The sequence below is a fragment of the Gordonia sp. CPCC 205333 genome (genome assembly GCF_048537885.1).
Classification (GTDB): Bacteria; Actinomycetota; Actinomycetes; order Mycobacteriales; family Mycobacteriaceae; genus Gordonia.
Genome location: NZ_JBCLVI010000003.1, coordinates 690,774 through 748,444, shown reverse-complemented (window position 1 = coordinate 748,444; position 57,671 = coordinate 690,774). Strand labels below are relative to the sequence as shown.

52 protein-coding genes (2 of these 52 cut by a window edge) are annotated in these 57,671 nt (G+C 63.3%); 35 read left to right on the top strand and 17 right to left on the bottom strand.

Going from position 1 to position 57,671, the window contains the following annotated elements; translation table 11 throughout:
- Nucleotides 1–2,517: the 3' portion of an FHA domain-containing protein gene (locus AAFP29_RS13715; RefSeq protein ID WP_419218104.1), read on the top strand. It extends 138 nt beyond the left edge of the window; only the last 2,517 of its 2,655 coding nucleotides appear in the window; its start codon lies off the left edge, out of view; its stop codon occupies nt 2,515–2,517.
- Between the two features lie 16 nt (nt 2,518–2,533).
- Here AAFP29_RS13715 and glgP read toward each other — a convergent pair whose 3' ends face one another.
- Nucleotides 2,534–5,083: an alpha-glucan family phosphorylase gene (gene glgP / locus AAFP29_RS13710; RefSeq protein WP_419217905.1), complete on the bottom strand. Its 2,550-nt coding sequence runs from the start codon at nt 5,081–5,083 to the stop codon at nt 2,534–2,536.
- 72 nt (nt 5,084–5,155) lie between these two features.
- Here glgP and dop point away from each other — a divergent pair, with 72 nt between their 5' ends.
- The 11 genes from dop to AAFP29_RS13655 all read left to right on the top strand — a co-directional run bounded on the left by dop (nt 5,156) and on the right by AAFP29_RS13655 (nt 17,083).
- On the top strand, nt 5,156–6,658 hold the full coding sequence (dop, locus tag AAFP29_RS13705) for a depupylase/deamidase Dop (RefSeq protein WP_419217904.1): 1,503 nt from the start codon (nt 5,156–5,158) through the stop codon (nt 6,656–6,658).
- Between the two features lie 145 nt (nt 6,659–6,803).
- Complete coding sequence (locus tag AAFP29_RS13700) at nt 6,804–6,995, top strand: ubiquitin-like protein Pup (protein WP_419217903.1); 192 nt, start codon at nt 6,804–6,806, stop codon at nt 6,993–6,995.
- Nucleotides 6,992–7,849 carry a proteasome subunit beta gene (gene prcB / locus AAFP29_RS13695; RefSeq protein WP_419217902.1) on the top strand — a complete coding sequence of 286 codons (858 nt, stop codon included), beginning with the start codon at nt 6,992–6,994 and terminating at the stop codon, nt 7,847–7,849. Before AAFP29_RS13700 ends, prcB begins: the two co-directional genes overlap by 4 nt.
- The gene (prcA, locus tag AAFP29_RS13690; protein ID WP_419217901.1) at nt 7,846–8,595 is read left to right on the top strand and encodes a proteasome subunit alpha; all 750 of its coding nucleotides are present in this window, start codon (nt 7,846–7,848) and stop codon (nt 8,593–8,595) included. Before prcB ends, prcA begins: the two co-directional genes overlap by 4 nt.
- An 8-nt stretch (nt 8,596–8,603) precedes the next feature.
- Complete coding sequence (gene pafA, locus AAFP29_RS13685; RefSeq protein ID WP_419217900.1) at nt 8,604–9,962, top strand: Pup--protein ligase; 1,359 nt, start codon at nt 8,604–8,606, stop codon at nt 9,960–9,962.
- A 16-nt stretch (nt 9,963–9,978) separates the two neighbouring features.
- Nucleotides 9,979–10,962, top strand: coding sequence for a helix-turn-helix transcriptional regulator (locus AAFP29_RS13680; RefSeq protein WP_419217899.1), 984 nt, complete (start codon nt 9,979–9,981; stop codon nt 10,960–10,962).
- 2 nt (nt 10,963–10,964) lie between these two features.
- Nucleotides 10,965–11,927 carry a helix-turn-helix transcriptional regulator gene (locus AAFP29_RS13675; RefSeq protein WP_419217898.1) on the top strand — a complete coding sequence of 321 codons (963 nt, stop codon included), beginning with the start codon at nt 10,965–10,967 and terminating at the stop codon, nt 11,925–11,927.
- Nucleotides 11,928–11,990: 63 nt separating this feature from the next.
- On the top strand, nt 11,991–12,251 hold the full coding sequence (gene tatA / locus AAFP29_RS13670; protein WP_419217897.1) for a Sec-independent protein translocase subunit TatA: 261 nt from the start codon (nt 11,991–11,993) through the stop codon (nt 12,249–12,251).
- Between the two features lie 18 nt (nt 12,252–12,269).
- Nucleotides 12,270–13,226 (top strand): twin-arginine translocase subunit TatC, encoded by a 957-nt coding sequence (gene tatC, locus AAFP29_RS13665; RefSeq protein ID WP_419217896.1) that lies wholly within the window; start codon nt 12,270–12,272, stop codon nt 13,224–13,226.
- A gap of 3 nt (nt 13,227–13,229) precedes the next feature.
- Nucleotides 13,230–16,028, top strand: coding sequence for a DEAD/DEAH box helicase (locus AAFP29_RS13660; protein WP_419217895.1), 2,799 nt, complete (start codon nt 13,230–13,232; stop codon nt 16,026–16,028).
- 122 nt (nt 16,029–16,150) lie between these two features.
- Nucleotides 16,151–17,083 carry a DUF4333 domain-containing protein gene (locus AAFP29_RS13655; RefSeq protein WP_419217894.1) on the top strand — a complete coding sequence of 311 codons (933 nt, stop codon included), beginning with the start codon at nt 16,151–16,153 and terminating at the stop codon, nt 17,081–17,083.
- Here the strand turns inward: AAFP29_RS13655 and AAFP29_RS13650 are convergent.
- Complete coding sequence (locus AAFP29_RS13650; RefSeq protein ID WP_419218103.1) at nt 17,080–18,030, bottom strand: 5'-3' exonuclease; 951 nt, start codon at nt 18,028–18,030, stop codon at nt 17,080–17,082. The two genes, AAFP29_RS13655 and AAFP29_RS13650, sit on opposite strands and share 4 nt — an antisense overlap.
- A gap of 13 nt (nt 18,031–18,043) precedes the next feature.
- Between AAFP29_RS13650 and AAFP29_RS13645 the strand changes: the two genes are divergently transcribed.
- Entirely contained in the window at nt 18,044–19,213 is a 1,170-nt protein-coding gene (locus AAFP29_RS13645) for a M24 family metallopeptidase (RefSeq protein WP_419217893.1), read from the top strand.
- An 86-nt stretch (nt 19,214–19,299) separates the two neighbouring features.
- Here AAFP29_RS13645 and AAFP29_RS13640 read toward each other — a convergent pair whose 3' ends face one another.
- Nucleotides 19,300–19,704, bottom strand: coding sequence for a TIGR03618 family F420-dependent PPOX class oxidoreductase (locus AAFP29_RS13640; protein WP_419217892.1), 405 nt, complete (start codon nt 19,702–19,704; stop codon nt 19,300–19,302).
- A gap of 67 nt (nt 19,705–19,771) precedes the next feature.
- Between AAFP29_RS13640 and AAFP29_RS13635 the strand changes: the two genes are divergently transcribed.
- Genes AAFP29_RS13635 through AAFP29_RS13620 form a run of 4 tightly spaced genes read left to right on the top strand, consistent with a single transcriptional unit; the run spans nt 19,772 to nt 23,262 of the window.
- Nucleotides 19,772–20,539: an SDR family NAD(P)-dependent oxidoreductase gene (locus tag AAFP29_RS13635; protein ID WP_419217891.1), complete on the top strand. Its 768-nt coding sequence runs from the start codon at nt 19,772–19,774 to the stop codon at nt 20,537–20,539.
- Nucleotides 20,536–21,750 (top strand): precorrin-6y C5,15-methyltransferase (decarboxylating) subunit CbiE, encoded by a 1,215-nt coding sequence (cbiE, locus tag AAFP29_RS13630; protein ID WP_419218102.1) that lies wholly within the window; start codon nt 20,536–20,538, stop codon nt 21,748–21,750. The genes AAFP29_RS13635 and cbiE overlap by 4 nt, the downstream gene beginning before the upstream one ends.
- Nucleotides 21,747–22,520 (top strand): precorrin-4 C(11)-methyltransferase, encoded by a 774-nt coding sequence (cobM, locus tag AAFP29_RS13625; protein ID WP_419217890.1) that lies wholly within the window; start codon nt 21,747–21,749, stop codon nt 22,518–22,520. Before cbiE ends, cobM begins: the two co-directional genes overlap by 4 nt.
- Nucleotides 22,507–23,262 carry a cobalt-precorrin-6A reductase gene (locus AAFP29_RS13620; protein ID WP_419217889.1) on the top strand — a complete coding sequence of 252 codons (756 nt, stop codon included), beginning with the start codon at nt 22,507–22,509 and terminating at the stop codon, nt 23,260–23,262. Before cobM ends, AAFP29_RS13620 begins: the two co-directional genes overlap by 14 nt.
- 87 nt (nt 23,263–23,349) lie before the next feature.
- Here AAFP29_RS13620 and cobJ read toward each other — a convergent pair whose 3' ends face one another.
- The 3 genes from cobJ to cobG are packed head-to-tail and all read right to left on the bottom strand — an operon-like array spanning nt 23,350 to nt 26,691.
- Nucleotides 23,350–24,858, bottom strand: a complete 1,509-nt coding sequence (gene cobJ / locus AAFP29_RS13615; RefSeq protein WP_419217888.1) for a precorrin-3B C(17)-methyltransferase — start codon at nt 24,856–24,858, stop codon at nt 23,350–23,352.
- Entirely contained in the window at nt 24,855–25,487 is a 633-nt protein-coding gene (locus AAFP29_RS13610) for a precorrin-8X methylmutase (protein ID WP_419217887.1), read from the bottom strand. The genes cobJ and AAFP29_RS13610 overlap by 4 nt, the downstream gene beginning before the upstream one ends.
- A gap of 13 nt (nt 25,488–25,500) precedes the next feature.
- Entirely contained in the window at nt 25,501–26,691 is a 1,191-nt protein-coding gene (gene cobG / locus AAFP29_RS13605) for a precorrin-3B synthase (RefSeq protein WP_419217886.1), read from the bottom strand.
- 41 nt (nt 26,692–26,732) lie between these two features.
- Between cobG and cobN the strand changes: the two genes are divergently transcribed.
- From cobN to AAFP29_RS13580, 5 genes are all read left to right on the top strand, one after another.
- On the top strand, nt 26,733–30,404 hold the full coding sequence (gene cobN / locus AAFP29_RS13600; protein WP_419217885.1) for a cobaltochelatase subunit CobN: 3,672 nt from the start codon (nt 26,733–26,735) through the stop codon (nt 30,402–30,404).
- A 169-nt stretch (nt 30,405–30,573) separates the two neighbouring features.
- On the top strand, nt 30,574–31,074 hold the full coding sequence (locus AAFP29_RS13595; protein ID WP_419217884.1) for an FxsA family protein: 501 nt from the start codon (nt 30,574–30,576) through the stop codon (nt 31,072–31,074).
- A 37-nt stretch (nt 31,075–31,111) separates the two neighbouring features.
- Entirely contained in the window at nt 31,112–32,764 is a 1,653-nt protein-coding gene (locus AAFP29_RS13590) for an amidohydrolase (protein ID WP_419217883.1), read from the top strand.
- Between the two features lie 89 nt (nt 32,765–32,853).
- Nucleotides 32,854–34,461, top strand: a complete 1,608-nt coding sequence (gene lnt / locus AAFP29_RS13585) for an apolipoprotein N-acyltransferase (protein WP_419218101.1) — start codon at nt 32,854–32,856, stop codon at nt 34,459–34,461.
- Nucleotides 34,445–35,233, top strand: coding sequence for a polyprenol monophosphomannose synthase (locus tag AAFP29_RS13580; protein WP_419217882.1), 789 nt, complete (start codon nt 34,445–34,447; stop codon nt 35,231–35,233). Before lnt ends, AAFP29_RS13580 begins: the two co-directional genes overlap by 17 nt.
- Nucleotides 35,234–35,301: 68 nt before the next feature.
- On the opposite strand, the gene AAFP29_RS13575 is transcribed toward AAFP29_RS13580, so the two are convergent.
- Nucleotides 35,302–35,637 carry an RNA polymerase-binding protein RbpA gene (locus AAFP29_RS13575; RefSeq protein WP_007317807.1) on the bottom strand — a complete coding sequence of 112 codons (336 nt, stop codon included), beginning with the start codon at nt 35,635–35,637 and terminating at the stop codon, nt 35,302–35,304.
- A gap of 65 nt (nt 35,638–35,702) precedes the next feature.
- Between AAFP29_RS13575 and AAFP29_RS13570 the strand changes: the two genes are divergently transcribed.
- Both AAFP29_RS13570 and AAFP29_RS13565 read left to right on the top strand, forming a co-directional pair.
- Complete coding sequence (locus AAFP29_RS13570; RefSeq protein ID WP_419217881.1) at nt 35,703–36,044, top strand: hypothetical protein; 342 nt, start codon at nt 35,703–35,705, stop codon at nt 36,042–36,044.
- Nucleotides 36,044–36,844, top strand: a complete 801-nt coding sequence (locus tag AAFP29_RS13565) for an adenylate/guanylate cyclase domain-containing protein (protein WP_419217880.1) — start codon at nt 36,044–36,046, stop codon at nt 36,842–36,844. Before AAFP29_RS13570 ends, AAFP29_RS13565 begins: the two co-directional genes overlap by 1 nt.
- 13 nt (nt 36,845–36,857) lie before the next feature.
- On the opposite strand, the gene AAFP29_RS13560 is transcribed toward AAFP29_RS13565, so the two are convergent.
- Nucleotides 36,858–37,490: a hypothetical protein gene (locus AAFP29_RS13560; protein ID WP_419217879.1), complete on the bottom strand. Its 633-nt coding sequence runs from the start codon at nt 37,488–37,490 to the stop codon at nt 36,858–36,860.
- 64 nt (nt 37,491–37,554) lie between these two features.
- Nucleotides 37,555–38,304 (bottom strand): CPBP family intramembrane glutamic endopeptidase, encoded by a 750-nt coding sequence (locus tag AAFP29_RS13555; RefSeq protein WP_419217878.1) that lies wholly within the window; start codon nt 38,302–38,304, stop codon nt 37,555–37,557.
- A 39-nt stretch (nt 38,305–38,343) separates the two neighbouring features.
- Here AAFP29_RS13555 and AAFP29_RS13550 point away from each other — a divergent pair, with 39 nt between their 5' ends.
- Nucleotides 38,344–39,546 carry an aminotransferase class I/II-fold pyridoxal phosphate-dependent enzyme gene (locus AAFP29_RS13550; protein WP_419217877.1) on the top strand — a complete coding sequence of 401 codons (1,203 nt, stop codon included), beginning with the start codon at nt 38,344–38,346 and terminating at the stop codon, nt 39,544–39,546.
- On the opposite strand, the gene AAFP29_RS13545 is transcribed toward AAFP29_RS13550, so the two are convergent.
- Complete coding sequence (locus AAFP29_RS13545; protein ID WP_419217876.1) at nt 39,516–40,796, bottom strand: Nramp family divalent metal transporter; 1,281 nt, start codon at nt 40,794–40,796, stop codon at nt 39,516–39,518. The two genes, AAFP29_RS13550 and AAFP29_RS13545, sit on opposite strands and share 31 nt — an antisense overlap.
- 36 nt (nt 40,797–40,832) lie before the next feature.
- Nucleotides 40,833–42,083, bottom strand: a complete 1,251-nt coding sequence (locus AAFP29_RS13540) for an MFS transporter (protein WP_419217875.1) — start codon at nt 42,081–42,083, stop codon at nt 40,833–40,835.
- Between the two features lie 70 nt (nt 42,084–42,153).
- Here AAFP29_RS13540 and AAFP29_RS13535 point away from each other — a divergent pair, with 70 nt between their 5' ends.
- On the top strand, nt 42,154–43,134 hold the full coding sequence (locus tag AAFP29_RS13535) for a GlxA family transcriptional regulator (RefSeq protein WP_419217874.1): 981 nt from the start codon (nt 42,154–42,156) through the stop codon (nt 43,132–43,134).
- 76 nt (nt 43,135–43,210) lie between these two features.
- Nucleotides 43,211–43,672: a MarR family winged helix-turn-helix transcriptional regulator gene (locus AAFP29_RS13530; protein WP_419217873.1), complete on the top strand. Its 462-nt coding sequence runs from the start codon at nt 43,211–43,213 to the stop codon at nt 43,670–43,672.
- A 9-nt stretch (nt 43,673–43,681) separates the two neighbouring features.
- On the opposite strand, the gene AAFP29_RS13525 is transcribed toward AAFP29_RS13530, so the two are convergent.
- Nucleotides 43,682–45,169 carry an MFS transporter gene (locus tag AAFP29_RS13525; protein ID WP_419217872.1) on the bottom strand — a complete coding sequence of 496 codons (1,488 nt, stop codon included), beginning with the start codon at nt 45,167–45,169 and terminating at the stop codon, nt 43,682–43,684.
- 108 nt (nt 45,170–45,277) lie between these two features.
- Between AAFP29_RS13525 and AAFP29_RS13520 the strand changes: the two genes are divergently transcribed.
- Together AAFP29_RS13520 and AAFP29_RS13515 are read left to right on the top strand one after the other, a co-directional pair.
- Nucleotides 45,278–45,742: a MarR family winged helix-turn-helix transcriptional regulator gene (locus AAFP29_RS13520; protein WP_419217871.1), complete on the top strand. Its 465-nt coding sequence runs from the start codon at nt 45,278–45,280 to the stop codon at nt 45,740–45,742.
- Nucleotides 45,743–46,063: 321 nt separating this feature from the next.
- Nucleotides 46,064–47,479, top strand: a complete 1,416-nt coding sequence (locus AAFP29_RS13515; protein WP_419217870.1) for a WS/DGAT/MGAT family O-acyltransferase — start codon at nt 46,064–46,066, stop codon at nt 47,477–47,479.
- Here the strand turns inward: AAFP29_RS13515 and AAFP29_RS13510 are convergent.
- A complete protein-coding gene (locus AAFP29_RS13510; protein WP_419217869.1) occupies nt 47,457–48,314 on the bottom strand; it encodes an SDR family NAD(P)-dependent oxidoreductase in 858 nt (285 codons plus the stop codon). The genes AAFP29_RS13515 and AAFP29_RS13510 overlap by 23 nt on opposite strands.
- Nucleotides 48,311–49,180 carry an alpha/beta fold hydrolase gene (locus AAFP29_RS13505; RefSeq protein ID WP_419217868.1) on the bottom strand — a complete coding sequence of 290 codons (870 nt, stop codon included), beginning with the start codon at nt 49,178–49,180 and terminating at the stop codon, nt 48,311–48,313. The genes AAFP29_RS13510 and AAFP29_RS13505 overlap by 4 nt, the downstream gene beginning before the upstream one ends.
- 146 nt (nt 49,181–49,326) lie before the next feature.
- Between AAFP29_RS13505 and AAFP29_RS13500 the strand changes: the two genes are divergently transcribed.
- Together AAFP29_RS13500 and AAFP29_RS13495 are read left to right on the top strand one after the other, a co-directional pair.
- Nucleotides 49,327–49,734 carry a nuclear transport factor 2 family protein gene (locus AAFP29_RS13500; protein WP_419217867.1) on the top strand — a complete coding sequence of 136 codons (408 nt, stop codon included), beginning with the start codon at nt 49,327–49,329 and terminating at the stop codon, nt 49,732–49,734.
- A complete protein-coding gene (locus AAFP29_RS13495) occupies nt 49,731–50,762 on the top strand; it encodes an LLM class F420-dependent oxidoreductase (protein ID WP_419217866.1) in 1,032 nt (343 codons plus the stop codon). The genes AAFP29_RS13500 and AAFP29_RS13495 overlap by 4 nt, the downstream gene beginning before the upstream one ends.
- Before the next feature lie 23 nt (nt 50,763–50,785).
- Here the strand turns inward: AAFP29_RS13495 and AAFP29_RS13490 are convergent, their stop codons facing one another.
- Nucleotides 50,786–52,177 carry an acyl-CoA synthetase gene (locus tag AAFP29_RS13490; RefSeq protein WP_419217865.1) on the bottom strand — a complete coding sequence of 464 codons (1,392 nt, stop codon included), beginning with the start codon at nt 52,175–52,177 and terminating at the stop codon, nt 50,786–50,788.
- 54 nt (nt 52,178–52,231) lie between these two features.
- Nucleotides 52,232–52,816 (bottom strand): hypothetical protein, encoded by a 585-nt coding sequence (locus tag AAFP29_RS13485; protein WP_419217864.1) that lies wholly within the window; start codon nt 52,814–52,816, stop codon nt 52,232–52,234.
- A gap of 70 nt (nt 52,817–52,886) precedes the next feature.
- Between AAFP29_RS13485 and AAFP29_RS13480 the strand changes: the two genes are divergently transcribed.
- The gene (locus AAFP29_RS13480) at nt 52,887–54,569 is read left to right on the top strand and encodes an FAD-dependent oxidoreductase (RefSeq protein WP_419217863.1); all 1,683 of its coding nucleotides are present in this window, start codon (nt 52,887–52,889) and stop codon (nt 54,567–54,569) included.
- Here the strand turns inward: AAFP29_RS13480 and AAFP29_RS13475 are convergent.
- The gene (locus AAFP29_RS13475; RefSeq protein ID WP_419217862.1) at nt 54,551–55,675 is read right to left on the bottom strand and encodes an NAD(P)/FAD-dependent oxidoreductase; all 1,125 of its coding nucleotides are present in this window, start codon (nt 55,673–55,675) and stop codon (nt 54,551–54,553) included. The genes AAFP29_RS13480 and AAFP29_RS13475 overlap by 19 nt on opposite strands.
- Before the next feature lie 93 nt (nt 55,676–55,768).
- Between AAFP29_RS13475 and AAFP29_RS13470 the strand changes: the two genes are divergently transcribed.
- The 3 genes from AAFP29_RS13470 to AAFP29_RS13460 form a co-directional block, all read left to right on the top strand.
- Nucleotides 55,769–56,521 carry a 1-acyl-sn-glycerol-3-phosphate acyltransferase gene (locus AAFP29_RS13470; RefSeq protein WP_419217861.1) on the top strand — a complete coding sequence of 251 codons (753 nt, stop codon included), beginning with the start codon at nt 55,769–55,771 and terminating at the stop codon, nt 56,519–56,521.
- 25 nt (nt 56,522–56,546) lie between these two features.
- Nucleotides 56,547–57,287, top strand: a complete 741-nt coding sequence (locus AAFP29_RS13465; protein WP_419217860.1) for a DUF1542 domain-containing protein — start codon at nt 56,547–56,549, stop codon at nt 57,285–57,287.
- A gap of 89 nt (nt 57,288–57,376) precedes the next feature.
- Nucleotides 57,377–57,671, top strand: partial view of a hypothetical protein gene (locus AAFP29_RS13460; RefSeq protein ID WP_419217859.1) — the 5' portion only. It continues 740 nt past the right edge of the window; 295 of the gene's 1,035 nt are visible here — the first part of the coding sequence; the start codon lies at nt 57,377–57,379; its stop codon lies beyond the right edge, outside the window.

Genomic DNA, 57,671 nt, shown 5'->3' with positions numbered 1-57,671 from the left:
CATCTGAGCATCGAGTGGCGCAGCGGCCAGTGGTATGTGACCGACCTTGGCTCGACGAACGGATCGTATGTAGGTCCGACGCGGATCACCGAGGTACTGGCGGGCAGCGGTACGCAAACCGTGCGTCTGGGTGATCCAACTACAGGTCCATTGGTGGAGATGTCGCCCGCTGCGGCGTCGTCGACTCAGCCTGCCGCAGGGCCACCTCCGGGGGCGGTGACGCTGGTGCCGCCGGCGCCCGGATCTGCTGCGCCGCAAGCACCCCCGCAACCGGCACCACCCCCGCTGCCGCAGCAACCGGCACAACCGCCGCCGCGTCAGGCACCGGCGCAGCCGTTCGGTGGGCAGGGCCCGCAGCAACCGTTCGCGCCTGCCAAACACCATCAGCCTCAACCGCCCATCGCACAGCAACGTCAACCTCAGCAGCCCCGTCAGTTCGTGCCGGGACAGACTCGGCCACCCGGCGGCCCCGGCCCGACTGGCTTCGGGGAACCGACGATTCACCCGCCGAACCTGCCAGATGCCGCCGCCGCACCACATCTGCAATCCCTGCTGCACAACGTCGCCAACGCGCTGACCGCGCCCGAACAGGCTGGGCGGCAAGCGATCTCGTTGACCGGCTCCCAGACTATTGGCCGTACCCCCGACAATGACATCGTCGTCTCCGATGTGTTGGCGTCGCGTCATCACGCGAAACTTTCCAACACCACCGCTGGGACGTTCATCGACGACCTACGCAGCGTCAACGGCACGTATGTCAACGGTCATCGTGTCGCGCATCAGCAACTGACCGATGGTGACGTCGTCACGATCGGCAATAGTGACTTCGTCCTGTCGGCGGGCAATCTCATGCGTGGGCAGGCGAAGTCCGTGGTCGCCGGTGGTCTCGAGGTGCACGGCGTCGGATTGACCATTGACGGCAAGGAACTGCTCCGCAATGTGAGCTTCTCGGCGGCGCCAGGGTCACTGACGGCGATCATCGGCCCGTCCGGTGCGGGTAAGTCGACAGCAGCCAAGATCGTTGCTGGACTGTCGAGGCCGACTGTCGGCGTCGTGCACTTCGAGGGCCGCGACGTACACGCCGAGTACGATGCACTCCGCTCCCGAATCGGAATGGTGCCGCAGGATGACGTGCTGCATCGCAAACTGACGCTGCGGCAGGCACTCGGCTACGCCGCTCAGCTCCGGCTGCCACCCGACATGAACAAGGCTGATCGCGCCCAGGTTGTCGCCGGTGTGCTCACCGAACTCCAACTGCTTGACCATCTCGACACCCGTGTCGACAAGCTGTCGGGTGGGCAGCGCAAGCGGGCGTCGGTCGCGATGGAACTGCTGACCGGCCCGTCGTTGCTAATCCTCGACGAGCCGACATCGGGGCTCGACCCGGCACTGGACCGCCAGGTGATGAACACCCTTCGCCGTCTTGCCGACGCCGGTCGTGTCATCGTCGTGGTCACCCACTCGTTGAGTTATCTCTCGCTCTGCGACGAGGTGCTGCTACTGGCACCCGGCGGCAAGACGGCATTCTGTGGTCCGCCCAGTCAGGTCGGATCGGCGATGGGGACTACCGACTGGGCCGAGATCTTCGGCTACGTCGCCGACCAGCCCGACGCCGCACACGCGCGCTATACCTCGCGCTTCGCTTCGCAACCCGCGCCGCCGCCACCGGCGACCACCGGTCCGATCGTGCGTGCCTCGCAGAGCGGATTCTTCCGTCAGTTGTCCACGGTGGCCCGACGGCAGATCCGGTTGATCTTCGCCGACGTCGGATATCTGATCTTCTTGGTGCTCCTACCGCTTGTGTTGGGTGCACTATCGCTGGTGATACCCGGTTCGGCGGGCTACGCACCGAACAATGTCGATGAACCGGCGGAGACCGTGCAGATGCTCGTCGTGCTCGTCGTGGGCGCGGTCTTCATGGGCACCGCACTGTCGGTCCGAGACTTGGTTGGCGAGCGGCCGATTTTTGAACGGGAACGTGCCGTTGGTCTACGCCCCGGGGCTTACCTCTGGGCGAAGGTTGTGGTCTTCTTCGTCGCGGTCGCGTTGCAGACCGCGGTGATGCTGGCCATCAATTACGCCCGCAAAGGGGTGCCCGAGGCAAGCTTCTTCCTACCCGGCTGGCTCGAATTGTTCTTCATCGTGGCATTTCTCGGATGTGTCAGTACTCTTGTGGGCCTTGCGATTTCAGCCGCGGTCCGTTCGACGGAACAAACAATGCCGCCGTTGGTCATCGTGGTGATGGTGCAATTCGTCTTCTGCGGCGGTCTTTTCGCACTCGCCGGCCGACCCGGCTTGGAGCAGTTGTCCTGGATATTTCCGGCCCGCTGGGGATACTCCGGAGCGGCATCGGTCGTCGACCTGCGCGAAGTGTCACCCGACGCGCAGTCGGCTGCGATCGAGAAATTGTGGAGCCACGAGCTGACCTATCTGGGCTTGTCCTACGGCATTTTGGCCGGTATGGCGCTGCTGCTATTCGTCTTCACCTGGCGCAGGCTGGTGCTGAAGAAGAAGTAGACAATTTTAGGGGGTGTCACGGGTAGCGCACTAGGCCCGCTTCGCTGGCCACCGCCAGACCGCGGTGGTTGGGCAGCACGCGAACGGTGTATCCCACGCGTCCCGACCGCGCGATATCGAGACCGCCAGTGAACAGTTCACGCCCGGATGGATCGGTCGACCCGGTCGCCGACAGCGTCGTGATCACCGGATCGACGATGTCGCCGACGGAATCGACGGTTCCGCCGATGGCTTGTACAGTCACCTCGCTGGCGGAGAGGCCTCCGAGCGTCACATATGCGGTTAGTCCGACCCGTGAGCCGGGCGCGACCACGCCTGATGAATGCGGCGGCAAGTCCTCGTCGATTCCGGCCACTGCGACTGATGGCCAGGCAGCGGCGAGTCGGTCACGATAGTCCGCGAGGTCCCGCGCCAAGGCGTAGTCGTTAGCGCAGGCATCGTGGAATGATTGTGCCGCAGGGGAATACAACTCGGTAGTGTATTCGCGGACCATCCGTGCGGCCAGTACTTTGGGAGCCAATTCGTCGATGGTGTGGCGCACCATCGACACCCACCCGGCGGGGAGCGCGTCGTCCTCGACGGTCCGAGTCCGTCCTACCGTCGATGAGTAATAGAGCGGCACGACGGTGTTTTCGAGGAGTTCGTAGAGCGCGGTCGCCTCGATGTCGTCCCGGCGATGTTCGTCGCCGATCTCGTCGGCGGACGGAATGGCCCACCCGTTGTGGCCATCGGCCATCTCATCCCACCAGCCGTCGAGGATGGACAGATTCAATCCTCCGTTGAGCGCCGACTTCATTCCCGACGTTCCGCAGGCTTCCATCGGGCGCACCGGATTGTTAAGCCACACATCGCATCCGGCGTAGATATGACGCGCCATGCCGATGTCGTAGTCGGGAAGAAAGACGATCCGCCCGCGAAGTGCTGGGTCGTCGGTGAACCGCACAATCTGCTGGATGAGAGATTTCCCGCCGTCGTCGGCGGGATGCGCTTTGCCGGCGACGACGAGCTGGATCGGGCGCTGCGGATCGGTGAGGAGGCGACGCAGACGGTCGGGGTCGCGCAACATGAGGGTGAGTCGTTTATAGGTGGCGGCACGTCGAGCGAAGCCGATTGTCAGCACCCGCGGATCGAAAACCTCACGGGTCCAAGCCAGTTCGGCGTCGCTGTGGCCACGGGTACGCCCACTTCGATACACCCGCTCACGCACCTCGGCCACTAGGGAGCTGCGCAGTTCGTTGCGGATCGCCCAGATCTCGGCGTCGGACGAGATGCCGCCATGCGGCCAGCGGGGCGAACGCCAGGTGTCACCGTGGACTCCGTTGGTGACCGATCCGATAGGGACCTCGGCAGTGTCGAAACCCGGCCACAGGTCGCCGAACATCTCGCGGGAGACTTCCCCGTGCAGTTTCGACACACCGTTGGCGCGTTGCCCCAACCGAAGCCCGAGGTGGGCCATGTTGAAGATATCCGGCGCGGCTTCGTCTCCCAATTCGCAGATCAGGTCAACCGGCAGGCCGGGGACTAGTCGAGAGGATCCCTGCGCGTCGGCATCGAAGTAGTGACGAACCAGAGTCATCGGGAATCGGTCGATGCCGGCCGGAACCGGCGTATGGGTGGTGAACACCATCGATGCGCGGACCGCGGCCTCGGCCTGCGTGAAGCTCAGCCCTTCATCGGTGACCAACTCTCGAATACGTTCGAGCCCGAGGAAACCCGCGTGTCCCTCGTTCATGTGGAACACCTCCGGTGCCGCCGTGCCGGCGATCCGGGTGTATTCGCGGACGGCGCGTACTCCGCCAACGCCGAGCAGGATCTCCTGTTTGATGCGGTGATCCTGATCGCCGCCGTACAGGCGATCGGTGACGCCGCGCAGTTCATCGTCATTGTCGGGCAGATCAGAATCCAAGAGCAGCAAGCTGATTCGGCCGACCGTGGCAATCCAAACCCGCGCGGCCAGAGTCCGACCGCCTGGCATCGAGACGGATATCCGAACGGGGACGTCGCCGTCGTATAGCGGTGTCAACGGAAGGGCGCGCGCGTCGTTGACCGGATAGTTCTCGATTTGCCAGCCGTCGGCGGTCAACGACTGCCGAAAATAGCCGGACCGATAGAACAGCCCGATGCCGACTAACGGCAGACCGAGGTCGGAGGCAGCCTTGAGATGATCTCCGGCGAGGATGCCGAGGCCGCCCGAGTAAATGGGCAGGACTTCGGTGATCCCGAACTCCATCGAGAAGTACGCGATGGATGCGGGTGTTGGTCGTGTCGTCGTCAACTCGCCGTACCAGCCCGTTCCCGCCCGGTAGGCGGCCAGATCGTCGGCCGCCGCCGCCACTCGTACGCAGAAGCCGTCGTCGGAGCCGAGGTCGGTCAGCCGTTCGGTTGTCGCATCGTCGAGGACGCGTTGCGGATCACCGTGTGCCGCCCAGAGCACGGGATCGATTTCGGCGAACAGATCCTGGGTCGGGCGGTGCCACGACCACCTCAGGTTGGCGGCGAGGTCGGCAAGGGGTTGTAACCGGGCCGGGAGTTGGACCCGAACGGTGAACCGGCGGAAGGCTTTCACAGCGGTAGACGCTACCGGAGCGGAGGAGTCCCGGCGCGGCGGTTGGTGGTGGTGGGCACTACCCTCGACCTCATGCAGCGAATCATCGGCACCGAGGTCGAATACGGAATCTCCGCTCCTTCCGATCCGACCGCCAACCCGATCATGACGTCGACGCAGGCGGTGCTGGCATACGCCGCTGCCGCGGGGGTCCCGCGGGCCAAGCGCACCCGATGGGACTACGAGGTGGAATCGCCGCTGCGCGATGCGCGTGGATTCGACCTTGGCCGATCGACGGGCCCGGCACCCATCATCGACGCCGACGAAATCGGCGCGGCCAATATGATCCTTACCAATGGTGCCCGGCTGTATGTGGACCACGCGCATCCCGAGTACTCGGCTCCCGAAGTCACTGACCCGCTCGACGCGGTTATCTGGGACAAGGCGGGCGAACGTGTCATGGAAGCCGCCGCTCGCCACGTCGCGAGTGTGCCCGGAGCGCCGGCACTGCAGTTATATAAGAACAACATCGACGGCAAGGGCGCCTCATACGGAACCCACGAAAACTATCTGATGAGCCGCGACACTCCGTTCCCGGCAATTATCGCCGGGCTGATCCCATTCTTCGCCTCGCGGCAGGTGGTCGTCGGTTCCGGACGGGTCGGTATCGGTCAGTCCGGTGACGAATCGGGATTCCAGCTCAGTCAGCGCGCCGACTATATCGAGGTCGAGGTTGGCCTGGAGACGACCCTCAAGCGCGGCATCATCAACACTCGCGACGAGCCGCATGCCGATCCGGACCGTTATCGCCGGCTGCATGTGATCATCGGCGACGCCAACCTGTCGGAGACATCGACCTACCTCAAGGTGGGCACCGCAGCGTTGGTGCTCGATCTCATCGAGGCGGGGCATGACTTCTCCGACCTGGAGTTGGCCCGACCAGTCGCCGCGGTACACCAGATCAGCCACGACCCGACACTGACCGCGACCGTTGCGCTGACCGACGGCCGGGAATTGACCGGATTGGCCCTGCAGCGCGAATACCTGGCGCGGTGCCAGGCATTCCATGACACCCATCATTCTGACGACGCCCGCGCCGCGCATGTACTGGAGACCTGGGCCGACGTGCTCGACAAACTCGAACGCGACCCACTCGAATGTGCCGATATCCTCGACTGGCCGGCCAAACTGCGTCTCCTCGAAGGGTTCCGGCAGCGCGAGGGACTGGGCTGGTCGGCACCGCGCCTACACCTAATCGACCTGCAATACTCCGACGTTAGATTGGACAAAGGGCTCTACAACCGGCTCGTAGCGCGCGGGTCGATGAAGCGGTTAGTCACCGAAGCGCAGGTGCTCGACGCCATTACCAACCCGCCGGAACATACACGTGCCTACTTCCGTGGGGAATGCCTCCGACGCTTCGGCGCCGACATCGCGGCCGCAAGCTGGGATTCGGTGATCTTCGACCTCGGTGGTGACTCGCTCGTGCGCATTCCGACGCTGGAACCGTTGCGCGGCAGCCGCGCTCATGTTGGCGCATTACTCGATTCAGTGAACAGCGCAGCCGAACTCGTTGACCAACTCACGATGAATTGAGGATGGCTTCGCGATGCTCGGTGAGTGTCTTGGCTCAGGAGGAAGCGAGCTGCGAGCCTCACACATCTGTGCGCGTACACCGGTAGGGTAGTGCTACCCAGTCATCTGAGGTATTTCATGGCTGGCCCGACCGATAGGAGGCGGCATGGCGCAGGAACAGACTCACCGCGGTGGCGGCAGCGATGACGACGATCTCACCCCCGAAGGTGGTGCGGGTCAGGAACGTCGCGAGAAGCTCGCGGAAGAGACCGACGATCTGCTCGACGAGATCGACGATGTGCTGGAGGAGAACGCCGAAGACTTCGTGCGGGCCTATGTCCAGAAGGGCGGCCAGTGAGCCCCGCCGTACCCCCGAACGGGCCCGATATTTCATCTTTCACCGAATATCTACGCGTACACGCACCCGATCAGCTCCCGGCCTCGCGGCTGGCATCTCTCACCGGGACCGGCGCCACGATCGCTGAAATCCCGCATGGCACAACCATTGTGGCGGTGTCCTATGCCGGTGGGGTGGTGCTTGCCGGGGATCGGCGGGCAACTGCCGGAAATCTGATCGCGACCCGTGATGTGCGCAAGGTGTACATCACCGACGACTATTCGGCTGCCGGCATCGCGGGCACCGCGGGTATCGCCATCGAGATGGTGCGCTTGTTCGCGGTGGAACTCGAGCACTACGAAAAGCTCGAGGGTGTTCCGTTGACGCTCGACGGCAAGGTCAGTCGCCTCGCCGCGATGGTGCGCGGCAACCTCGCCGCGGCGATGCAGGGTCTGGCGGCCGTTCCGCTGCTGGTCGGCTTCGACACCGATGCCGAAGAGGGGGCCTTCGGCCGTATCTTCTCCTTCGACATCGCGGGCGATAGGCATGAGGAGTTCGGCGGTTACACCGCGATCGGTTCCGGGTCGGTTTTCGCGAAGTCGTCGCTGAAGAAGCGTTATCGGGCAGACCTCGACGCCGCAGGCGCGCTGGCCATCGCGATTGAAGCGCTCTACGACGCCGCCGACGACGACTCGGCGACCGGGGGTCCCGACATCGTGCGCCAAATCTTCCCGACGGCGGTCACCGTCGGTGCCGACGGAGCCACCGAAGTGCCGGAGTCGGAGATCTCGGCAGCGGCCACTGATATCACCCGCCAGCGAACCGAACAGCACGCGCCGCGCGGCAGTCACCACGGGGAGGGCGATCTGCGATGACATTTCCGTATTACGCGAGTGCCGAACAGATCATGCGCGATCGTTCGGAGTTGGCGCGCAAGGGAATCGCGCGCGGACGCAGCGTCGTCGCGCTGACCTATGCCGACGGCGTGTTGTTCGTCGCGGAGAACCCGTCGAACACCCTGCGCAAGATCAGCGAGATCTACGACCGGATTGGCTTCGCCGCCGTCGGCAAGTACAACGAGTTCGAGAGCTTGCGCAAGGCGGGAATTCAACTCGCCGATCTACGCGGGTACAGCTACGACCGGGCCGACGTGAGTGGTCTGTCGCTGGCGAATGCTTATGCCAACACGCTGGGATCGGTGTTCACCGAGCAGGCCAAGCCGTATGAGGTCGAGCTATGCGTCGCCGAGGTTGCCAAGCCGGGACGAACCACGGCGTCGCAGCTATACCGAATCAGCTACGACGGTTCGATCGCCGATGAGACACGTTTTCTGGTGATGGGTGGCGTGACCGAGGCGATCAACAAGTCGTTGTCTGAGCACTACAGCCCCGATCTGCCACTGGTACAGGCGATTTCAGTCGCGACGGTCGCGCTCGGCGCCGTCGGCGAACAGCCAAGGGAGTTGACCGCCGACGATCTGGAGGTTGCGATCCTCGATCGCAACCGGCCGCGCCGCGCGTTCAAACGGTTACGGAATGCTCAAGTGGCCGACCTGCTCGCGCAGGCGCCGGCCCCGGAAGCGGAGGCGGCACCCGAGGCCGACTCCGATGAGAAGGACTGAGGTCTTCAGTGCAGCGTCGAATCATGGGCATCGAGACCGAATTCGGTGTGACATGCACTTTTCACGGCCATCGTCGGCTTAGCCCGGATGAGGTCGCGCGGTATCTGTTCCGCCGCGTCGTTTCGTGGGGCCGGTCGTCGAATGTGTTCTTACGCAACGGGGCTCGGCTCTACCTCGACGTCGGGTCGCATCCGGAATATGCCACCGCCGAATGCGACAGTCTCGTCCAGCTGATCAACCATGACCGGGCGGGGGAGTTGGTCCTCGAAGACCTCCTCATCGATGCCGAGGCGCGGTTGGCAGATGAGGGTATCGGCGGCGATATCTACCTGTTCAAGAACAACACCGACTCGGCCGGCAACTCCTACGGGTGCCACGAGAATTTCCTGGTGGTGCGGGCCGGCGAGTTTTCGCGGATCTCCGACGTACTGCTGCCCTTCCTGGTGACCAGGCAGTTGATCTGCGGTGCCGGCAAAGTCCTGCAAACGCCCAAATCCGCCGACTTTTGCTTATCCCAACGCGCGGAACACATTTGGGAAGGAGTGTCGTCGGCGACTACGCGCTCCCGGCCGATTATCAACACCCGCGACGAGCCGCATGCCGATGCTGAGAAGTATCGCAGATTGCATGTGATCGTCGGCGACTCCAACATGGCCGAGATGACCACGCTACTCAAAGTCGGGTCGGCGACCCTGGTCTTGGAGATGATCGAGGCGGGTCTCAGTTTCCGGGATTTCGCGCTGGACAACCCAATTCGGGCGATCCGGGAGATCTCGCATGACCCCTCCGGCCGCCGTCAGGTGCGCCTGGCCGGCGGTAAGACTGCCAGCGCGCTCGACATCCAGCGCGAGTATCACGCCCGCGCCGTCGACCATATCGCCGGCGGGCATCCCGATCCGTCGATGGCCGTTGTTGTCGATCTATGGGGACGAATTCTTGATGCGGTGGAATCCGATGATTTCTCTAAGGTTGACACCGAGATCGACTGGGTGATCAAGCGCAAGTTATTCCAGCGTTACCAGGACAAGTTCGGGATGGAGTTGACCGATCCCAAGATCGCCCAGCTCGATCTGGCCTATCACGACATCAAACGTGGTCGCGGGGTGTTTGACGTACTTACGCGTAAAGGGCTCGTCGCTCGGGCCACCACCGATGAGGCTATCGCGAATGCCGTGGAAGAGCCTCCGCAAACCACCCGGGCCAAACTGCGTGGCGACTTCATCGCGGCCGCGCAGAAAACTGGCCGCGACTTCACTGTCGACTGGGTGCATTTGAAACTCAACGATCAAGCTCAACGGACTGTGTTGTGCAAGGACCCGTTCCGCAGCGTCGATGAGCGCGTCGATCGGCTCATCGCGTCGATGTGAGTCATAAGATATCGCGGTGGCACGAAATAGAACCGAACGGCTGCTGAACCTGGTTATCTGCCTGCGCGAAGCCAGGCAGTTCGTGACTGCGGAGTTCATCCGGGAAAATGTGGTCGGCTACGCCGACGAACCCCAGAGCGACGAAGCGTTCAACCGGATGTTCGAGCGTGACAAGGCTGAGTTGCGGGATATGGGTGTCCCGCTGCTGACCGGCGCGGCGCCACGAGCGGCGGGTGTCGAAGGCTACCGAATCGACCGGGAAAGCTATGAATTACCCGAAATCGTGCTCGATGAAGACGAAGCTGCCGCCGTTGCGATGGCCGCGGTCGTGTGGGACAGCCCGGATATCGCACGGCTGACCCAATCGGCTGTTCTCAAACTCAAGGGTGCCGGCATCGACGTACGCGTTGCCGAGGATATCGAGATCTCGCCGCGTCGGGTCAGCTCTGAACCGGTGACCAGAACGCTGATCGATGCGAGTACCAGACGCCAGGCGGTGACTTTCGCTCACCGGCCTTCGGGTGCCGGAGATTCGTCGTCACGGACACTCGAGCCGTGGGGAGTGTTAACCCATCGCGGTCGTTGGTATGTGATCGGCCACGATCGGGATCGCGATGATCAACGGGTCTTTCGCCTGTCCCGGGTGACCGATGTGCGAACAACCGGCCGAGCAGGCGCGTTCGAGATTCCCGCCGGCGTCGATTTGACCGCAGCTGTCGCTGCCACGGTCGACTCGGCATCCGGTGCCGATGGCGGAGCGTCCGCCCGGTTGTGGGTTGCCGCTGACCGGGCGGTCGGATTGCGGCGGATCGCGACCGCTGCCGTACCGACTGAACGCGACGGCGTCGCCGGCGACGAGATCGAGGTGCCCATCACCACCGAGTCGGGACTCGCACGAATGGTGTTGTCAGCGGGTCGTGACGTGGTGGTACTCGAACCGAAGTCGTTGCGCGACAACGTAATCAGTGCGCTCGACGCGATCATCGCGAAGGGAGTCTGAAGATGGCGGCCCAGTCCGACCAGCTGACGCGTCTACTGACGTTGATCCCGTATTTCCTTGCTCGCCAAGGTATTACGTTGGAGCAGGCGGCCGCCGACCTCGACGTCGGCGAAGATAAGTTGGTCAAAGACCTTGACCAACTATTCGTCTGCGGACTACCCGGCAAGTATCAGTACCCCGATGACTTGATCGACATCTCCTATTCCGAGGGACATGTCCACGTCAACTTCAGCGCAGGTATCGACCGACCTCTGCAACTGACCTCAACCGAGGCCACCGTATTGCTCACCGCGTTGCGGGCGTTGACTCAGACGCATGCCGCGGCCCCCGATGCGGTTGAACGAGCCATCGCCAAGATTGCCGCCGCAGTGGGTGCGGAGTCCGCGCCAGCCGCGATCGCCGATAACGCGGACCCGGCACGTAAAGAGATCTACGAGACCATCCGTCGGGCGGTCCACGAGGGACACGCACTTTCCATCCGGTACTACACGGCCAGTCGTGATTCGATCAGCGATCGGATAGTCGACCCGGTAACTGTTCAGGTCACCGACGGCAGCACCTATCTGTCAGCGTGGTGCCGCAGCAGCGGCGGGATGCGACTATTCCGCTTCGATCGGATCGACGCCGCGCGAATCCTCGACGAACCCGCCCAGTTACCGCCCGACGCCACGGCACAACGTCCATCGCCGATCATGTCCGAGAACGCCGACCTGCCGACCGTCGAACTCGACGTCGACGCGACGGCGCGCTGGGCTTTCGAGTACTACCTACTCGAGCAGCGGGGCGCGGCCGGCGCGGACGGTGTGCAGCCGGCCACCCTGCGCTACGGGTCTGATGAATGGCTGACCAGGTTCATTCTGGGTTTCGGCGGCCATATTCGGATCACTGGTCCGGGTGAGGTCTCGGCGCAGGTAATCGACCAGGTTACGCGCGAAGCAACAGCGGCACGGGCACGTTACAACTGACCGCGTGAACCACGCCGTTGTCCGGTAGCATAGGCAACAGTCTCATTCGAAAGGGTTGTACTCATGAGCGCCATTACGCCGTGGCATGTCATTCTGGTCGTGCTGGCCTTCGTTATCCTCTTTGGCTCGAAAAAGCTGCCGGATGCCGCGCGTGGCCTGGGACGATCGCTACGCATCTTCAAATCCGAAGTCAAGGAAATGGCCAACGACGGCAAGCCCGACGCTCCAGTCGCCGAAGCCCCGCGCGAGTTGTCCGCTTCCGAGGTTGCGGCTCCTGCGCCAGTGCCCACCAGTAAACCTGAAGACGTGCAGAAGTCGGCCTGACGCCGGACTTCTCCACTAGTGCGCATACCCCTCGACCCCCGTCGGCGCCGCAGTAAGGCCAATCCCGACGGGACGATGTCGCTCGTCGACCACCTTTACGAGCTGCGGTACCGAATCGTCATCTCGCTGATCGCGATACTGCTGACGACTATTTTTGGCTTCTTCTGGTACTCCCATTCCATTTTCGGCATCGAGTCGCTCGGTGAACTTTTGCGTGGGCCGTATTGTTCGCTGCCCGCTTCCGCACGTGCCAGTTTCACCGCCGACGGCAGTTGCAAACTTCTCGCCACCGGCCCGTTCGATCAGTTCATGCTGCGACTCAAAGTTGGCCTGACCGCAGGTGTCGTGATCGCAACGCCCATCTGGTTCTACCAACTGTGGCAGTTCATTACTCCGGGCTTACATCGCAACGAACGGAAGTATGCCTTCTCCTTCGTGAGTGCGGCATCGGTCCTCTTCGTAACCGGTGCGGTGCTGGCCTACCTGGTCGTCAACAAGGCTTTCGAGTTCTTGCTGACCGTCGGTCAAGACGTTCAGGTAACCGCGCTGACCGGTGACAGTTACTTCACCTTCATGATCAATCTGCTGGTCATCTTCGGTGTGAGTTTTGAACTGCCGTTGCTCATCATCGCGCTCAACTTGATTGGCATCCTGCACTACCAACGGCTAAAGAGTTGGCGGCGCGGTCTCATCTTCGCGATGTTCGTGTTCGCAGCGGTGGTCTCGCCGGGTTCGGATCCATTCACGATGTTGGCGCTCGCGTGTGCGTTGACCGTCCTGCTCGAATTCGCCATCCAGATCTCCCGGTTCAACGACCGGCGGAAGGCTCGGCGCACCGAGGACTGGGAGTCGCTCTCGGACGACGAAGCCAGTCCACTGCCGTCAGCGTCCGCCACACCGACCGCGTCGCCGGGGACCGCGGCGACATCACGAGCGTCGGTGCGCTCCGGCGACACATTTGGTGACATCCTGTAGGAGATGACGCACCTCGACGATTTTCTCGCCCGTCAAGCATTCGCCCTCGACCCATTCCAGCTACGCGCCTGCGATGCCTTGCAAGCCGGTCACGGTGTCCTCGTATGCGCGCCCACCGGAGCCGGCAAAACCATCGTCGGAGAGTTCGCGGTCCACCTCGCCCTGGCGCAGGGCACCAAATGCTTCTACACAACGCCAATTAAGGCGCTGAGTAACCAGAAATTCAACGATCTTGTCGCAGTACACGGAGCCGATTCGGTCGGGCTGTTGACCGGGGATAACTCCATCAACCCCGACGCCGACGTCGTCGTGATGACGACCGAAGTCGTCCGCAACATGATCTACGCGAATTCTCCCGCGCTGCAAGGGCTTTCCCATGTGGTGATGGATGAGGTGCATTTCTTGGCCGACCGATTCCGGGGCGCGGTGTGGGAAGAAGTCATCTTGCACCTGGACCCATCGGTGTCGGTGGTCGCGCTGTCGGCGACGGTCAGCAACGCCGAGGAATTCGGTGACTGGATGCAGACGGTCCGCGGCGATACGACCGTGATCGTCGATGACCACCGGCCCGTTCCGCTACAACAGCACATGATGGTGGGGACGCGACTGTTCGACCTGTTCGATCCTCGCCCCGAACGCTCCGGAAAGGCCGGTAAAGCGGGGCATCCCGGTGTAAATCCAGAGCTGATGCGTTTCATCAAGCATCGTGCGTTGATGACCGACGACTATGACGAACGCTCCCGCGGGCGTCGCCGTGGCCGTCCGAACACTCGGCGCGGAAACGTTGTGCCGCGGCCGAACCTGGTCCGGCAACTCGACCGCGAGGGATTGTTGCCCGCGATCGGGTTCATCTTCTCCCGGGCCGGCTGCGATGGCGCACTGCAGCAATGCCTGCGGTCGGGTATCAACCTGCTCGAACCGCAGCAGAGCGCACAGGTCGACGACGTCGTCGACCGCTACGTCGGGGAGCTGTCGCCTGCTGATATCGATATTCTCGGCGTCACCGAATGGCGGACCGGCCTGCGTCGGGGGTTGGCGGCCCATCACGCCGGCCTGCTCCCGACCTTCCGGCACTGCGTGGAAGAACTGTTCACCCGTGGTCTGGTACGGATGGTCTTCGCGACCGAGACGCTGGCGCTCGGCATCAATATGCCGGCACGGTCAGTCGTCCTGGAACGTCTCGTCAAATACAACGGCGAGGCGCATGTAGATCTGACCCCGGGGGAGTTTACCCAGCTGACCGGCCGTGCGGGGCGACGCGGAATCGATGTCGAGGGGCACGCGGTGGTGCTGTGGACCCCCGACATCGTGCCGACCGAGGTCGCTGGACTGGCCGGTTCGCGCACCTTTGCGCTACGCAGTTCATTCGCACCGGAGTACAACATGGCGGTCAACCTCATCGACCGGCTCGGCCTGAGTGGGTCGCGGGAGATCCTGCACCGATCCTTCGCCCAATTTCAGGCGGATCGATCAGTGGTCGGCCAGGCTCGCAAGGTCGACGAAGCCCAGCGTGCCCTGCGCAAGATGGACGGTGAATTGGCGAATGCCGCGACGCGACGCGGGCTGGATTCGGGCGACCCGACATTCGGTGGATCTTCCGGCCAGGGCGCGGCGCAGACCGAGGCATACACCGGCTTTCTCGGGTATGTCCAACTGCGCGAAGATATTCGGACGCGCGAACGCGAACTCAAATTCGTTCGGCGCAACGCTGATCTGGCGTCGACGACCGATGAGCTCGCCGCACTCAAACGCGGCCACGTGATTGGGTTGTATGGCAATCGGCATCGAGGGATCGCCGTTGTCATCGAGCCGGCGTCTAGTGCTGCCGATCCCAAACCGATGGTGCTGACCGAGGACGGTTGGTGCGGACGCGTCGGGGCACGCGACTTCCTCAATACGCCTGAAGTGCTCGGCAATATGAGGCTGGGCAAGCAGGTGGACCGGCGAACCGGCCGTGGCCGGCGAGATCTGGCGTCGGCATTGCGCTCGACCGGCATCGACTTACCTCGCGGGCGTCAGCGCAAACGTGCCGATGCGGCCGACGACAAGGAACTGTCCAACTTGAGGGCCCAATTGCGCGCGCACCCCGCGCACGCACTGGACAACTCCGATGAACTTTTCCGACTGGCCGAACGACGCAATCGATTGGTCCGCGACATCGTCACGCTGGATTCGAATATCGCGGCGCGAACGTCGACTCTGCGGGTCACCTTCGACCGGGTAGTCGGTGTACTGACCGATCTCGGCTATCTGCGCCAGGTCGGGAACGACGTCGAGGTGACTGAACCGGGCCGGATCCTTGGTCGCATTTATAGCGAGAGCGATCTATTGGTCAGCGAATGCCTCCGCGAGGAAGTCTGGGACGAGTTGCCTCCGCATGAACTCGCGGCGGTGGTGGCGGCCCTCGTCTTTGAAGCTCGGCGTGACACCTATTCGGGAGTCGATGCGATGCCGGGCAGTGCCGGATTGCGGGCCGCGCTGGCGGATACGGTTCGTATTTGGCAGGACATCACCGAGGTGGAGTCGCGTCATCGACTGACACCGACGCGTGAACCCGATACCGGGTTCTCGGTGGCAGTCGCACTGTGGGCGTCGGGCCGATCGCTGACCGAGGCACTTGCCGCAGCGGGCGATCGTGGCAACCTGCTCTCACCGGGAGACTTCGTTCGGTGGAACCGCCAGGTCGTCGACCTGCTGGAACAGGTCGCCAAGAGTGTCGACTCGTCCAGTCGGCTCGCGGCTACCGCTCGAAGCGCGATAGGTGCGATCAGGCGCGGCATAGTAGCGGTAGAACTAAATTAATGACTGGCACCGTCGCGGCATCTACGTGGTGATCCACCTATGACCAGGCGTACTGCGATAGCATTTACAGCCGTATCCGACAAACTCGGTTGCCGCTGGGGCAACCCCTTCGGGAGGGACTCATGACCGAGCCTGAACAGCCGAACAATCCGGGCCCATCCGACCCGAATGCTGCGCCCGACCCAACCTCCGGGCAGACTCCGGTCCCGACCACCGGGCCTGGGAATTACGCTCCAACGCAGTTCAACCCGACGACGACGCCCGGTGCGCCGGCCCAACCCGTCCCTCCGGCCCAACCCGTCCCTCCGGCCCAACCCGATCCGTATGGTCAGCAGACTCAGTTCGGGCAGCCGACACAGTTCTCCGGCCCGCAGGCCCAGCCGCAGCAGTACGGTGTCGCGCCGGGACAGCCCGCGCAACCGCAATACGGTGTAGCGCCCGGACAGCCCGCGCAACCGCAATACGGTGTAGCGCCCGGACAGCCCGCGCAGCCGCACTATGGCGCGCCGGACCAGTCGCAGTACGGAGTGCCCGGACAGTACGGAGCTGCTCCGCAATCAACGTCGCAACCGAATCCGACTGCGCCGCTTACCAATCCGGAGCCATACGGCCAGCCGTCGGGTCAGTTCGGCCAGCCGTCGGGTCAGTTCGGCCAGCCGGGCCAGTTTGGTCAGCCGGGCCAGTTTGGTCAGCAAAACGACCCATTCGGCCCGATGGGGCAGCCGTCTCCGAAGAAGTCCGGAAAGCTGTACTACATTGGCGCCGGAGCACTTGTGGCGATTGCCGCAATCGTGCTGATCACGGCATTCCTCGTGCCGGGCTGGGCGCCGAAGACGCTCTCCCAGGATGCCGCGCAGCAGGGGGTCGAGCGCGTGCTCACCGAGGATTACAAGTCAACCAACGTGTCCGGTGCGCAATGCCCATCCGGTCAGCGCGTCAAGCAGGGCAATTCGTTCGATTGCACGGTCAAGGTCGGCGATCTGGAGCGCAAGGTGACGATCACGTTCATCGATGGCGACGGTAACTACGAGGTCAGTCGGCCCAGCGCAGGCTAGAGCTCCCACCGCAGCGCGGTAGCAAGGCGTTTCACCGACGCGCCGATTCCCAGTTCCTCCACCAGCTCGGCGAGCGCGACTCGATCGGCTGGTGCAGCGGGCAGGGCATCGGCGCGTTGTTCGTCTGCTCCTGGGCTCAGAACGATTTCGGCGTCGGTCGCAACGGTGACGACGGTGCGGGCCGCCGTCAGGTAGTCGGATGCGGCGATCAGGGCATTGCGTGGGCGGGCCGCCAGCTTCGACGCTGGATCTGCAGCAGCCTTCTCGAGCGCCTCGAGACTGCCGTATTCGTTGAGCAGTTTCGCGCCGGTCTTTTCGCCGATGCCAGCCACTCCCGGTAGACCGTCGGACGGATCGCCGCGCAGCATCGACATCTCGGCGTAGCCGACGCCGGGCCGCTCTGGGTCAAGGCCGTATTTCTCGGCGACCTCGAGCGGCCCCATCAACTCGGCTTTGGATAGTCCGCGGCCGACGTAAAAGACCCGCACCGAGACGGGGTCGTCGGCGACAACCTGCAATAGGTCGCGGTCGCCGCTGACGACGACTACTTCGTCGTCTGCTTCGGCGAAGGCTAGTGTGCCGATGACGTCGTCGGCCTCGTACCCAACGGCACCGGCACGTGAAATACCCGCTGCGGCTAAAACATTCATAATCATGTCGACCTGTGGAGTCAGCGTGTCGGGGACTTCTTCGACATCGGGTGCGGTGCTCGACTCTTCGGCAACGCGATGAGCCTTGTACGACGGAATCAGATCAGTACGAAATGCCGGGCGCCAGTCGAGGTCGAGGCAGACGACTAACCGCGTCGGCTCATGTTTGGTAACAAGTGCGGCGATCGTATCGACGAATCCGCGGACCGCGTTCACCGGTCGGCCGTCGGGAGCGGTCATCTTCTCGGGCAATGCGAAATAGGAGCGGAACCAGAGGCTTGCGCCGTCGAGGAGCATCAGGGTGCCAGGCATGCTCGCAACCTTAGTAGGCGTTAGCCTGGCAATTGTGTCTGAGTCCACGTTGCTACCGGTGTCCAGTTATGCCCGACGACTCGCGGCCGCGGCGAAACTCGCCGCCGATGCCGGCGTCGATCTGTTGCTCGTCAGTCCGGGACCGGACTTGGAATATTTGATCGGATCGCGCGCGCAGACCTTTGAACGGCTGACGGTGCTGGCGATTGCGGCCGACGCTGATTCGGCGCCGATCGTCGTGGTACCGCGACTGGAACTGGCGTCGCTTACTGAATCGGCGGCTGGCGAGTTGGGGCTCACCATGTCGCCCTGGGTCGACGGTGAAGACCCCTACGGCCTTGTCCTCTCCGAATCCGGTACCAATCCTGTTGTGGCGGTATCGGATTCAATGCCAGCGCTACACCTAGTGCCGATCGCCGAGCGGATCGGATCAACGCCGCGGCTCGCGACTGGCGTCTTACGCGAACTACGAATGATCAAAGACGACGTCGAGATCGACGCGCTCCGAGAGGCCGGTGCGGCAATCGATCGGGTTCATGCCCGGATGGGTGAATTCCTGCGTCCCGGTCGAACCGAACGCGACGTCGCGGCTGATATCAGCGCGGCGATCATCGCCGAAGGTCATACGTCGGCTGCATTCGTCATCGTTGGTTCCGGACCGCATGGTGCCGATCCTCATCACGAATATTCTGATCGCATCATCGCCGCGGACGACGTCGTGGTTATCGACATCGGCGGACCGGTCGCGTCGGGGTACAACTCGGATTCCACGCGCACCTACTGCTTCGGTGAGCCGGCAGCCGATATTGCGGCTGCAGTTCAGACTCTGGAACGGGCGCAGGCAGCGGCGACTGCCGCGGTTCGCCCGGGTGTCACCGCGTCGTCGATCGACGCCGCGGCACGCGACCTACTCGCCGAGGCCGGGCTGGCCGATGCCTTCATTCATCGGACCGGCCACGGGATCGGACTCTCGGTACATGAAGAGCCGTATATCGTCGGCGGCAACGATGTCGTATTGCGACCGGGTATGGCATTCTCCATCGAACCGGGAATCTATTTCCCCGGCCAGTGGGGGGCCCGCATCGAAGACATCGTCATCGTCACCGAAGATGGCTGCGAATCGGTGAATACGCGTCCGCATGGTTTGACGGTGTTGGACCGACGCTAGCGAATTCACCTCGTTTACTCGCATCTACCTCTCGAAAATTGTGAGGTGAACGCGAGTAAACGAGGTGAACTTCCCCCAAAGCAGGTCTAATCGCCGCGCAGGGTCGATGAACCCATGATCCGAGTCACCGTCACTTCGATGACAACGCGGCGCGGATTGGGTCGTGGCACTCGATAGCGGCGTGCGTAGCGACGCTCGGCGTCGCGCACCTCATCGGGCTCGCGTCGGACCCGGGCGGCACCCTCGACAGTCAGCCACCGCGCACCGTCGACCTGTGTGAGTGCGGCATACCCTGCGCGTTCGGCGTTGCGGGCCTTCTGATTGCCGTCGGAGGTGATCACTCGTGCGGTCCTGGTGTCGGAGTCATATGTGAAACCGACCGGCGCCGAATGGGGTGTCCCGTCGGGGCGGACGGTCGCCAGCGTCGCCAGGTGTCGTTCGATCAGAAATTCATGGGCCGCATCGGTGAGGTCATCCGGTGTTCGAGTCACCGTCTCACGCTATCGCTCCTGTGACCCGGAGGTATCGACGGCATCGCGCGGATGGAATGATCGAAGTATGTCATCTTCGGACGCGGGCGCAATCATTCTCTTTGGCGGCCGGAGTGAAATCGGCGTCGCACTGACCGCCCGACTGGCCGCTGGGCGACACGTCGTTTTGGCCGCTCGACGTCCCGAAGATCTCAGTGCCGAACGCGCTATCGCGCTGGCGGCCGGCGCCACTGAGGTAAGCGTGGTCGCGTTCGACGCCGACGACACCGATACGCACCCGGCACTCGTCGAACAGCTGGTCGCCGATTATGGCCCGATCGAAGCAGCGATCGTCGCCTTCGGAATCCTCGGTGATGCATCACGCTCGGAGACCGACGTTGCGCATGCGCTGCAGATCGCACAGACGGATTATGTGGCGCAGGTCAGCATTCTGACTTTGCTCGCGAATGCGCTCCGTGAACAGGAGCGGCCCTCGACGCTGGTCGTCTTCTCCTCAATCGCCGGCGCACGGGTGCGTCGCGCGAATTATGTCTACGGCTCGACGAAGGCTGGATTGGACGGCTTCGCCAGCGGCCTGTCCGACGCCTTGCGACACACGTCGGTGCGAGTGTTGTTGGCCCGGCCGGGCTTTGTCGTCGGAGCGATGACGGCGGATCTGATGGCGACCGGTGTCAAGCCCGCCCCGATGAGTTCCACGGCGGACCAGGTCGCTGATGGCGTCGCGCGCGCCTATCGGCGGGGTAAGCGTGAAGTGTGGGTGCCGTGGGCGATCCGTCCGACCATATTCGTGTTCCGGCTGCTGCCCCGTGCGATTTGGCGTCGGCTGCCGCGATGAGCGGCGGGGCACGCAGGTTCATCGTCGTCGGGATAGGGGCCGACGGCTGGGACGGACTGAGCCGCCGAGCGCAGGATGAATTGACCGGTGCGACAACGATTATCGGATCATCGCGACAATTGTCGTTGCTGTCCGGCCAGGTTTCGGCGCGAACTGTCCGGTGGCAGTCACCGATGAGTGCACATCTCGACGAGGTGCTTGCCGATGAATCCGCCGGGGACGTACATATCGTCGCCTCCGGTGATCCGATGTTTCATGGTGTTGGGGCATCAATCATCGCGAGACTCGGTCGCGATGCGGTGCTGGTGCTTCCGGCGGTGTCCAGTGTGAGCCTGGCGGCGGCAAGGATGGGGTGGGATCTGGCGCGGACCGAGGTGGTGTCGTTAGTCAGTTCGTCGGCGTCATCCGTGTTGGCGGTTGCGAGTCATGCGAAGCGCGTATTGGTTTTGTCTCGGGATCAGAACTCGCCGGCTCAGTTGGCGAAGGTGCTGGCGGACAACGGATTCGGAAGTTCTACGCTCACAGTTCTCGAGCAATTGGGTGGACCGCGCGAAGACAAGTACTCGGCGACCGCTGACTCCTGGACGCTGGCTCCCGGTGACCCGCTGAATGTCGTCGCGCTGGAGATCTCGGGGCCGCTGCACGCGCGCACGCCCGGTCTGCCAGACGATGTCTATCATCACGACGGCCAACTCACCAAGCAGGTAATACGGGCGGTGACAGTATGTGCACTGGCGCCGACCGGCGGGCAGATTCTGTGGGATATCGGTGCCGGTTCCGGCAGTGTCGGCATCGAATGGCTCAGAAGTGATACATCAAGTCGTGCAACAGCTTTCGAATCGGATCCCACGCGCGCGGAGCGGATCGCGGTGAACGCGGCCCGACACGGCGTCGGCGACCGCTTGGTGATTGTCGGTAGTGCGCCGGAATCGTTCGACCACGCACCGGATCCGGACGCCATCTTCATCGGCGGTGGGTTTACGCGCGGCGTCTTGGCTGACGCGTGGCAGCGGTTGACCGTTGGCGGGCGGCTGGTGGTCAATGCGGTCACCGTCGAGAATCAGTCGCTGGTGGCCGAATCGTTTGCGGCATATGGGGGGACGATGACGCGGCTCGGCGTCGAATATGCCGCGCCACTGGGTTCGATGACCACCTGGCGACCGGCGTTGCCGATTGTGCAGTGGGTGGTCGAGAGGGGCAGTGAGTCGTGACAGTTTACATCATCGGAGCCGGGCCGGGCGCCCCGGATCTCCTTACCTTGCGCGGTTCGCGGATATTGGGGGAATGCCGGACGTGTCTGTACGCGGGTTCGTTGGTGCCGGCCGAGATTTTGACTCACTGTCCCGACGACGTCCGGCTGATCGATACGGCCCGGATGCCATTGTCGGAAATCATCGAGCATATCGCGGCAGCGCATGAGCGTGGTGATGACGTGGCTCGGTTGCATTCCGGTGACCCTTCGTTGTACTCCGCTGTGGCAGAGCAGGTTAGGCATCTGACGAAGCTGGGAATCGACTACGAGATAGTGCCGGGGGTTCCTGCCTTCGCGGCTGCCGCAGCTGCGATGGGCATCGAACTCACCGTGCCCGGCGTCGGTCAGAGTTTGCTCATCACCCGAGTGTCGACGCTGTCCACCGATATGCCGCACGGCGAGGACCTGGCAGCATTGGCATCGGCCGGTGTGACGTTGGCTCTGCATCTGGCCGCCAACCAAGCCGACCAGATCGTGGATGCACTGCTACCGCACTACGGTGCCGACTGTCCCACTGCGACAGTGGCTTTCGCCAGCCGCGCCGATGAGCGAGTAGTGCGATGTCCGCTGGTCGAATTGCCCGGTGCGTTGGCGGCCGCACAGATCCGACGTACCGCGGTGATCTTTGTGGGGCCGGTCCTCGCTGCCGCTGCGCACCCGGACGTGACCGACAGTTACTTGTATTCTCATGCCCGGATGACCAAGCTGCGTGCCGATGGCCAGCTCTGAGGACGCGCGCCGAGTGCTGATCCTCGGCGGGACCGGCGAGGCGCGCGAGTTGGCGAAGGAAGTCGTCGGCGCGGGAATCAGCGTGATCTCGTCGCTTGCCGGACGAGTGCAGCGACCGAAACTCCCGGTCGGCGAGGCGCGGATCGGGGGGTTCGGTGGAATTGAGGGACTGGCGGACTATCTCCGCGGGCAGGAAATTTCGGCGGTCGTCGACGCCACCCATCCATTTGCCGCGACGATAACCAGGAATGCGGTCGCGGCTTGCACCGCAACGTCGACACCGTTGTTGCGGTTGCGGCGACCTCCGTGGGAGCCGGGACCGGATGACCGGTGGCATCGAGTTCCGGATATGGCATCTGCTGCCGAATATGTTGGGGCACAGGGCGGCCGGATCCTTCTCACCACGGGACGGCAGGATGTCGGGGTCTTCGCCGGGATCACCGATGCGTGGTTTCTGATCCGGGTCGTCGACAAACCGACGGCGTCCCTGCCGCCGCACGCCGAAATCCTCTCCGCGCGTGGACCCTATCGGTATGACGACGAATCAGCGCTGATGCGGCACCACCGGATCACGACGTTAGTCACGAAGAACAGCGGGGGGGCGCTGACCCGCGACAAACTCGACGCCGCTCGGGACTTGGGCGTCGAGGTGGTCGTGGTGGAGCGGCCGAGTGAGCCGGCCGGTGTGCACCGTGTTCACGATGTGGCGGCAGCCCTGGCGTGGGTGCACAGGTTGCGTTGATGGATCCGCGGAGATATGCCCTGAGCGTAGGCGAGGTGGCGATATGACATCTCAGTTCGCCAGCGGACATATTTCAGCGAATTCGGCTCACGCCCGATAGTGCCGCGGTGTGAAAACCAGATCCCCAGCGGCTCGCCGTATGACCCGCGTCGTCGATGATCCGACGATGATGAGAGTCCGCATATCGACATGCGCCGGATCAAGATCGTCGATGGTGCTGACAGTCTGCGACTGTGTAGGTCCGCCGACATCGCGGCCAAGCAGGATGACGCGATCGCCCGGAAGATGTTGCTGGAGAAGGAGTTTCAATTCGCCGACCTGCCACGTCCGCTGCGACGATCCCGGATTGTAAATGGCGACAACGAGATCGGCGGTCACCGCGGAGCGGATCCGCGCGGCAATGACCTCCCACGGCTTGAGTCGATCCGACAGTGAGATGATGGCGAGATCGTGGCCAAGGGGAGCACCGAATACCGCGGCTACGGCGGTGGCCGCGGTAACGCCGGGCAGTACTCGAATGGCGACATCGTGCCACCGGGGTTCAGCGGCGACTTCGGCGACGGCGGTCGCCATCGCGAAGATGCCCGGATCGCCCGATGACACCACCACCACCCGGGCTCCCCGGTGGGCAAGACTCAATGCGAATTCCGCACGCTCGGATTCGACCTGATTGTCGCTGGCATGCACCCGCTGACCAGGCCGAGCGGTAATCCGAGCGAGATAGGTTTTGTAGCCGACCAGGTCGGTGGCTTCGGCGAGTGCCGCGGCGACCTGGGGCGTCGTTTGGGTATCGCTGCCCGGACCGAGACCGACGACGGTGACCGAACCCGGTGTGGCCGACGCCGCAGACGCTGGCGCAGTGGCTAGTGCCCAATTCTGATTGAGCGGCGACGGCACGACGATCAGTGAGAAATACGGTACGGAGGTTGGATCGACGTCGACGACCCTGGCTACCCGCTGCCGCGTCGTGGAAGCACGTTCTACGTACCACGCCTCGTCGAGGCGACCTGATTCTTCAAGTGCGGCAAGAACAGTGGGGAAGGTGCGACCAAGTTTCATAATCGCCAGAGCGTGCCCGGCGCTAAGTGCCGCGACGAGTTCGGGTTGAGGTGCGGTCCCCGGTAAGACGGTGAGATTTTCCTCGCCCTCCACGAGTGGAATCCCGATGGCCGCTGAGGCCGCCGACACCGAGGTCACGCCGGGGATGATTTCGGCCGGAAACCGCGTGGCGAGGCGTTTGTGCATATGCATATATGAGCTGAAGAACAGCGGGTCACCTTCGGCAAGCAGTACCACGTCGCGTCCGGCGGCCAAGTGAACGGCCAGCCGCTGCGCGCTCTCGGTGTAAAAGTCGGCGAGTGCACCGGCATACCCGCCTGGATGGTCGGTGGTCTCGACGGTCACCGGGTACATCAGCCGTTCTTCAATCTGTCCGGGCGACAGATACGGTTCGGCGACCCCGCGCGCGATACTGCGACCGTGGCGGGCACAGTGATACGCGATCACATCGGCCTCGCCGATTATGCGGGCCGCTTTCACCGTGACCAATTCACTGTCGCCGGGACCCAGGCCGACACCCCAAAGCGTGCCGCTCATTCGACCGGACTCGCTAACGCGTTGAGCGCCGCGGCGGTAATCGCCGACCCGCCTCGACGGCCGAGGACGGTCAGATACTCGACGTCGTCACGCGCGGCCAACGCGTCACACGATTCGGCCGCGCCGATGAAACCAACCGGTGCTCCGACGATTGCGGCCGGTCGGGGACCGCCGTCATCAATCAATTCGAGCAGCGCGAACAGAGCGGTCGGCGCGTTACCGATTGCCACCACGGCGCCCTCCAGTTCGGGGCGCCACAATTCGACAGCTGCGGCGGTCCGAGTCGTGCCCAGCTCGTCGGCCAAGTCGGCGAGCCCCGGTGAGCCGAGGAAGCATCGCACCGTGTTGTCTGCGGGCAGACGTGCGCGCGTCACCCCGGACGCGACCATAGTCGCATCGCACAATATCGGTGCACCCTCTCGCAGCGCATCGCGCGCGGCATCAACGAGTCCCGCGCTTGCCCGCACATCCTCGGTGAGGGTGGTTTGCCCGCACGCGTGAATCATCCGCACGACAACCGTCGCGAGATCGGCGTCGAACGCCGACAAGTCAGACTCCGCACGAATAGTGGCGAAGGACTGTCGATAGATCTCCGCACCGTCGCGGATATACGAATACTGGTCGCTCATGATGAAAGTCAGCCTATGACATGGGCGTTCGGCGATAAGTGATCGCCCCGCCCGCTCCATCGGACACAGCTTGGACCCGCGTATGTGGATGGGTGGGCGTGCCGCAGGCCCGCTCACACCCCACCCAGTGTTCCGGTTCGGTGATCGCATCGGGTGTCAGGTCGACCTGTTTGGTCAGGTGTTCGCGCACCGGCGAGAGCGCCTTCGCGCAGCCGGGCGCGCCAGCACAGCTCGACACCAGGGTCCACGGTGAATTGACGTCGAAGATCAACCCCATTGGCGCGAGGACTCGGACCACCGTGTCGGCGACATCCTCGCCGAGGTCGCAGATCAAGATCTCCCGATGCGGCGTCACTATCAGCGGGGCATTGATAGCGGCGAGGAACTGCGCTGTGCGCGCCGGGAGGCGGCCCAGCGGCATTGTCGCGCCGAGCAGAACCCGTGAGTCCTGCTGGGGAAACCAGCCGACCAGCGGAGTGCGGACGGCGGGTTGGATCGGATCACTGTGTGACGGCGGGTCAAGTGTCGCCGCGAGATGCGAGCCGATCGCCGCGCGCAACCGCGCATCGACGTCGGATACTCGCCAAGCCTCGGGCGCAGCGGCAGCGAAATATTCGGCGGCGCCTACGAGAACGTCCACTGCCGAAGCGGCTACGGTCGAACCGACGGTACGGGCGCCGAGTAACACGTCGAACCGTTCGGAGTCGGTGGCGAACAGTGTCACGTCGGGTCGTTGCGCGATTACATCGGCGCGACCGTCGTCGACACCGAACCAGAACCGACGAGACAACATTTCTGGAGCCGCGCCTGAACTCAAGGCGGCGTCGAGTGCGGCCACCGTCGTTCGAATATCGGCGACACCGCCGACTCGCCCCGATAGAGGCGAGGCAACAATGTTGCGGTGCCGATCAGTTGCCGCATCGGTGGTAAGTCCGGAAGCAGAGATCAGTCCGGCTACCGCATCGACGTCGGCGATCGCGCGTAGCTGAATATTTCCGCGCCCGGTCAATTCGAGGAAACCATCGGCGTGATCGGCGGCTGCCTGCGCGAGTGTCTCGAGCTGGTCGGCGCGTAGCGCACCGCCAGGCAGCCTGATTCGGGCCAGTTGGCCATCGGCTGCCGAAAAAGTAGTAAAGACGCCAGGACAGCGGTCGGCCGCGCCGCGTTGAGCGGTGTGCGTAGCCGGCCGGGGACGAAGGGTCACCTCACCACCCTAGCTATTGCGCTATTAGGGTTGGAGTCACCATGACTGACACCGTCCAAGATTCGCGCGCTGCACAGATTCTGTTGCTGTCCACCTCGGATACCGATCTCATCACCGCGGCAGCGGTCGCCGACGGTATCGGTGGGGATAGACCACCGTTTACCGGGGCCAATCCGTCCCGACTACTCAACGACGACATACCCGTGCTGGCGGCGGATGCGGACATCATCGTGGTGCGCATACTGGGCGGTAAACGGGCGTGGGAGGACGGACTCGACGCTGTACTGGCGCTGGAGAAACCCATCGTGGTGTTGTCCGGCGAACTGTCGCCCGATCCGGACCTAATGGCACTGTCCAATCTGCCAGCCGGCGTTGTCGCACAGGCGCATAACTACCTGGCGGCCGGCGGCGTCAAGAATTTCGCCAACGCCTACAACTTTCTTTCGGACACCGTGCTGTTCACCGGTCTCGGATTCGGTGAACCGGTTCAGACGGCGGCGTGGGGAGTGCTGGAACGTGCGGCAGCGACGGCGAGTGGGGACGAGCCCGCCGTCGCCGTCCTCTACTACCGCTCGCAACATCTTGCCGGCAACACTAGGTATATCGAAGCGCTCTGTGCGGCAATAGAATCCGCCGGTGCCCGCGCGATTCCGGTGTTCTGCGCATCATTGCGGACTGCCCCGGATGACCTCATCGACCTGCTCGGGACTGCCGACGCGCTGATCGTCACGGTCCTCGCCGCGGGCGGTACCACACCGGCTGCCGCATCAGCGGGCGGCGACGACGACGCGTGGAATATCGAACGTCTTGCCGCGCTGGATATTCCGATCCTGCAGGGCCTGTGCCTCACCGGTTCGCGCGACGACTGGGCCGCCAACGACGATGGTATGTCGCCGCTCGACGTCGCCAGTCAAGTCGCGGTCCCCGAATTCGACGGCCGCATCATCACCGTTCCGTTCTCGTTCAAGGAGTTCGACGAGAACGGTCTGCCCTGGTACCAACCCGATATCGAGCGGTGCGCCCGAGTCGCCGGCATCGCCGTCCGACATGCGCGACTCGGGAAAATCCCTGCCGCGCAACGTCGAATCGCCATGTTGCTCTCGGCCTATCCGACCAAACACGCCCGTATCGGCAATGCTGTGGGACTGGATACACCGAAGAGTCTGCTGCGCCTGTTCGACGCTCTGCGCGATGCCGACTACGACATCGGGCCGGCGAGCGGTGATGGCGCCATTCCGGGTCTCGCGCGGGATGATTCGGACGCGCTGATGCATGCGTTGATCGCGGCGGGTGGCCAGGACCCGAATTGGCTGACTGAGGAAGCCTTGGCCGCCAATCCGATTCGCGTCGCCGCAGCAGACTACCGAGAATGGTTCGCGACGCTACCCGAAGGTCTGCGCGATGCGGTCGAAGGCCATTGGGGCCCGGCGCCGGGTGAGCTGTTCGTCGACCGTTCGGCCAACCCAGACGGCGATATCGTTGTTGCGGCAATGACTTTCGGCAATATCGTCCTCATGGTGCAGCCGCCACGCGGATTCGGCGAGAAGCCGGTGGCCATCTACCACGATCCCGACTTGCCGCCGAGCCACCATTACCTGGCCTGCTATCGCTGGCTCGCCGATCAGGACTGGGGGTTCGGCGCCGACGCCGTCATCCATGTCGGTAAACACGGCAACTTGGAATGGCTGCCGGGCAAAACTCTTGGTATGTCGGCCGAATGCGGCACTGACGCCGCACTGGGCGACCTGCCGCTGATCTACCCGTTCCTAGTCAACGATCCGGGCGAGGGCACTCAAGCAAAACGTCGAGCGCACGCGGTACTTGTCGACCATCTGATCCCACCGATGGCCCGTGCCGAGTCCTACGGCGACATCGCCCGACTCGAGCAACTTCTCGACGAGCACGCCAATATTTCCGCCCTGGACCCGGCGAAACTGCCCGCGATCCGGCAGCAGATCTGGACCCTGCTGACCGCGGCGAAAATGGACCATGACCTCGGACTGGCGCAGCGCCCCGACGAGGAGGTCTTCGACGACATGCTGCTTCATGTCGATGGTTGGCTGTGCGAGATCAAGGATGTGCAGATCCGCGACGGTCTGCATATCCTCGGTGCCCCGCCGACGGGGGAGTCGGAGACCGATCTCGTGCTCGCGATGCTGCGCGCCCGGCAACTATGGGGCGGCACGTCGGCGTTGCCCGGACTGCGTGAAGCCCTCGGACTCGACGAGAGCGCATCGGGGGCAGATGTGGATCGAAGCGGCGTCGACGCCACCGAAGCGATTGCGCGCGAATTGGTTTCGCGCTGCGCCGCAGGGGACTGGACCGTGCGGGCCGTGGCAGAAGCGGCTGCCGGTCACCCGCCCGCAGTCGCCGATATCCTCATTTTCGCGGCAACCGAGGTGGTCCCACGCCTTCGGCAGACAACTGAGGAAATCAGCCGCGTGTTGCATGCCCTCGATGGTGGGTTCATTCCCGCCGGACCGAGTGGTTCGCCGCTGCGCGGATTGATCAACGTACTGCCGACCGGCCGCAACTTCTATTCGGTTGATCCCAAAGCGGTGCCGAGCCGACTCGCCTGGGAGACCGGGCGGGCGATGGCCGATTCCCTCATCGAGCGCTATCTCGGCGACCACGGGGAATTCCCGAAATCGGTGGGATTATCGATCTGGGGAACGTCGGCGATGCGTACCTCGGGTGACGACGTCGCCGAAGTGCTTGCCCTACTGGGTGTTTCGCCGATCTGGGATGAGGCGTCGCGACGTGTCGTCGATCTGGAGCTGATCGACAGCGCCGAATTGGGCCGCCCCCGGATCGACGTCACAGTCCGTATCTCCGGCTTCTTCCGCGACGCATTTCCGCATGTGGTCGCGATGCTCGACGATGCCGTCGCGCTGGCCGCCGGGGCCGACGAGCCCGCCGAACAGAATTACGTTGCCGCCCATGTCAGCGAAGCGCTGGCCGAACACGGAGACCGTCGTCGTGCGACGACGCGTGTCTTCGGTTCCAAACCCGGCACCTACGGTGCGGGTCTGCTCGAATTGATCGACTCGCAGCAATGGCGCAGTGACGCCGACCTCGCCCAGGTGTATACCGAATGGGGTGGTTACGCCTACGGTCGCGGGCTCGACGGGGTAGCCGCTGTCGATGACATGCGCTCGGCCTATCGCCGGATCGCGGTGGCCGCTAAGAATACCGACACCCGCGAACACGACATCGCCGATTCCGACGACTACTTCCAGTATCACGGTGGGATGGTCGCAACGGTTCGCGCACTGACCGGTTCGGCGCCCGAGGCGTATATCGGTGACTCGACCCGCCCCGACTCGGTACGCACGCGGACTCTGTCGGAAGAGACCAGTCGGGTGTTCCGTGCGCGCGTGGTCAACCCGCGCTGGATTTCGGCGATGCAGCGACATGGATACAAAGGCGCGTTTGAGATGGCGGCGACCGTCGACTACCTCTTCGGTTACGACGCCACCACCGACGTCGTCGCGGACTGGATGTACGAGAAGCTGACCGAGTCCTATGTGCTCGACGAGACCAATCAGAAATTCATGACACAGTCCAACCCATGGGCCCTGCACGGTATCGCCGAACGGCTCCTCGAAGCCGTCGAACGCAAGATGTGGCAGGCGCCGCCGGAGCAGATGCTCGACGACTTACGTCAGGTGTACCTGGAGACCGAAGGCGATATCGAGGGGCGCGGCGAGTAACTGCTCGCGGGTAAGCAAGCCCACATCGGGAAGTCGGGAGCAAAACGGGGGTCTCGTTCGTTAGACAGAATATCGGCGTGTTTTCCGCATCGGAACGGGTCATGACCTGAACGACCTGGCCCCGATGACGAGGCGGAACAGCCGAAAAGTCTTCGAAAGGGACGCTGACATGAAACGCCTACTCTTCCTGGCCTACCTCGTCGTCGAGATCGGGGTGTTCGTCGGTCTGTCGGTGTGGTTGAACTTCGGTTGGGCCCTACTGATCGCTGTGGTAGCGGGCGGTGCTGGGCTGATCCTGCTCGCCCGACGCGGCCGTGCGGTCTTCGGTGACCTGGCACGGGCATCGCGTAACGAGATCGCGCCGGATCGGCCGCTCACCGATACCGCGCTCCTGGCTGTGTCGACGATGTTGTTGATCGTGCCTGGCATCGTGACCTCGATCCTGGGCCTATTGCTGCTCGCCAAGCCGGTTCGTCGCCTGCTGGCTCCCGCGGTCGCCGCGTTCGGCGCCCGTAAGTTCGCTAGCGCGGTCGACCGCGCCGGCCTCTACGCGACCGGAGTCATGCCCGGCACGGTCGTGGACGGCACCGTGTTCGTGGAGAGCACCGTCGTCGACTCGACGAGTTACCCGCACGCCGCCACACAGCCGCAGATCGAGCGGGGGCACTGAGGGCCAGCGCGCCCGCGCACGGCACACTAGAAGACCTATGGCTACCCAACTACTGGTCTCCGGTCACGTCTACACCCCGGCTTCGCCGGATGCCACGGCCCTGGCGGTTACCGACGGTGTCGTCGTGTGGGTCGGCTCGGACGCCGTGGGCGCCGCGTTGCATCCCGATGCCGAGGTTATCGACCTGGACGGCCGGTTCGTCGCTCCGGCGTTCGTCGATTCCCACGTGCATCTGACATCGCTCGGACTGGCACTACATGATCGCGTGCTGGTCGACGCGACGTCGAGTGCGGACCTATTGGCACGCCTGCGCATTCTGGTCGCCGACCGGCCTCGAGACGCGGTGGTGATAAGCGGCGGTTGGGATGACTCGGGCTGGGGCGATGTTCAGGTGCCGACCACCGCTCAGCTCGATGAGGTCGTCGGCGATCGTTCGGTCTACCTCGCGCGTATCGATGAACATTCCGCGTTGGCGTCGTCGGCGCTGAGAGCTGCCGTCGCCGACCTGGCGGCCCAGCCAGGATTCAGTGCCGATGGTCTGCTGACCGGTGCTGCGCATCATCTCGTGCGCACGACCGCACGCGCATCGCTCACCCGCGCGCAGCGAGCACAAGCCCAAGTCGCGGCCCTGGATCATTGTGCGGCCGCCGGGATCGTCGCGGTACACGAGAACGGCGGACCGGAGATCTCCGGACTTGACGACTTCGTCGAACTCGCGAGCCTCGATCACCCGGTCTCGGTACGTCGCTTATGGGGCGCGCCGGTCACCTCGGACGCGGGCGCCGCACAGTTGTTGACCGATACCGGTGCCCACGGGCTCGCCGGAGATCTGTTCATCGACGGCTCGCTTGGGTCCCATACCGCCCTTCTGAGTGAGCCCTACACCGACGCGCCGACGACGCTCGGTGTTGGCTTTCTCGACCCGCAGCAGGTCTATGCACATCTACTCGCCTGCACACAGTCGGGTATCCAGGCCGGCTTTCACGTGATCGGCGATGCGGCGATGGGTATCGTCGTCGACGCGTTGGACCGGTTGGCGCAACAGGTGCCGACCGCCAGTATCGCGAAATGCGCGCACCGGGTCGAACATGCCGAAATGGTGTCGGTCGCCCAAGCCCAGACGCTGGCACGCTGCGGTGTCATCGCCAGCATGCAACCTGCTTTCGATGCCGCCTGGGGTGGAGCCGACGCGTTGTACGCACAGCGTCTCGGTGATCGTGCCGCAGCGCTGAACGACTTCGCCATGCTCGCGAAAACAGGTGTGGCACTGTCATTTTCCTCCGACGCGCCGGTGACCGCGATCTCGCCGTGGGCCACCGTGCGTGCCGCCGTGCATCATCACACGCCGAGTAGTGCGGTATCGGCGCGGGCCGCGTTCGCGGCCTGCACCCGTGGTGGCTGGCGCGCGGCGGGTGTCAACGACGGTATGACCGGCACACTGGCCCCCGGTGCGCCTGCGCATTACTCGATCTGGGAGGTTGACGACTTTGTCGTCGCGGGCTCCGACGAGAAGGTACAGCGATGGTCGACCGATCCGCGCTCACGAGTGCCGTCCCTACCCGACGTCGCGCCCGGGGCAAATCTTCCCATCTGCGTCGCAACGGTTTCGGCCGGCCGCACGATCTTCGGCGACATCGGCGTCGGGCACACCGCGATCAATGATCCCGAGCTCGGGGCCGACGCTCGGTGATCACGAAAGCGGCCACGAAACTGCTCAGCGATCCCAACGCACGCGACTGGGGATGGCGAACCGCCGTCGGCGCGGTAGCGGGTGGTGTGATGTGGGCTGCCTTCCCCCCGCGCAATCTGTGGTTCTTGGCCGTCGCGTCGCTCGGCCTGCTGGCCGTCGCAGTCGGCGTCGGCCGACCGAGTGTGCGCCAAGGCGCGTGGGTGGGATTTGTCTTCGGCCTGGCCTTCTTCATCCCGCTACTGCCGTGGATCGGTGTATACGTCGGCCCGTTGCCCTGGTTGGCGTTGGCAGCGGTCTTGTCGATCTTCTTGGCGCTGTTCGGAGTGATGGCAACGGTGACTATGCGCCTGCCGGTGCCACCGCTGTGGTTCGCGTTGTGCTGGGTCGCGGTTGAGACCGCGCGGTCGTCGTTCCCGTTCGGTGGATTCCCTTGGGGGCGAGCGGCTTTCAGTCAGGTCGACGGACCGCTTTTGCCGCTGGCCGCAGCCGTCGGTGCGCCTGGACTGTCGTTCGGAGTCGCACTGTTCGGCGCGTCGGCGGCATGGCTGCTGGCGATGGCGGTCCAATCGTATCGTCGTTCTGCCGCCGACGGCGCTCCGCGGCCAGACGATCGTCATCCTTTGCAGTCGAGCCGGCTGCGCACCGCGATGGTGGTATTCGTGCTGGTGTTGGTCGCGCCCGTGGCTGCGATCGCACTAACCCCCGAATCGTTGGACAAAACCCTCTCGCCGTCGACCGCGACGGTCGCCGTGATCCAGGGCAATGTGCCGCGATTGGGGCTGGACTTCAACTCGCAGCGTCGAGCGGTACTCGACAATCACGTCAAGGAGACTCAGCGATTGGCTGCGGCCGTCCACGCGGGAACCACCATGCGACCCGACTTGGTTGTCTGGCCTGAAAACGCGTCCGATATCTCGCCGCTGACCAATCCTGATGCCGCGCAGGAGATCAGCGACGCCTCACTCGCGGTCGGCGCGCCGATATTGGTCGGCACGTTGGTGGACAACCCCGACGGCCGATACACCAACACGGTTCTCACCTGGCAGGGCGCGCACGGGCCGGTTGGTCGATACGACAAACACATCGTGCAGCCGTTTGGCGAGTACCTTCCGTGGCGTTCGTTCTTCCGGCTGTTCTCCTCCTATGCCGACATGGCCGGCGATTTCAAGCCCGGGACCGGGTCGTCGGTGCTCACCGTGCCCGGCACCTCCGGACCGGTTCGCGTTGGCGTCTCAACCTGTTGGGAGGTCGCCTTCGACCGTTCCGCGCGGGCCGCCGTAGATCAGGGTGCGCAACTGCTCTACGTGCCCACCAACAACGCGACCTTCGGCCGGACCGAAATGACCTATCAACAACTCGCCATGTCCCAGGTCCGCGCTGTCGAACATGGACGAACTGTGCTGGTCGCGGCGACGTCGGGGATCAGCGCGATCGTCGCACCCGATGGGACGATCACCGCGCAAAGCGAGTTTTTCACTCCCGATACCCTCACTGCGCGGGTCGTTCTGCACAGTCAAAAGACGCTGGCGACGCGGCTGGGAGGCTGGCCTACAACGGTCCTTGTGGTGTTTGCCATCTGCGGCTTTTTGTTTGCGATAGCCACGCGCACTAGATTGAGTAGGCGATTCAACTCAATGCCGGGTGCCCAGCGTGGGAACGGCACGACCACAAAGGAGCCCGATGGCAGCCGGGACTGACGGTGCGCAACACCCGACCGAACAGGTCGGTCCCACCGGTGAGGGCGCGCTGGTCGTAATTCCGACCTTCAACGAGCGGGATAATCTGCCCATCATCCTGACTCGGCTGCATGAGGCATTGCCGGGTATCGGGGTGCTCGTCGTCGACGATTCAAGTCCGGACGGCACCGGCGAAGTGGCCGACAAGCTTGCTGCTGCCGATTCTCTCTCGCGGATCCACGTGTTGCACCGCACCGAGAAGGACGGGCTGGGTAGGGCCTATCTCGCGGGCTTCGCCTGGGGGCTTGATCGCGACTACCGCGTCATCATCGAAATGGATGCCGACGGTTCACATGCACCTGAACAATTGTCGCGACTTCTCGATGCCGTGAACGAGGGCGCCGACCTCGCCATCGGATCGCGGTATGTGCCCGGCGGCGAATTGGTGAACTGGCCCAAGCGGCGCGAGCTCCTGTCCAAGGGTGCCAACACTTACGCCCGGCTGGCCCTCGGATCATCGATCCGCGATATCACCGCCGGTTTCCGTGCGTATCGCCGCAGCGTGTTGCAAACAATCGCGCTCCATGACGTCGATTCGGCCGGCTATTGTTTCCAGATCGACTTGGCCTGGCGAACACTGCAGTCCGGATTCATCGTCCGTGAGGTTCCGATCACCTTCACCGAACGCGCCATCGGCGAGTCGAAGATGAGCGGTGGCGTGATGACTGAGGCCTTCCTGCAGGTGGCCAAATGGGGTATCGAGAGCCGTCGTAAGAAGTTCAGCCGCAGCTGAAATATCGGCTTAGACGAAATCCGCCCCCGACCTCGACGGTCGGGGGCGGATTGTCGTTGTCGGTGATACTAGCCGCGACGACGTTGCTTGAGGATGTCGAGACGCTCGTTGAGCAATACTTCGAGTTCCTCTTCGGAGCGACGCTCGAGCAGCATGTCCCAATGCGTGCGCGGGGGCTTGACCTTCTTCTCCTCGGTCACCCCGCCCTCGAGGATGGTGCCCTCCATGCCGTTCTTGCACGGCCATTTCGACGGAACCTCGGCGTCGTCAGCGAACGGTACGTCGAAGATCTCGCCGTTGTCAGTCTTGTATTGAACGATGCGCCGGGGCGCAAGATCGTGATCTCGATCGGTCTCGTAGCTCACCGCGCCGAGTCGGCTACCCCGAAGAACTCGATCTGCCATGAAAAATCCTCTCAAATCGCTTGCGCGTTAACCTCAATATCCTACGCGCTTGTATTCTCAACCGTGTGACCAGTGTTGTGGTTGGGCGTCGGCGCCCGTACGCGTGTGCGTGGTGCGGTCGGCAGATAGTTGATTCCGAGCGTGGCCGCCGGCGTAAGTACTGCAAACAGTCGTGTCGTCAGCGCGCGTACGAACAGAGAACGCTCACCGAGGGCACTTCCATTCCCGACGATGCGGTGATTCTCGCATCGGACGAGATCGAGAGCTTCCGGGATCGATTGTTCGAACTGCGGTGCGCGGCGGAGGACCTTGCCACCGCGGTGGCAGAGGGTGCGTCGGCAGCTGTCGTCGAGTCGTTGCGAGATGATGTGCTGGAGCGAGCGACACAGGCCGAGAGGTTCCGTTGATGTCTGATAGTGCAGTGCCCGCCCCGGAGGGGGAGTCTCCCAAGCCCTCGGCCCGGCGTCGGGCGGCGGAGTTGTTGGCGCGCACTGACTCCAGCGAACATGCGGTGAAATTCGCGCGGGCCGCACGCACCGTCGTGGCCGGGTCACCTTCGACTGTAGGGCGGGTGGAGCGGCCGTCGGATCGTCTGGCACGGCTGATCGACCATGCGAATCGCGAACAGCCCAGTGCGGTAAGAGAATTGGGATTGGCCTCGGTAGAGGTATGGCAGAACCTGACTCGACGCCGCCCTCGCGGCAACCAGCCGGTTCCCACCACGATTCTGTTCACCGACCTCGTCGCGTTTTCCACCTGGGCACTACAAGCGGGTGATGACCAGGTGCTGAAACTTCTTGCCGCGGTCAATACGGCCACCGCCGAAGTGGTACGGAACCGAGGCGGTCAGATTGTGAAGGGCCTCGGCGATGGCACGATGGCTGTATTCGTCGATGCTGGCGAGGCCATCTTGGCTGCACACGAGACGATCGGCGCGGTCAACGCCGTCAACATTGACGGCTACCGTCCGCAACTGCGTGCCGGCGTGCACACCGGTGCGCCGCGGGCGGTCGGCGACGACTTCCTCGGCGTCGACGTGAATATTGCTGCCCGCGTCTCGGCCGCCGCCGGCCCCGGTGAAGTATTTGCGAGCGACCGGGCGCTGGAACAGTGCGATCCGGATGCTTTTGTCGCTCGCCGTAGGCGGTTTCGGGCCAAGGGTGTGCCGAAGGAACTCCAGGTGTTCTCGGTAGTGCCCAAATACTGAATTGGCTTAGGCGCTACGGATTTTCGTCGGAGTCCTGTTGTGCCGCGCTCAGTTCGGCATTGGTCGCCTTCGCTTTGCGTAGGTCCCGTCCCCGACGCCGGAATCGCCAGATGTAATAGCAGACGATTACGCCGACGATGACGGCGATGATCGTTCCCCAGAGTCCAGCGCCCCGGAAGCCGGGGGCACTGATGTCGAGGATGTTCTGGCCGCGGTAGGCCCCGCTGGTGCGGCCGACCACAATCGACAGGGTCAGCAGATTGGGGATGGCGGTAATGACGGCGAGCAGGACGAATCCGAGTGACGGGATGTTCTTGAGCTTCTTGCGATTCACCACTGCCAGGGCGACGAACACGATGGGAAGCAGCGTGCAGATGAAGCCGAGCGTCAGCCCGGACCAGATCCCACTGCTGAACTTGCCCTCGACTCGGTTGGCGATGCGCTGGGCCCACCACTGCGGCAGAAAATTGGCGAGGATAAAATAGGTGATTACCGCCAAGCCGATGGCAACCAGGATGATCGCGAATTTGCGTGCGAATCGATTCACTTTGTCGCCGAACGATTCACCGGCCGGCGGTGCGGGCGCATCGACGTCAAGTTGCGGATTGTTGAACTCGGCCGGGTCGCCATGCTTGTCGGGACTCATACAGGGAAGTCTAGGCATCCCGCGCCCGTTTTCGCCCGCTTGGCCGCAGATGTCGGCAGATAGCTTAGGTCGACAGGTGGAAGACCGCTGCCGCGGCGAGAGCTCCGGTCGCGTTGAGAGCCCAATGTGCCGCGATAGGTGCGAGCAAACTGCTGCTTCGGTACCGCAGCCACCCGAAGACGAGACCGGCGAGCGTCGTGGAGACGACCGCCCCGACGATTCCCGCGATCTGACCGAAAGTTCCGGTGCCGAGTATTCCGCTGAGGCCTTCGTTGCCGCCGGTCAGGCCGAATGAAGAGGCGATATGCCACAGCCCGAAGAGTGCCGCGCCGATCACGATGCCTATCGTGCGCGGAAACACCTTGAGCATCGCTCCCTGCAGGACGCCCCGAAACGCGATTTCTTCGGGTAACACCGTCACCAGCGGGATGGTGACGAATGCCGCGAACAGAGCGTCGGCCGGTGAACTGTAGCGATCGGTCACGAAGAATTGCCGGAACCACGGGATCGCTACCGCGACGCCGACGATCACCGCGACGATAGCTATCGCAGCTGCCGCCCAGGGAGCTCCGACGCGCAATTGTCGGGGTGTCAAACCTAAGTCGTACCAATTCAATCCGGCCAGCGCACCGCCGATGAGAAGCAGTGCGGCAGCGATCGGCACGACGATGACCGCGGCGAGTGAGGAAGTGAAATGGGCGAGCAGGTTGGCGGCGACAAGTGTTGCGACGACCGCGATGACGAGTGCCAATCCACGACGGTGCTCGGCGAACACGCGTAAAGCGGTGGAGATTCGCGCACCTAGATCCGACACTGGGTCAGCGTACGCGATCCGGCGCGTAAGTTGATGTCGGTGAGCAGCAAGCAGTTTCGAATCTCGCAGCGAGCCGAGCGAGTCGCCCCGTTCCAGGCGATGGAATTCGCCAAACACGCCGACGCGCTGGCGGCGTCGGGCGCACATGTGACGCGATTGAATATCGGTGAGCCGGATTTTGGTGCGCCGCCGGCGTTTCTGGACGCGATCGTTGATCTTGCCGATGGTCGTCCGATGGGATACACGCCGTCGGTGGGGATCAGCCAACTGCGTACGGCGATAGCGGCGAGTTACCGGGCGACCGACGGGGTGGAGATCGACCCACGACGAGTGTGTGTGACGGCTGGCGCCTCGGCCGCCCTGCTGCTCTGCGCGGCGGCGGTGATAGATCCGGGCGACCGGGTGCTGGTCGCGGATCCGTCCTATCCGTGTAACCGGCAGTTTGCGGAGAGTTTCGGTGCCGACGTGGCGTTGTTGCCGACGTCGGCGGCAACGCGATTTCAGTTAGATCTCGCCTCGATCGCCGCCGCGTGGGACGAACATACCCGCGGAGTGATGCTCGCCTCGCCGTCGAATCCAACCGGCACCTCTTTGAGCACAACAGAATTGGCGGGTATCTGTCAGTTCGTCGAAGAGCGCGAAGGTTGGCGGATAGTCGATGAGATCTACCTCGGTCTCACCCATGATGACGCTGGCGCAAGCAGTGTGCTCGCACTCGATGATGATGCGATCGTCGTGAACAGTTTCTCCAAGGTATTCGGATTGACCGGCTGGCGGTTGGGTTGGTGTGTGGTTCCCGAGGCGCTGGTGCCGGTGATCGAGAAACTCGCGCAGAACTACTACATCTGCCCGTCGGCACCGACCCAGTATGCCGCACTGTCGTGTTTCGAACCGGAGACACTTGCCATCGCGGCAGAGCGTCGAGGTCAGATCGTGGCGCGGAAGAATATTGTGCTGCAGGCACTTTCGGCGATGGGTCTAGAGGTACCGGTGATACCCGACGGCGCCTTCTACGTCTATGTCGACATCAGCATGACGGGCTTATCGTCGTGGGAATTCTGCGAGTCAGCTCTCGCGCAGGCACGTGTCGCATTAACTCCGGGACATGACTTCGGTGACCATCGCGCGAACGACTTCGTTCGGCTGTCCTACGCGATCGGGACGGCTGATCTGGTCGCCGGGTTGGAGCGGCTGGCGGTATTCGTCGGCGATCAGTGCAGCAGCCCCGAGCCGAAATCGTAGAGCAGGTATAGGTTTAGGCCGGTGATCACCAAGGTGATGGCGGCCATCGCGATCGTCGTACCCCGTCGGTTAACCATGTCGCCCATCACCGAGTGCTTGCGCGTCAACAGTAGGAGCGGTACCAGCGCGAACGGTATCCCGAAGGACAAAACGATCTGCGAAATGACCAGCGCCTCACTAGCATTGACGCCGATCGCCAGAATGACAAGCGCGGGGGCCATGGTGATCGCCCGCCGCAAGAAGAGTGGCACTCGCCAGTTCATGAAACCGGCCATGACAACCTGGCCAGCCTGAGTGCCAACACTGGCCGACGACAATCCCGATGCCATCAAGGCGATGGCGAATGCCAGGGCTGCCCCGCCGCCTACCATCGCGGCCAACTGAGCGTGAACCTCGTCGAGGTCGCTGACATCGGTCATTCCCGCCGAATGGAAGAGTGCCGCGGCGATGCACAACATCGACAGGTTCACGACGCCGGCCAGTCCGAGCCCGACGATGCAGTCCCATTTGTTGTATCGCAGCAGCACTTGCCGGTCAGCAGCGGTGTCCGCGCGAACCCTGTTGCGCTGCAAAGCCGAATGTAGGTAGACGACATGTGGCATGACGGTTGCGCCGACGATGCCGACCGTCAGCGCGGCGGCTCCGTTGCCGCCGAGATCGGGGATGAGTCCGCCGATCAAGGCTCGGTAGTCCTGTTGTCCGGCGGCGAAGAATACATAGACGAAACCAGCTCCGACAAAGGCGAGCATCGCGATGATGGCCAGTTCGAATTTGCGGTATCCGCGTTGCTCGAGGGCGAGGATTGCGAAGGCGACGGTGGCGGTAATGATGCCGGCGGGTAGCAGGGGGATTCCGAAGACCAGATAGAGGCCGATCGCGGCGCCAATGAATTCGGCGAGATCGGTGGCCATCGCGACCACCTCGGCCTGCAACCAGAGCATGACATTGGTGCGACGTGGATAGTTGTCGCGGCAGAGTTCAGGTAGCGATCGGCCGGTCGCGAGTCCAACTTTGGACGATAGGTACTGCACGACGATCGCCATGAGATTCGCCATCACGATGACCCACACCAGTTGGTAGCCGTGACCGGAGCCGGCGGCGAAATTCGTGGCGAAGTTGCCGGGGTCGATATAGGCCACCGATGCGACGAAAGCCGGCCCGAATAGCGCGGTAATCACCCGCCAGCGACCTTTGGACCGCAGATCGCTGACCGAATGCGTCTCGCGTTGCTGGTCGCGGATGGTCGCCACCGGTCACCACCTTTCGAAAACTCGGTGGCGGTAATACTAACTCATGAGTTCGGGTACCCGAACTTGACCGCGCCGCGGGATAGCGCCGCAAAGTACCGCCGCGACCACGCATAGTGTCGCGGCGGCGATGAATGTCGAGGTATATGTGCCGGTGAGGTCGCGCAACACACCCGCGCCGAATGCCGCTATCGCCGCCCCGACTTGGTGGAACGCAAATATCCACCCGAAGACGATCGGTGTCGAGTTGCCGAAGACGTCTCGGCACAATGCGATGGTGGGCGGTACGGTCGCCACCCAGTCCAGCCCGTAAAAGATGATGAACACTGCGGTACCGGCGGTGGCGTGCGGCGAGAGCAGTGCGGGGAGAATGGCTAGCGAGGCACCGCGGCCGATGTAGTAGACGACCAGCAGGATGCGAGGGTCGTAGCGATCGGTGAGCCAGCCGGAGATCACCGTGCCGCCGACATCGAAGATTCCGACAACCGCCAGCAGGCTCGCAGCGGTTGTCGCGGGCATTCCGTGATCACCGGCAGCGGGGATGAAATGGGTCTGCAATAGGCCGTTCGTCGTAGCGCCGCAGATCGCGAAACTGATTGCGAGCAGCCAGAATACGCGTGACTTGATACCCAGTCGCAGTCCGGCGAGGGCGTCGGGCACGCCACCGTCGCGTTCTGATGGATCGACCTCGCTGGCCCCGAACGGTGGCGTGTTCACATCAGATGGCCAATTGCGTAATCCGGCGATGGCGATGGGAATGACAACCACGGTGGCCGCGGTGATCAGCAGGGAGGAAACTCGCCAGCCGTGAGCGGTAGTCACGGCCGCCACCAATGGCAGGAAGATGAGTTGCCCGGTTGCGCTGGCCGCGGTGAGGATGCCGGTGACCAAACCGCGTCGGGCGACGAACCATCTGGTGGCGACGGTCGCGACGAATGCTGTTGACAGACAACCGGCCCCGGCGCCGACGAAGACTCCCCACAGCAGCACCAATTGCCACGACGCGGTCATCGTGGTCGACATCGCGGTGCCGGCCGCGATCAGTACAAGTGCTGTGCCCACGACCGGACGGACCCCCCACCGGTCCATCAGCGCGGCCGCGAACGGCGAGATTAGACCGAAGAGCAGCATATTGATCGACATCGCCAGTCCGATGACGCCGTGTGACCAGCCGAATTCGTGGTGCAGCGGAGTCATCATCACGCCGGGCGCGGACCGGAAGGCCGCAGCGGCGAGCAGTGTCACAAACGCGGCACCGAAGACGATCCAGGCATAGTGGAGACGAGGCATAGGGTAACGATGTCAGCCTGACGTGCAGGTTGGTATTGGCAGGACTGACAATATCTGAAAGAATCCTGCCATGCCCAGACAATCGCATCGCGTTGTCGTTCTGCTGCTCGCGCCCGTGATCGGCTTCGACGCCACTATCGCGTCGATGGCATTCGGCGCTGCTGTCGATGACCGGGGAACCGCGCTCTACGACGTGCGGCTGTGCTCACCGGACGGGCAGCCGGTGGCATCAACGCACGGTTACACGATTGGCGTGCACGACGATCTGCGCATACTCGCCGACGCGGATACCGTTATCGTTCCCGGTACGCGCCAGCCGGGAGTTCGCGGCCACGGTGAACTGCCGGCAGATGTCGCCACGGCTCTCGAAAGGCTTTCTCCGAAAACGAGATTCGCATCCATCTGTACGGGTGCGTTCGTACTCGCCGCAGCGGGTGTACTCGACGGTCGGCCGGCTACGACTCACTGGCAGGCGGCGGACGAGTTCGCGCAGATGTTTCCCGCCGTCGCAGTCGATGAAAAGGTGCTGTTCGTCGATGACGGCAATGTGCTGTCATCGGCGGGACTGTCGGCGGGAATTGATCTGTGCCTGCATATTATTCGCCGTGACCACGGATCTCAGATCGCCAACAGGGTAGCTCGCTACGCGGTGGTTCCGCCCTGGCGTGACGGCGGGCAGGCGCAGTTCATCGAGCGGCCTGTCCCCGATGACGCCGGGCAGTCTACTTCGATTGTGCGCCAGTGGCTCTCGCAGAATCTGGATCAGACCGTGACGGTGGCACAAATGGCCCGGCGAGCCCATATGAGCGAACGGACATTCGCGAGGCGGTTCCGCGCCGAGACCGGCGAGTCGCCAGGGGATTGGCTTGCGGCACAACGGATTGACGCCGCATTGACACTACTTGAGTCGTCCGATGTCGCGGTGGACACCATCGCCGCGCGGGTCGGGCTGGGTACCGGCACGAATTTGCGCGCGCATCTTCGCCGGGCCGTGGGAGTGGCACCGCTCGAATATCGGCGGCGGTTTCGGGTCCCTACGGAGGCGAGCTGACTGCTGGTTCGGTCTACGGCGGGCGCTCGACGAGGGTTGGTTACCTTGGCAACCTACGTCGGGCTTAAGGTAGGGCATGAGCGAATGGCTCGATGAGCGAAGCATGCAAGCCTGGTTGGCGTATGTGCAGATGCGCATGAAAGTGGAGGGGGAGATCGCTTTTGGTCTCGAGCGCGACGGTTTGTCCGGTGCCGACTATGAGGTGCTCGCCAGCCTGTCGGCGCAAGCCGATGGCAGTATGCGAGCCAAAGATCTTGCGCGCACGATGAATTGGCATAAGGCACGACTCTCGCGGCAACTCGCCCGGATGGATAAGCGAGGTTTGCTCACCAGGGTGCAGGCACCTGATGACGCTCGCGGAATCGTGGTTACCCTTTCTGCTCAGGGCCGTGCGACGCTGGACAGCGCGGCTCCCAAACATGCCGCGCTCATCCGACGCATTTTCGCTGAGCAGTTGACCGAACCGGAGGTCGCCGCACTGATCTCGTTGTCCACCAAGGTTATTGCGGCGGTGGACAACGAGCGTCAGGCCGTCTGATCGAATCCGCTAGCTTCCGACCGTGACGGCTTCGTCGACGGCCGAGCTGTCGTTCTGAATGATTGCGCGCTTACGCTTGGCGACTGGAATGAACAGTGTGATCGCGGCGCCGACGAATGCTGCGATCGCACCGATCAGGAAGCACAGGTGGAAAGTCGACTCCGCGGGTACAGCGTGTCCGCCGAGATCAATGGTTGACGAGGTCAGCACCATCGCCATCACCGCCGAGGCGGTGGTGGTGCCGACCGACCGCATCAAACCATTGAGGCCGACTGCCGCGCCGGCCTCTTCGATCGGTGTGGCGTCCATGATCAGCGTCGGCATGGCGGCGTAGCCGATACCAACACCAGCACAACCGATGATTGAAGCGACTAGCAATTGCCACGGAGCGTTCATCAGGAACAGGGCAGCCAGGTAACCGACGCCGAGCACGGTTGCCCCGAGCGCCAGGGTCGGTTTCGCACCGAAGCGGTTGATCATGCCGCCCGAAACCGGAGCGAATAGCAGCATCATCAGGCCGCCGGGCGCCATCCACAATCCGGCGGCGAGCAGACTCTGCCCCAATCCGTAGCCGGTCGCGGTCGGAAGCTCGAGCAACTGGGGGATCACGATCGACTGCGCCATCATGCCGAATCCGATGGCGATTGCGGCGATATTGGTCAGCAGTACCGCCGGCCGTGCTGTGGTGCGAAGGTCGACCAGCGGGTCGCTCTGGCGCAGCTCGTAGAGTCCGAAGATCAGCAATACGACCAGACCGCCGATGAGCAGGCCCAACGTTGCCGGTTCGCCCCAGCCCCAGTCGTTACCCTTGCTGACTGCGATGAGGGCACCGACGAGGCCAACCCCGAGAAGTAGCGCGCCAATCGCGTCGAAATGTCCGCCGACCGCGTCGTCGACGCGGGGGACAACAATCGCGACAAGTGCGGTGATGATGACGGCGAGCCCGGCGGACATCCAGAACAAGGCGTGCCAATCCCATTGCTGGGCAACCCAAGCCGACAACGGGAGGCCGATGGCACCGCCGACGCCGAGGGTTGCGCTCATCGCAGCCACCGCCATCGAAGTGAGACGTGGAGGGGTGACTTCGCGCATCAGGCTGATGCCCAGCGGCACGAATCCCATTGCCAGTCCCTGCACCGCGCGTCCGATGATCATCGGCACGAGACCCGATCCGATCGCGCAGATCAGGGATCCGACGACGAGCAGGATCGCGCTGATCAACAGAATGCGCTGTTTGCCGAACATGTCGCCGAGACGCCCCGCGACCGGCATGGCGACCGCGGCTGCCAGCAACGTCGCGGTGATGACCCAGGACGCGTTGGAACTGCTGGTGTCGAGCAGCTTGGGCAGTTCGGGCTGGATGGGGATGATTAGCGTTTGCATCAACGATGCGACGAGACCGCCGACGCATAGCGTCGCGACGATCCAGATCGCCTTGGCCGTGGATTGACTGGAGTCATCGCTCGCTCGCGTGGTTTTCGACAGCTCAGCATTCACTGCGGCACCTCCTAAGATTTGCGGGATCAATGAATATGTATAGTACATATGTACGCTACATAAGCAAGTTGACGTATTAGGTTTGATCCCCAGAAGACAGGGAAGGAGGTGCCGACGGTGGGTGATGATGTTGATATCTGGCCGTCTCCGCTCTACGCGGATATCGTCGATGAGTTCCGGCGGCTGGCGCGCCGCAAGACTAGCCAGTATGCCGGTGCGCAACTCGACGGATCGGCGTTCGCAATTCTGCTGACCCTGTCCGATGGTCGGGCGCGCACGCTGCGCGAATTATCGATCGACCTCGAACTCGAACAGTCGACGATCAACCGCCAGGTCAACGCGGCGATCAAACATGGCTTCCTCGAGCGTTTCGAAGTGACCGGGCAGGTGAGTCGACTGATTCGTCCCACCCCGGCCGGGCAGAAGGCGTTTCACGACGATGGAATGCTGCGCGTCGATCGTCTCAATCGAGTGTTCGGGGACCTGAGTCCGGGGACACCGCAGGCGCTGCTACGAGAATTGCGCGCTTATAACGACGCGTACGACCGAGCGGTGGACGACGACACCGACTGACGGTTGAGCTGATCGCTCTGCGCGACGCGGTGAACCTCTCGGCTGGTCGAGTGCCGAGGAGCGTTAGCGACGAGGTGTATCGAGACCCGGCGACTTGGCGTGGGTTGCGGTTTTCCGTGTTGGGTTGGTCCTTTTGTGTTGCGAGGTCTCGATACACCAGCCGGCTCGCAAGCTCGCCGGCTGGCACTCGACCATCGGAGGGGGCCGCACTCGACCATCGGAGGTGGGCTGGCACTCGACCGCCGAGGGGGCTGGGCTCGACTTCCTGCTGGTCTCGCGAAAACTAGAACACGTTACAGTTCTGCGGTATTCTGTCTGTTCATGGACCGATTGAGTGGCCTGGACGCGAGCTTTCTATACCTGGAGACACCTGAGCAGCTGATGCACGTGTGCGGGGTATTGATATTGGATCCATCCACCATGCCCGACGGATACACGTTTGCCGCAGTGCGCGCGACGCTAGATGCGCGGGTCCGGAAGGTGGCGCAATTCACTCGCAAGATTCGTCGAGTGCCGTTCGACCTCGGACATCCGGTGTGGGTACCCGACGTTCACTTCGACATCGATCATCACCTGCACCGAATGGCATTGCCCGCGCCGGCCGGTTATGACGAGCTCGTCGAAATTTGCGGTCATCTTGCAGGGCTCCCGATGGACCGCGGTCGTCCACTGTGGGAGATGGTGGTAATTGAGGGGTACCAGGATGGCAGCGGCGAACCCAAGGTCGTGGTGTTCTCCAAGATGCATCATGCGACGGTCGACGGTGCGTCAGGGTCCAATCTCATTTCCTACTTGTGCAGCCTCGAACCTGACGCACCGCCGCTGGCACCGGAGTCTGCCGAGCGGCCGGGGCGCAGCCCGGGCAGTCTGGAGCTATTCGGGCGGGGAGTGGTGAGCACATTGGCCCAGCCGCTCGCGATACCGCGGATGGTGCGTCCTTCGGTCGGGCTGATCACAGACACCATCGGCCGCGCCCGGAAGGGTACCGCGATGGCGCCGCCGTTCACCGCCCCACGAACCTCGTTTAACGGCACCATCACCGGACATCGCTCAATAGCCTTGGCAGACATGTCACTTGACGACATCAAGGCAGTTCGGGCGGCCACGGGTGCGACAGTCAACGACATTGTGCTGTCCATCGCAGGCGGCGCACTGCGCGCCTACCTCGACGACCGTGGCGAACTTCCCGAAACACCGCTGCTCGCTTCGGTTCCGGTGTCGGTTCGTGAGGAATCGCAGCGGGAGGGTGGCGCGAACAAGGTGTCAGCACTCTTCGCGCGACTCGGCACGGACATCAAGGATCCGCTGGAACGACTGCGCGCGATGACCGATGCCAATCGCAACGCGAAGGAGCACCACAAGGCGATTTCAGCGGACACGTTGCAAGACTGGGCAGAATTCGCCGCCCCGAGGACCTTCGGACTGGCGGTCCGTGCTTACGCCGGACTACGCCTGGCCGAAAAACATCCGGTGGTGCATAACCTCGTTATCTCCAATGTTCCCGGGCCGCCGGTTCCGTTGTATTTCATGGGCGCGCAGATCACGGCACTCCACCCGCTCGGGCCGGTCTTTCACGGTGCCGGACTCAATATCACCGTGCTGTCGAATAACGGGGTCGTGCACGTCGGGATCATCGCGTGTAAAGAGAGCGTGCGACATCCCGAGCGGATGGTTGCCCATTTCCCGGCCGAATTGGAGCGCTTGCGGCAGGCGACTACTGCACTACCGATTGGCTGAAAAGCGTTGGGCTGCCAAGGAACTGGCGATGCGAGGGCGGCTGATTCCCGTCGATATCGACTACGCCCAACTCGGTCGCAATCTCCGCGCCGATCAGGATCTGGCCGGTGCGTTCCATGAGTCTCGGATCGGCGGCGAGTGCCGCGATGATGCGGCCGGGGAATTCGACGGACTCCGCGGCCGCCGCCATACCTTCGTACATCGCCGGGTTGGCGGCGAACGCCGCGAGCGTGCGTTCGGTCTTGAGCAACCCCATCCACAGTGACACGACGGCGACGTTGAACGGTTCAAAGTCGATCGCCATATCGTGTGCCATCTTGTCGACCGCGGCTTTACCCGCACCGTATGCCGGCCCATGCATATAACAAGTGCCGCCGAATGACGACGTGTTGACGATCAAGCCGGAGTCGCTCGCCACCAGCAGCGGTGCGGCGTAAAAGGCCGCGACATAGTTCGACCGCATACCGACACCGAACAGGTCGGTCAGCTCGAGCGGTTTAGTCCAGAACGGACCGTTCTTGGTGAGCGCCTCAGGAAGGGTGATCGCGTTGTTGACGAGGATGTCGAGGCGGCCATGATCGGACCCGATCTGGTTGAACAGTCCCTCGACCGCAGCGTCGTCGGAGTGATCGACGACCATCGGGACGCCGGTTCCGCCGCGGCGGGTGATTTCGTCAGCGGTCTCGAAAACTGTTCCCGGAAGCGACGTATCACCGGTGGAGGTCGTTCTTCCGGTCACGTAGACCGTCGCTCCGGTTGATCCAAGCGCGAGCGCGATCCCTTTCCCGGCGCCGCGGCTCGCTCCGGTGACCACGGCGATTCGCGTTGTGTTCATGCCGGTCTCATCTCCAGATCGTCGTGCCAGCGAGCCAGTATGGTGTTACACGCCTCGACGAGTACTGGCACGAAAACCTGTGAGTTCAGCACGCAACTCGCGTGACCTCCGCTCACCTCATGTACGGTCGCGCCCGGTATCCGGCGTGCCATCGCAAACTGACGTTCAGGTGGTATTGCCCTGTCGCGCAATGGAACGACGACAGCAGTCGGCGCGGTGATCTCGCCAATCCACGGCCGCGAGTGGTGCTTGCCGATGGCCGCCACCGCCTGCCCGATCGCCCACGGCCGCGTCGATCGAAACTCTTCGCGAGCCCAGCGTGAGATATTGTCCGACGGCCGAATCGGTTTGGTGGCCGATGAACGGATACGCGAGGAAGGTGTCGAGTGAAGAGCCGCCATCGACGCTCCCACACCCTGGTGAAAAATGCGCTCGGTCACCGTCGACTGAAAGATGTCAGTGCTGGCGCATAACACCAATCCCGCGACCCGCCCTGGGTGCTGGCGCCATACTCGTTGCGCGACAAGTGACCCCATCGAATAACCGGCTACGACCGCTTGGTCGATACCGAGGACGTCCAGTAGCGCGACGGCGTCGTCAGCGCAGTCTCGCAAGGTGAAATCGGCCGAGACGATTCCCCGGCCGTGTAAACGCTGATCCAGCGTAATCACTCGGAACCGTTGTGCCAGAGCGGGAATGCTTGGGAACCAGGTCAGCAGACCGGTGGTGGTGAGTGCGTGCAACAGCAAGATGGGCGGAGCATCGGGGGTGGGACCGGGAGTGTCGGTGACGAAAGTGTCTCCGCGTCCGGGCAGGGTGACCATCGCACCGTCGGGTATCTCAACGTCGGGCAGCGTTGCGTACATTCGGAAACCTTTCCGCCACTCGCGGCCGACTAGAACATGTTTCACTTTCGTTGCAACTATGCCACAGCGCACCCGCCGTCGTCCTATAGTCATAAAGTTGAATAGGTGCTACGGTGCATATGCCGACTACGTGAGGGAGACCACATATGCATCCGTTCCGCCAAGCCGTGGAAGCCGAAGACACCCAGGCGATCGCGGCGTTGCTCGCCGACGACGTCGTCTTCACCAGTCCGGTCGCGTTCGCGCCGTATCCGGGCAAACCAATCACCCAGGCGATCCTGGAAACCGTGATTGGAGTCTTCGACGATTTCCACTACATTCGCGAGATCGGGCACGACGGCGACCGCGACCACGCTTTGATGTTCGAGGCCAAAGTCGACGGCAAACAGATCACCGGCTGCGACTTTATCCATCTCAACGAAGATGGACTGATCGACGATCTGATGGTGATGGTTCGTCCGCTGTCGGGTGCGACCGCCCTCGCCGCTGCGATGGGCGCGCGGTTCGAATCGATCAAAGAGCGCGCCACCGAGCTGGTGGGCAGCCAAGTATGAAACTTGGTCTGCAACTTGGTTATTGGGGTGCGCAGCCACCGGCCAACCACGCCGAACTCGTCGCCGCCGCCGAAACGGCCGGCTTCGACGCGATCTTCACCGCCGAGGCGTGGGGTTCGGACGCGTACACGCCGCTGGCCTGGTGGGGGTCATCGACCAACCGCCTTCGGCTCGGAACATCGGTTCTCCAGTTATCCGCTCGCACGCCGACCGCGTGCGCGATGGCGGCACTGACACTCGATCACCTGTCGGGTGGTCGACATATCGTCGGGCTCGGAGTGTCCGGACCGCAGGTCGTCGAGGGGTGGTACGGGCAGAAGTTCCCGAAACCCCTGGCGCGTACCCGCGAATACATCGACATAATGCGCCAGGTGTGGGCGCGGCAGGCGCCGGTTACGAGTACCGGGCCGCATTACCCGCTGCCGTATGCCGGTGAAGGTGCGACCGGATTGGGTAAGGCGCTAAAACCAATCGTGCATCCATTGCGCAGCGATATCCCCGTCATGCTCGGTGCCGAAGGGCCGAAGAATGTCGCATTGGCCGCGGAGATAGCTGACGGCTGGCTGCCGTTGTTCTACACGCCTCGGATGTCCGACACGTACAACGCATGGCTTGACGAGGGGTTCGCCCGGCCCGGTGCCCGACGGTCGCGTGAAGATTTCGAGATCTGTGCCACCGCGCAGATTGTCATCACCGACGACCGGCCAGCCGCGATGGCGGCGATCAAACCATTCCTCGCTCTCTATATGGGCGGCATGGGCAGTGAAGACACGAACTTCCATGCCGAGGTCTACCGCCGGATGGGCTATGGCGAAGTCGTCGACGAAGTGACCGCCCTATTCCGCAGCGACCGCAAAGGGGAAGCGGCGCAAATCATTCCGGACGAGGCGGTCGATGACTCCGCGATTGTCGGGGATGTCCAGTACGTACGCGAGAAGATCAAGGTGTGGGAGGCTGCTGGCGTAACCACGATGTTGGTGTCGCCAGGCAGTGCCGCAGAAGTCGAGCAACTGGCGTCCCTCGTCTAAGGGGAGGGGGCTGATCGCTGCGCTTACGTCAGCTGTCCCTTCTGCACTTTGCCCATCGCATTACGTGGCAACGCTTGTACGACACGCACTTCCCTCGGTCGCTTGTGTACCGAGAGTGCCTGTGCCACCACGTCGATCAACGACGTCGGGCTAGGAATGTCACCGACCACATATGCGACGATGCGTTGACCGAGGTCGTCGTCGGGTACGCCGACGACGGCGGCTTCGGCGACGCCCGGCTGTGCCAGCAATACATGCTCGATCTCGCCGGCACCTATCCGGTAGCCACCGGATTTGATGAGATCGACGGACTCGCGGCCGACAATTTTATGAAATCCGCAGTCGTCGATCACCGCGATATCCCCAGTGCGGAACCAGCCGTCGTCGGTCATCTCCGCAGCGGTTTTCTCGGGGTTGTTGAGATAGCCGTCGAATAGGGTCGGTCCGCCGATTTCCAAGCGGCCCAATGTTTCTCCGTCATACGCGGCGAGCGATCCCTCTTCGGTTCGCAGACGGGTCGACACTCCGGCGATCGGTGATCCCACCCAGCCCGCTCGCCGCTCGCCGTCGGCTCGGGTGCTCACGGTGATAATGGTTTCGGTCATGCCATAGCGTTCTATCGGTGCCGACCCGGTCAGGGCGTGGAGCTTGTCGAATACGGGCAGCGGAAGGGGAGCGCTCCCGGAAACCAACAGGCGCGCCGCGGCCAACGATCGGACTGACGATTCATCTGCGACCACCCGTGACCACACGGTCGGCACCCCGAAGTACAGGGTGCCGTTCGCAGCCGCATACGCCTGCGGGGTCGGGCGGACCGTGTGTACTAACGGAGATCCGAACCGCAACGCACCCAATACGCCGAGTACCAGTCCGTGCACATGAAATAGTGGCAGACCGTGCACGAGAGTGTCGTCCGGCGTCCAGTCCCACGCGTCGGCGAGGCCGTCGAGTGAGGCTGCTAGAGCTCGACGCGACTGCATCACGCCTTTGGGGAGGCCGGTGGTGCCCGAGGTGTACATGATCAGGGCTGTCGTATCTGCCGACTGCACCTGGTACGACTGCCCCGATCTTGCTGCGATATCGACTGGCACTACCGGAATCGTCAGGTCGTCCCGCCCTGCGCCGAGCCATAGCTGCGCGCGTGAATCGCGCAGGATATGTGTGAGCTCAGTGGTCCCGGAGTCAGGTGCGACCGGTACAGCGGGAACCCCGGCGAGGAGGCAGCCGACCACGGAAACGACTGTCGACAGTGCCGGGGCCGCGCCGACCGCTACGGCCGATGCTCCCGCCACCCGATCGGCGACGGCGGTGGCGGCGCCGAGAAGGTCGGCTCGGCTCAGAGATTCCCCGCCGATGGTGACCGCGGTCCGATCGGGCCCCGAGACCAACGCCGACAACAGGTTCTGTTCAGCCATGCGGCGAGCGTAACAGCCGACGTTGATGGCCGCGCGAGCTCAAGCTCCCGCAGGTCAGTGGGTCAGCATGACTTTCAGGAGCACGATGAGCGCGGCGGCTGCGGCAGTGACTAGTCCTGCGATGAACACATGCGGTGTCAACGGATTGCCGCGGATCCGCTCGGTGACCAGCTGGATCGTCGCAATACGGAAGATGACGATAGCGCCGGCGGCCAGAAAGGCCCATTCGGTCGGGAGAACATCGAGCCACCCGAGTGCCAACGCGATCGCGGGGAGTGACGCCGAGGTCGCGATCGGGGTGGCGTCGGATAATTCCTGCAACGCATGCTCGCGACGTTTCGCCGTCGGGAGATCGGCATCGCAGTCGGAGGGAATACTGCCCTGTGCGACGAACTCGGAGAAGACATGTGCCACATAGGTCGTCACTCCAGTCGCGAGGACCAACGCCGCCGCATGCCCCTCCGCGATAGCGGTGGGCGTGGAGATAACTACAGCCGCGAGTGCCAGGATATTGCCGTACACATATGCCGACAACCGGGCAGCTGCTCGCGGTGCGGGCAGAGGCCCGGCACGCCGCTCGGTCAGCATGCGGTAACTCCGAGACAATTTGGCGCGTCGTATGGCTCCTGCGGCATCCATGCAGTGATGGTGCCAGAGGCGTCGAACGGCTGATCGGCGCCGCGCCCATAACGAGTGGGACACTATTCGAATGACGCAACACAATGCACCCGCGATCGTGCTGGTCTCGGCCAATCACGCCGACGATCTCTACACCCAGTTCGGCCGGTATCAGGCGGAATACCGTGTCGAGTGCGTACATTCGGCGATCGATGCCATTACCTTGTTGAGTTCTATTCGCAGCCAGGGTGATTCAGTGGCACTAATCGTCACCGAATCGCAGTTGCCCGATATGAATCTCCTGGAGGCGGTCGGTGCGTTTCGGAGCGTGGTGCCGACCGCGCGGCGCGTTGTCGGTATCCACTGGAGCCGTTTCTCGATAGATTCAGTTGCCCTGCGGCCAGCCCTGCAGAAGGGGAAGTTCGACGTCACCCTGCTGATTCCGCGAGGTCAGCGCGATGAGGAATTCCACTACGCGATTACCGAGCTGCTCTCCGATTGGGGGGCGACGGTTGGACCGTCGGAGGTCGAAGTACTGCGGATCGTGTCGCCCGCGCTCACGCCGCTCACGATGGCGGTACGTGACTTCCTCGACCGGATGGGCATGCCCAATCGCACCCATGCGCCCGACAGTCCGCAGGGCCGCGAGACCATCGAAGCATTCGGCGGCGAGCCAAGCTTCCCGCTGGTCCATTTGCTTCGGGACGATGCGGATATCGACACGAAAATCATTGCACCGCAATCAGTTCGGGATGTGTCGACGCTGGTATTCGGCCGTCCGTCCGATATTGAGGTGGACACGATCGCCGACCTCGCCATTGTTGGAGCAGGCCCGGCCGGGTTGGCGGCAGCGGTGTACGCCGCATCCGAGGGACTTTCGACGGTGGTCGTCGAATCCGAAGCCGTTGGCGGGCAAGCGGGTACGAGCTCGATGATCCGCAACTATCTTGGCTTCCCGCGTGGGATTTCCGGAATGCGACTCGCACAGCGGGCGCGTAACCAAGCCATTCGCTTCGGTGCGCAGATCACTACGGGCTGGCCGGTCGCCACGTTGACTCCAGGTGTCGACGGTGAGCCGCATCGCATCGTCACTGAGGGTGGCGACGTATGTGCGCGTGCGGTTCTCATCGCCACCGGTGTTGCCTATCGACGCCTCGGCGTCGCGCCCCTGGAAGATTTGATCGGTGTCGGCGTACATTACGGTGCCGCGATGACCGCTGCCAGAGAGATGGAGGGGCGCGACGTCTTCGTCGTGGGCGGTGGGAATTCGGCGGGACAGGCAGCGGTACATCTGGCTCGCTACGCGCGATCGGTCACCATAGTCGTCCGCCGCCCGGACCTGACTGAAACCATGTCGCAGTACCTGATCGACGAGATCGCGTTCAACCCCAGAGTTACCGTTCGCGGATCGAGTGAAGTGGTCGACGGTGGCGGCACGGGCAGCCTGGAATGGCTGGAATTGCGCGATCGGGTCAGCGGCACGACCGAACGTTGTCCAGCGGGAGGTCTGTTTCTATTGCTGGGTGCGGCCCCGAACTGCGAGTGGTTGCCCCCCGAGGTCGACCGCGACGAAAACGGCTATGTGTTGACTGGCCGCGATGTCGCGAAGTCGCGCTGGGCGGGCGACCTACCGCCCGCGAGTCTCGCGACCAGCCTGCCCGGCGTCTTCGCGGCGGGTGACATTCGCGGCGGCTCAATGAAGCGGGTGGCAGCAGCGACCGGTGAGGGTGCCAGCGTGGTGCCGCTCGTACACGACTACCTGCGGCCGGCCTGACCCGCCAGTAGCTGTGCCAGTGCCAGCGATGAGGTGAGGCCGGGTGATTCGATCCCGAATAGAGTGATCAGGCCATCGATACCGTGCACCGACGCGTCGTGGACGCCGAAGTCCGCTGCGGGTTGACCCGGCCCGGACACTTTTGGACGGATACCCGCCATCGACGGCACCAGGCTATCGTCGGGAAGACCGGGCCAGTATCGTCGAATCTCGGCGTAGAAGCCCTGGGCGCGTTCAGGATCCACGCCGTAGTCAAGGTGGTCGACGGCGGCTTCCTCAGCGGAGAGCCATTGCACATCCGGGCCGAAACGCGCGGCCCCGGCCAGGTCGAGCGTGAGATGCACTCCGAGTCCACCGTCGACCGGGACTGGATAGACCAGATGTCTGAACGGCGTCCGGGTGGTGGTCAGCCCAAAATAGCTGCCTTTGGCCAGGTGGCGCGGTGGAATCGTTTGTGCGTCAAGACCTTTCGTAGCATGAGCGATATCCCACGCGCCGATCCCAGCGCAGTTGATCAGACGTGAACAACGTAGCGTTTCCGATTCGGTGGTTACTGAAAACTGTTGTGGGCCAATCACGTCTACTGCGATTACGCGGCTTCGCAGGACGAAGATCGCGCCGGCCGCCTCGGCGTCATCACGTAGCGAATGCATGAAACCGTAGCTATCGATGATTCCGGTCGATGGCGCAAGCAGAGCCGCGTGTGCCAGCAGTCCGGGTTCGAGTTCGGCGACCTCGGTCGAGTTCAGTAACTGGACATCATCGACGCCGTTGCGCTGAGCGCGGACAGCAAGGTCGCGCAGCGCGTCAAGCTGTGTCGGCGACGTTGCCACGATCAGTTTCCCGATCCGCTGATGAGCGATATCGCGCTCGGCGCAATATCGGTAGAGCATGTCTCGGCCGGCGACGCAGGCCCGCGCCTTGACCGAACCGGTCGGGTAGTAGATACCTGAATGAATAACTCCGGAATTGCGTGAGCTGGTCTGAGTGCCGATATCGTCGGCAGCTTCGAGCACCGCGACGTTGTGTCCGTCGGCCGACAGTGCCGCGGCTACTGCGAGACCGATGACGCCCGCGCCGACGACGATGGTGCCGACCGAGTTCACGATGGTATTCGTCGCGTAGTACCCACGTGGTCAGGCTAGGGGACTGACATCCGAACGACAGCAGCTGGCGGTAAGTTACGCTACCGTAGGTTTATGGAAGACGTGACGATGGAGCGGGCCTCCGAGGTCTACGACTATTACCTTGCTCATCAGCAGCCGTTGGCCAGGGCGCGAATGATGTACGGCATTCTGGCTTGGCGACACAAGCCAAAGGTGACTTACGCCGACGGTGCTCGAGAGGTTCTGCGCTCGGCGTTGCGCGGGGGAGATCCGATCCTGATAAGCGCCAACCACATTCGGGAGACCGACCCATTTATCCTTGCCGCTACCGGGTTCGTATCCCCGCTGCGATCGCATATCGGACGAATGCGAGTCCTTGCCAAGGACGAGCTATTCGAAGACCCAGACCAACGTCGAAAGATCGACGCACTCGGCGGGATCCCCGTCTTCCGCTCCAAGGACCACGGCGTGCGCGCCGCGATGTCGGCGGGGCAGCGGATGATCGATATCTGCGCGCAACGGATGGCGCAGGGGGACTTCATGGCCGTGTTCCCAGAGGGGACCTGCAATCCGGACGACCCGGCCCTGATTCAGAAACTAGGTAGCGGTGTCGGTCATATCGCCACGCGCGCAACAAAATTGGGCGCTTCACCATGGCTGCTGAGTATCGGCATCAGCTACCGGGACATAGACGGAGTTGGACCTCGACCACTAACCGTGATCAACACGGCGGTCCGTATGTCGGACGCGGGTCTGACGACGCCAGCCTCGGTGACGCGTCATATCGCTGCGGATCTGCAGGCCACCGTTGACCTCGCGTCGGGTCGACGGTCGGTGACCGCCTGAGCGGCGTCACGCGTAGCGTGGTGGTGTGAAGGTACTTCTCATCCTCATTCTGGTACTGATCGTCGGCGCCGCCATTGTGTGGTGGCTTCGGACGAGTCAGGCCCGTACCCAGCAGGAACTCGCCGACGCCGCGGCGGATGCCCGCCAGGTCATTGAGCGGCTCGGCGGTCAGGTCTACAGTCTGACGGGTACCGACGCCGCGTCCCGGCAGGCGCTCGCCGATGCGGCCGAGCGTCACAATGCAGCCGGCGGCGCGATTAGTTCGGCGTCAACCCCAGCCCAGGCGCGCCTTGCGAAACAGACTGCGCTGGAAGGTCTTTACTATGTTCGGGCGGCACGCGCCGCGATGGGGATCGACCCAGGACCGCCGATCGCCGAACTCGACGGCCAGCGCGCGGCGGGCGTGGTGACCGAGAAGCGCAGCGTCGACCACGACGGGCACGAACTTACCGCCTCACCGGATCCGTCGACCCAGACTCCCAATTACTATCCGGGCGGTCGGGTTGCGGGTCGCAGTGTTCCGGCTGGCTGGTACTCGGAGCCGTGGTGGCGTCCGGCATTGATCGGCGGCGCGTGGGGCGTTGGTTCAGCGCTCTTGTTCGGTTCCCTGTTCAGCGGCATGTCCGGCGTCGACCCCTCGATCTCCGCTGGCGACGACTTCGGCAACGGCCTCTATGACGGCGACCAGGGATCGGGAGGCGATGATTCCAGCGGTTTCGATGGTGGCGGCTTCGATGGTGGCGGCTTCGATGGTGGCGGTTTCTGAGCGCATTCCTGATCTCACCCGGGAGGACTATTCGCATCCCGCCCGTTAGGGGGAGGCGAGCGAGTGCGCGGTGGTCTTAACGTCGGGACATGGAACTCCCGCACACTCAGAAGCCGTTGCTCGCGACAACGTCGTCGATGGTGCTTCTCGCCGTCTTCTGTTCAGTCGCAATGGTTTTCGACGATCGAGTGCTGCTCGGAGTGAATGTCTGGGCCAAGCCACTCAAATTCGCGGTGGCCTTCGCGCTGTATTCGTTCACCCTGGCTTGGCTGCTGCACCAGCCGCACCGGGGTCAGCGGTGGACCAGAAAGCTCGCGATGTTGTTCGCGATCACGGCGGTCGTCGACGTCGGGTTCGTCGTCGTGCAGGCTGCCAGAGGAACTT

Excerpts from the sequence above, each read along its gene's own strand:
- AAFP29_RS13495 (WP_419217866.1), top strand. The coding sequence starts at position 49,731 with ATGAAACTTGGTCTGCAACTTGGTTATTGGGGTGCGCAGCCACCGGCC.
- AAFP29_RS13620 (WP_419217889.1), top strand. The coding sequence starts at position 22,507 with ATGGCCAGCTCTGAGGACGCGCGCCGAGTGCTGATCCTCGGCGGGACC.
- AAFP29_RS13540 (WP_419217875.1), bottom strand. The coding sequence starts at position 42,083 with ATGCCTCGTCTCCACTATGCCTGGATCGTCTTCGGTGCCGCGTTTGTG.
- AAFP29_RS13515 (WP_419217870.1), top strand. The coding sequence starts at position 46,064 with ATGGACCGATTGAGTGGCCTGGACGCGAGCTTTCTATACCTGGAGACA.
- AAFP29_RS13645 (WP_419217893.1), top strand. The coding sequence starts at position 18,044 with ATGCTCGCAACCTTAGTAGGCGTTAGCCTGGCAATTGTGTCTGAGTCC.
- AAFP29_RS13675 (WP_419217898.1), top strand. The coding sequence starts at position 10,965 with ATGGCGGCCCAGTCCGACCAGCTGACGCGTCTACTGACGTTGATCCCG.
- prcA (WP_419217901.1), top strand. The coding sequence starts at position 7,846 with ATGACATTTCCGTATTACGCGAGTGCCGAACAGATCATGCGCGATCGT.
- AAFP29_RS13575 (WP_007317807.1), bottom strand. The coding sequence starts at position 35,637 with ATGGCAGATCGAGTTCTTCGGGGTAGCCGACTCGGCGCGGTGAGCTAC.
- AAFP29_RS13700 (WP_419217903.1), top strand. The coding sequence starts at position 6,804 with ATGGCGCAGGAACAGACTCACCGCGGTGGCGGCAGCGATGACGACGAT.
- AAFP29_RS13480 (WP_419217863.1), top strand. The coding sequence starts at position 52,887 with ATGACGCAACACAATGCACCCGCGATCGTGCTGGTCTCGGCCAATCAC.
- AAFP29_RS13565 (WP_419217880.1), top strand. The coding sequence starts at position 36,044 with ATGTCTGATAGTGCAGTGCCCGCCCCGGAGGGGGAGTCTCCCAAGCCC.
- AAFP29_RS13635 (WP_419217891.1), top strand. The coding sequence starts at position 19,772 with ATGTCATCTTCGGACGCGGGCGCAATCATTCTCTTTGGCGGCCGGAGT.
- tatA (WP_419217897.1), top strand. The coding sequence starts at position 11,991 with ATGAGCGCCATTACGCCGTGGCATGTCATTCTGGTCGTGCTGGCCTTC.
- lnt (WP_419218101.1), top strand. The coding sequence starts at position 32,854 with ATGTGGGCTGCCTTCCCCCCGCGCAATCTGTGGTTCTTGGCCGTCGCG.
- AAFP29_RS13560 (WP_419217879.1), bottom strand. The coding sequence starts at position 37,490 with ATGAGTCCCGACAAGCATGGCGACCCGGCCGAGTTCAACAATCCGCAA.
- AAFP29_RS13650 (WP_419218103.1), bottom strand. The coding sequence starts at position 18,030 with ATGCTCCTCGACGGCGCAAGCCTCTGGTTCCGCTCCTATTTCGCATTG.
- AAFP29_RS13610 (WP_419217887.1), bottom strand. The coding sequence starts at position 25,487 with ATGAGCGACCAGTATTCGTATATCCGCGACGGTGCGGAGATCTATCGA.
- AAFP29_RS13660 (WP_419217895.1), top strand. The coding sequence starts at position 13,230 with ATGACGCACCTCGACGATTTTCTCGCCCGTCAAGCATTCGCCCTCGAC.
- AAFP29_RS13535 (WP_419217874.1), top strand. The coding sequence starts at position 42,154 with ATGCCCAGACAATCGCATCGCGTTGTCGTTCTGCTGCTCGCGCCCGTG.
- AAFP29_RS13580 (WP_419217882.1), top strand. The coding sequence starts at position 34,445 with ATGGCAGCCGGGACTGACGGTGCGCAACACCCGACCGAACAGGTCGGT.
- AAFP29_RS13505 (WP_419217868.1), bottom strand. The coding sequence starts at position 49,180 with ATGTACGCAACGCTGCCCGACGTTGAGATACCCGACGGTGCGATGGTC.
- AAFP29_RS13590 (WP_419217883.1), top strand. The coding sequence starts at position 31,112 with ATGGCTACCCAACTACTGGTCTCCGGTCACGTCTACACCCCGGCTTCG.
- AAFP29_RS13485 (WP_419217864.1), bottom strand. The coding sequence starts at position 52,816 with ATGGATGCCGCAGGAGCCATACGACGCGCCAAATTGTCTCGGAGTTAC.
- cbiE (WP_419218102.1), top strand. The coding sequence starts at position 20,536 with ATGAGCGGCGGGGCACGCAGGTTCATCGTCGTCGGGATAGGGGCCGAC.
- AAFP29_RS13655 (WP_419217894.1), top strand. The coding sequence starts at position 16,151 with ATGACCGAGCCTGAACAGCCGAACAATCCGGGCCCATCCGACCCGAAT.
- AAFP29_RS13470 (WP_419217861.1), top strand. The coding sequence starts at position 55,769 with ATGGAAGACGTGACGATGGAGCGGGCCTCCGAGGTCTACGACTATTAC.
- cobN (WP_419217885.1), top strand. The coding sequence starts at position 26,733 with ATGACTGACACCGTCCAAGATTCGCGCGCTGCACAGATTCTGTTGCTG.
- AAFP29_RS13530 (WP_419217873.1), top strand. The coding sequence starts at position 43,211 with ATGAGCGAATGGCTCGATGAGCGAAGCATGCAAGCCTGGTTGGCGTAT.
- AAFP29_RS13500 (WP_419217867.1), top strand. The coding sequence starts at position 49,327 with ATGCATCCGTTCCGCCAAGCCGTGGAAGCCGAAGACACCCAGGCGATC.
- AAFP29_RS13510 (WP_419217869.1), bottom strand. The coding sequence starts at position 48,314 with ATGAACACAACGCGAATCGCCGTGGTCACCGGAGCGAGCCGCGGCGCC.
- dop (WP_419217904.1), top strand. The coding sequence starts at position 5,156 with ATGCAGCGAATCATCGGCACCGAGGTCGAATACGGAATCTCCGCTCCT.
- cobJ (WP_419217888.1), bottom strand. The coding sequence starts at position 24,858 with ATGAGCGGCACGCTTTGGGGTGTCGGCCTGGGTCCCGGCGACAGTGAA.
- AAFP29_RS13490 (WP_419217865.1), bottom strand. The coding sequence starts at position 52,177 with ATGGCTGAACAGAACCTGTTGTCGGCGTTGGTCTCGGGGCCCGATCGG.
- AAFP29_RS13595 (WP_419217884.1), top strand. The coding sequence starts at position 30,574 with ATGAAACGCCTACTCTTCCTGGCCTACCTCGTCGTCGAGATCGGGGTG.